Origin of the sequence: Diplocloster modestus (assembly GCF_019042245.1) — a bacterium.
GTDB classification, from domain to species: domain Bacteria; phylum Bacillota; class Clostridia; order Lachnospirales; family Lachnospiraceae; genus Diplocloster; species Diplocloster modestus.
The window spans coordinates 115,344-173,014 of record NZ_JAHQCX010000005.1; the positions used below are offsets into that span (position 1 = coordinate 115,344).

Below are 57,671 nucleotides of genomic sequence, written 5' to 3' on the forward strand. Positions count from 1 at the left end.
AATCATACTTGCAGAAGCAAAGCCCGTAACTCCGGTCACCGATACGTTTGCCGACATATGTACGATACCTGCGACTCCCAGGAATAATCCGGAAAGAACGAACGAAATAAACTTCGTTTTGTCGATATCGATTCCCGCGCTATCCGCGATTTTTATATTTGCCCCGATCGCCCTCATATTTGCTCCCAGTGTCGTGCAGCTATTTATATAAGCAAATATGGCAAACATGAGGATAACAATGATGTAACACCAGGGCGCAGATCCCAGATAGCCGTCCAGCAAACTGATCTTACCCGTACCGTCTTTTATAAAGATACCGGGCAGAGCCTCCACCACCATGGCCATCCCCAGGGAAAGCACCAGGCAGGGAACCCGGAACTGCCGGTAGAGGATTCCCATCAGCGTACACAGGATGATCCCGATCAGAATAGAAAACACGCATAAACCCGGGATACCCATATTAAGCTTGCCGGCAAACATGGCCCCAAAGATGGCGCATGCATACACAACCGCGCCTGCCGAGAAATTCCACATATTCATAGTCATCCCAAAGGACAAGGTCATGGCCAGTATCAGGGGAACTACTGCCGTTCTTAAGACGGACAGAATACTGGTCAGTGTCGCAAACCGTCCCGCAGTAATGATTGAAAAGATTGCCCATACAGCCAGAGGCAGAACAAACGCTTTACACCAATTTATTATCTTTGCTTTTTCTTTCATTTTGCATTCTCCATCTCATATCCGTCCGGGGCTTCTCGTTCCCCACGCGGCGTACTGATCACCTGTATTATTTCAGATAAGCCGATACACGTTCATTAATCGCCGTAACATTCCAGTATTCCGGATTCTGATAATCCTTTAATAACTGCTCCCGCTCCTCCACGTTCATACCCGGATTGCACAAAGAGTTCAGGGAGAGAAACTCATCGGGTAAAATTCCTCCGGGAACCTCGCCCATGGTACAATATTCTGCCAGATCCCACTCTTCCACATTGCTCACTACAAATCCCTGAAATTGAGGTGCAATCTTGGAGCCTTCATTGAACAGACGGTCCGCTCCGGACATGGCATTGAACAGCTGTATATAAGCGCCCATCATATAGGTAGTACCACCAGCCAGCGTACCGTCCAGTAACCCTGCTTCCATATACTCTCTGGTCTCGCTTGCCGCATCGATCTGGACCAGTTTCACTTTACCGGACAGTCCGGCAGACTGAATCGATGCTACTCCCTGATCACCGCCGCCGGTCCAGGCAATACCATCCAGCTCATTTCCGTAGGCTGCCAGAATATCGGAAAAACCGGTGGCCGCATCACTTCCGCGATAAGTAGCCAACACTTCCATACCGGCTTCTGCAGCAGCAGCTTCCACCCCGGCTACACGTTCATCATTCATCGTCTCGCCCTCGGTAGCCCCTATGATGGCGATTTTCTTACATCCGTCTTTTACCAACACCTGCGTCAGGTCATATCCGTTCTTGAAGTTTACTCCTTCCTCACCGCCCAGGTCCCCGACCCAGCCGGCGCAAAATTCCGAATCGTCCACTACTTTGGCCAGTTCTTCCGTATAGGAACGGGTCAGTCCTACATAATAGACCTCGTTCTCATTCAGATACTCATATAACGCCGGAGATGAACCCAAAACGCTGACGATCCCGTCGCATCCATTGGATACTAATGTCTCAAAAGCAGTGCTGATGTCTTCCGAGCTAAATGCGGTCATATCATAATATTCCATCTCGCAGTTAGTCATTTTCGCGCAGTAATCCAATGCATCACGGAAAGCCTGTGACGTTTTATCCGAAGCCGGCAGATAGAAGAATCCGATCTTATATCCTCCCATCCCCTCTGCACTTAAGGTATCCTTGCCTGCCGCATCCCCACTGGCACCCTTATCTTCCGCATCTTTTTCTCCGGCAGTATCCGCCGGCACCTCGGCATCCGCGGTGGGCTCTGATTGTGCAGCGGGCTTGGCAGGCTCTTCCCCTTTGCTTCCACATCCAAATAAAGACAGTACCATCACTCCCGCCATCAGCAGGGACAACATTTTCTTTTTCATACTCTTCTTCTCCTTTTCTTCATTTAATATTTACATTTTTTCTAAGAACACTTGGCGGCTGTCTTTTAGCCGTTTACGTGCCCAAATTCTCTTAATCAATCAGCTTTCCTTTACTCTTCTCATAGGTCAGTGCCACAACGATGATAAACAGTAATCCCTTGATTCCATACCCCAGCGCATTCGCCTGCCCCATCATAGCCAGTCCGTTGGTCAGAACCGTAACCATCAGCGCACCGATCAGAGGAGCTGAAAATCTCGCGTTAGCTCCTCCCGACAGCGGGAAACCTCCCAGCACAATCGCAATCATGACATTCAAGTTCATGCTGCTTCCCACCGAAGGGTCTACCGCGCCGCTTCTCGATACCGTGAACAAAGCCGAAATACCGATCATAACACCGATTAGTATGTATGCCAGATAAGTAACCTTCTCCACTTTAACCCCGCTGATACGCGCCACCACAGGACTTCCGCCTATGGCTTTTAAAGACTTTCCGAACCCGGTATAGTTATATAACACATAGCCAATCAGGATCAGCGCTATGAGTACCAGCACCTTCGTAGACGTATTATTCAGCCATGGGGCTTTACTGTAGGGGAAGGTAATCTTACCTTGTTTGGTAACCGCCACTACAATTCCCGAACTGATATTGGACACACACAAGGATGCGATAAACGGGTTTAGCTTTAAGTAGTTCTTAGCCGTTGCCGTTATACACATGAAGCCTACCGACACCAGGATTCCCGCCAACAGGCAGAACAGAATCGGCAGTCCCAGATTATATAATACCGCCAGTACCAGAGAAGCAGCGCCCAGTACCTGCCCAATGGCCATGTCCAAAGACCCGAGGGAATACAAGAAGATGGCTCCCACCATCACGATCGCCATGGTAAAACACTGGTTTAGCAGCAGCTTCAGGTTCTCCACCGCCACAAAGCGCCCCCCCGTCGTCAGCGTAAAAAACGTAACCAGAAGTACAATTCCAACAAAAGGAAGAATCTGGGTAAACCGCTCCCTCTTCATTGCCTCACGATTCAGGCTCTGCTGTATCAAATCCTCCGCCGCCTGCTTATTCGATGATTCCTGCATTGTTCTTCCCTCCTTATACCATGTACTCTATCAACTTTGTATCCGTGACTTCTTTGCTTCGTGTGACCTCGCCGGTGATCCTGCCTTCTTTCATGATAATCATCCGGTCGCTCATACCGATCAGTTCCGGCAGCTCTTCGGAAATCATAATGATCGCCTTGCCTTCCATCTTGAACTGATAGATCAGCTGATACATGGCAGCTTTCACACCGATATCAATTCCTCTGGTCGGGCAGTCCAGGATGTAGATTTCGCTTCCGGCTGCCAGCCATTTGGAAAAGGCTACCTTCTGCTTATTCCCGCCGGACAGCTGATTACAGAACTGTTTACCTGACAGACATTTGGTTCGCATGGTTTCAATCTGCCTGTCGGACAGTCTCTTTTCCGCCTTAGGTGATATGAATCCTCTCCTGGAAAGTTTTTTATATGAGGCCATCACGGTGTTGTTCTGAATGCTGGCATTTAAAATGATGGATTCATTGTCACGGTCTTTGGATACATAGCCTATATTATGCCGGATCGAATCATCGATCCTTGTTATCTTCGTTCCGGAAGGTACATGTACCACTTCCCCGGTTACCGTCTTGTCCAAGCCAAAAATCATGCGTCCCACCTCATGCATTCCGCATCCCGCCAGACCGCCGAAGCCCAGGATCTCGCCTTTGTGTAGCTGAATGCTGAGATTTTGGACATATCCGTTTTCTGAAGTGATATGTCTGATATCCAATACCACCTCGTCACTGCTGGAACCATCCCAGTCTTCCCGGTAATAGCTGCCCTCCAGCTCACGTCCCACCATTAACGGGCGCATATTAGCAGTGGTGATATCTGTGCCTTCCAGATGCCCTACCAGAACTCCGTCCCGCAGACAGGTAATCTTGTTGCAGACCTCTTCCAGCTCCTCCAGATCATGAGAGATAAAGATTACCCCTTTCTTCTCACTGCGCATCTGATCAATCAGATGATAGATCAGTTGACGGCCTTTCTGGGCCAGAGCCGTGGTTGATTCGTCGATAACCAGGATCTCCGGCTTCAGATACATGGCGCGGGCGATCTCAATGATCTTCCGGTCCTCAAAATTCAGCTCCGCCAACAGCGTAGAACCTTTGATATCCTCCACGCCGATCTCTTTCAAAATCTTGTCGGCTTCCCGGTGCATTTTTTTCACATCCAGATGACCATTCTTGCTGAACAGCTCATAATTCCCGATAAAGATATTGCTGGCCACATCAATCGTCGGCAGCGTGGCAGCCTCCTGTACTATCATGGCCACACCGGCCTTCTGTGCCTCCACCATATTTGCCGGTCTGTAGGGCCGCCCCGCCCGAAACAGCTCTCCGCTCGTCTGAGGCTGTACCCCGGCAAATATGGATGTCAGTGTGGATTTGCCGCTGCCATTCTCACCGATCAGCCCGCAGACCTCGCCCTGTCTCAGTTCAAAATCCACATGAATCAGTGCACGGGTAGCTCCAAAGTTTTTACAGACATCTTTACAACTCAACAGCACCTCGCTATGATCGTCCATTTTCATCTTCCCCTTCCACTACATGGCTATTTACTGAACTATATGTACTATATCAGTCTTTTCCGATTTATTGTTGTCAGTTTTTGCAAAATGTGCTCTCATTTTCAGACTATCCTGTACAATCCGCAGAGATTATCCCGCTCACAGCCCATATATATCCGTCAATACTTCTAACATTTTCCTATGCGGCTGGGGTATCATTCCAACATGTTCACCAAGTTCCATCACCATATCTGGGCTTTCCGAAAACGATAACCAGCTTTCCAGTCCCTGCTCATTTGGATCCCCATAACGCATAAATCGGAGCAGGTACCGGTTCATCCGGCTTGATAGTTCATAATCAACATCCTCCCAGGCCGCTTTTGCACATGCAAGATTCTGATAGAAATATTTAAGCGCCGCTGAGTGAAAAGCGCCGAATCCCACTTCCGGTACCGGTCTGTCAAAATAATACAGATAAGCGGGAGATTTTCCATAGCGCGACTGAAGGATCGACCACACATACATGGTATGTTCAAAAATCCGGTCTCTCCGCTCATAATGCCAAGCCTGCGGCATCCCGGTTTTCCCGTCCAGATAAAGCTCGGCTACAACCTTTGCCTTTTCCCCGTACAGCCTCTGTAATTCCTGCTTCAGACCGGCCTCATCCATATGCGGTTGTGAAAATATAACCCCTTCGTCCGAATTACTCCCTAGCAGAAGCGGCACATCGTTCTGGCTGTGGTTCTCAAAGATCTCCCTGTAATCTCCCGGCAGAAGGTAACCATCAATGATGGGGCTCCACTCCCCGGCCAACTCCAAAAGCTTATCCGCAGCCAACGCACGCATCTCTTTTACAGTGTACACCCCGGCCCCTCTTAACAGTTTTTCCCCTTCCTGCTCCCTGTTCTTAAGCGTCACTTTGCTTTGCCGGCTCATATCAACTCTTACATCGAACAGCGCACAGCTTTGTGCAAAGGCGCGGTGGAACAGGCCTTTCGCCAGCGGCGACTGGTACAGCACCAGAACGCTTCCCGCCCCCGCCGATTCTCCCGCGATGGTGACACAGTCCGGATCGCCGCCAAAACATTCTATATTTTCCTGTACCCACTGAAGCGCCGCGATCTGGTCTAATATTCCGTAGTTTCCGGATACCTGATGTTCACTTTCCCCTGAAAGCTTCGGATGCGCCAGAAAGCCAAAGATACCGAGACGATAATTAACCGTGACAACAATCACGCCTTCTGAACTCAGATTATGTCCGTTCAGCACCGGCACACTTCCCGCTCCGCTGTTGAATTTTCCCCCGTGTATAATCACAAGCACCGGCAGCCGTTTTGAACGTTCAAGGCGCCTGGCGGGTGCCCACACATTCAGATACAGACAGTCCTCACTCACGCCTTCCCTTCCAGATATAAAGAACTCCTGTCCATAGCACATCCAGCGCTTACCCGGCGGTATCGCGATTATTTTCTGCATGGCGGCCGGACCAAACACATCGCATTTTTTTACTCCCTGCCAAGGCCGCATACGCTGCGGCGGCCTAAACCGCAGTTCCCCCACGGGAGGCTGTGCATAGGGGATCCCTGCAAAAAGCAAATGCTCTTCATCCCCATCAAAAATCCCCTCCACAATACCTAGTTTGGTTTTCACCTGTACCATCCTTTTTTCCTCCTTTCCGATCCTATCTGTATTGTTTAGTTTATCTTTTTTCTTGACAATATACATTGACAATCCTGCTCAGACCTATAGACAAATAAGCTTTTTTAACTCCATAAAGTACTTTATTGCTCGCCCTTAATTCAATCCCTTCTTTTCATGATCAGTTGAAGTAATTGAATACTGTCTGACTTAGAAATAATTCTCTGCGTGTTAACCTGTCGTCCTGTACTTCCTTTTTGTACAGGTGTATCATGCGCTCTGCGGTACTCCATTGGGGTATAACCCAACTGTTTTTGATAGATCCCATTCAAATAGCGACAATCGGAGAATCCGCACTCCAAACTGATTTCCGTAATGTTCCTACCAGTCTGCTCCACCAGCCTGCGAGCCTTTTCAAACCGAAGCAGCGTCAGATATTCCTGAAAAGATATCCCCAGATTATCTTTTAAAAAATGAGAAGCATAAGAAACGGAAATTCCTTCTCTTAAAGCCACCTCTTCCAACAAAAGTTTCTCCGTATAGTGGCAGTCGATATAATCCGTAATTCGCTCCAAGCGTTTCCCCTTGCAATATCTTTTACTCTTCTCCTGCTCCGAAATACAATGCCAAGGATGATGCTTTAAGAGAAGTCCGAAAATCTCATACAAGCAGGACAGGCAAAAAAATCCATACTGTTCCCTGCTTTCAAAATAATTCAGCGCCAGTTCAAATAATCTGTCGTACACGCTCTTTTCCCACCCGGAAGAATGAATATCCTCCAGATAATTTTTATCAAACTCAACATTGCACAGTTCCGGATAAATCTTTCTGCAAAAACTGGCCGCTGCCTGTACAGACAATATAATAGCGTTCTCTGTCAAAGCGTGTATCTCGTGAGGCTGCCGGGGATTAATAATAATCACGTCCGTTTTGTGGAATTCCCTCTGTCTCTGTCCATACAAAATCACAATCGTCCCGGCCAGTACAACTAACAGCTCAAATTCTTTGTGCACATGGGAGCACCGATAGGTCATCTCCACCAGAAAAACATTTAAGTCCTCCAAAGAAGCGTGCTCCACAATCTCATACTCTCTCATACCTACCGCTCTCCTTTCCCGTTTTCTCCCCTTCCTATTTGCAGTGTACCAATCCTGGTACAGCTTTTGTTGTCACATCAGACACGTTTTATTCTCATTTTTTGACAGATTATTACAGGAGTAGAGTAAAGGGAAACCTCTCCGCCCCCCATAACCAAAAAAGAAACCCGGCTGTCACTCCGGGTTTCCTGAGATATGCACGATCAAAGGGCAAGCTCACTGCCGATCGCGCGCAGATGGTTTTGATATTCATTGGTTCCGTATAGGGCGTCTCTCATATTAATCAGCTCGACCCGGTTGCACTTCAGCCATTCTTTTACTTCCGGTGAGCAGAGAGCATGTACATCTACCGTACGGATGTCTTTAAAACAATAGGCAGCCGGGGTGTGGTCGCCACGACGGTATACATAATAGTCCACATAGCCGGGATGCCATGCATGAACGGTTATGCTGTCTTCCGGAACCTCCAGCAGGTGGCTTTCATCTTCTATATAGAATCGGATGGGATCGTATCGGTCCAGGGCGGTGATGGAATCGGTCCAACCTGCGGGGGTGAGCGGCTCTGCCCGAAGCGGGGCGCAATATTCCAGTAAGCCGCGTACGAAGATCTTCCGGTCCACCCATTTGTCTGAGGCACTGTAGATTTTTTGAGAGGTTCCCAGATCTGTTCCCATATAATCGGTAACGATAAGATACTCTTCGTGGACCTGGGCGAGTGCACGGCCAAAGGGTGTATCGGTTGATACCATGCTTCCCCCCACATCAGGGGCGCGTCCCAGAATTTTGACACACAGTTCCATCTGGGCACGGCACTCGGCCAATGCTTCATCGAAACTGATATCGGAAGCGTCCAGATCTGTTCTGAATCCGTCTCTTGCCGGATCGAATAGGGTAGGAACATTCTCACCTCCAAGAACCGGCGTTCCCCAGAAATGCGTATGCCATCCAATGGACAGCCAAGGATAATTCCGCAGTCTTTCCAGTGCATCCACCGTCCCCGGCGTGTCCAGCATAATATCCGCCGATGTTACGACGCCATGGTCGATGGCTTCAAACGATCCAATATTACATACATTGCTGTAACCGATATCATCAGCCCGAATCACTAATTTCATACTTTTTCATTCCCTTCGCTGTGCTTGAGGCACATATGATTTGCGCGTTTACGATAGGCGAATTAGTTCCCCTGTTTCCGGATTTCTGGCGAATTGCCTCATATACTTCCAGGTCAGCTCGGCCAGAGCCATACTGGGCCAGTGAGGCGATTTTCCCATGCAGATAAACCGTGCTAAGGTATCACCATCTCGGTTTACACAGTCTCCTATATAGTGGCTGCGTCCCTCCAGATTCAGAACTTTGGTCTTCTCAAAAGGAAAACCCAGTTTCTCCGTAACTATATCGGGCGTGGTCCGTACCGCTCTTCTGACCTCTTCTTCCGGCAGCGGTTCACAGCCTGCTGCACGCCTCCAGTTGTTGACACAGGCAATTTTATTCTTTGATGTCAGATCCAGGTGAGGCGACGGATGGCCGTTGGGCGCTTCCCGGTTCAGATCCATCGTAGCCGGTTTATCTTCTGTCAGCGGGAGGATATTGATGAATTCCTGCTCCCCCATACAACCGCACATGGGGATTCTCACCTGAGCCGCATGTTCTATCATCTCTTCTGTAATCGTTTCTCCCGGCCATGGGGTATCTTCCTGCCAGTATGTCCCAGCAGTGCCATTGGCAAAGATCATACCGCCCACACCCACAGCCGCAAAACGTTCGGGCCAGCGAAGGGCATGCCGGCTGGTCATCCATCCGCCTCCGGAATAGCCCGCCATATACACTCTGCTCCAGTCCACCGGATAATGTTCTTTGGCATAGGCCAGAAGACGGTCTAAATTTTCAGCCGATTCGTTTTCCGGGATAATGATAATCAGTTCTTCTCTGGCCGCTATGTGTGTATATCCATAGCTCTCCGCCAGATAGATCGGATTATTATTCCCATGCATCACAAACAGCAGCGGATATTTTTTTTCCGGCGTAATCCCGTCTGCCCAGCTGGCCGGCAGGTAGGATGCCCATTTGGCTGTCGGCTGATCCGCGTCGTGGATTTCCTTATTCAGACCTCTTTGCCGCCAATATGCGATCGCCTCACAGCTGCCCTCATCCGGATAGCTGAGCATACATTCCATATTTCTGCAGATTCCCTTGTAGCTATCGCTTTCCACATACACCTGCAGATCGAATTCATGGTTTCCCATCAGTTTCAGAATTTCCTGAACCCGCGTTTCCGCATTCTTTGTCAACATCTGCTTTATCTCCTTTTGGCTGCGCTTCTCCATCATTTTCTATCAAAAGCTCCGGGTTATACGAGAGTCTGGCGTTCCCATAACTCATTTCCATGAAATGATGTCCCAGAAACTCGTACGGCTGTGGTATCCCTTCTCCGCTCAGTATGGTCTCACAGATATGGATCAGATCATCCGGAACACTTTTTGGCTGGCTCATACAGGTCGGCATTCCCACATATCCCACATGTCCGTTAAAGTTTTGATCGAATCTTTCAGACAGCGCCCTGAATTTCCGGACTTCTACTAGGGTCTTTTCCACGCTGCAGTCAGGAGCCAGCAGGTTCACGTTACAGCAGTCGCCGCTGAACATCAGGCGGCGCGCCACATCCAGGAAGACACATCCTCCCTGTGTATGACCGGCTATCTCATGCACTTCTACGACTCTGCCGCCCAGGTCGAACCGTGCCTTATCCCTGAGCGGCAGGAACCTTGGCATCTGTATCTGTTCCGGCACGTCATCCGCTGAATATTCATATACCTGATAACTGCCTGCTTTTCCAAACGCGTCCGCATAGCTGCGCAGTTCCTCATAGTTGAGCGCTCTTGCCAAATCATAGTCCTTTTCGTTCAGGTAAACTTCCTGAAAGCTGCCCATTCCTCCCACATGATCCATATGTCCATGTGTGACCGCCACCTTGCAGGGCTTATCCGTCAGCCCAGCGACAACCTGTTTCAAATCACAGACCCCGCAACCAGTGTCGATCAGCAGAGCCTCTTTTTCTCCGATCAGCAGATACATGGCTGCAAGTCCGAATTCATTAATCGCGTATGTATCCGGCGCGATTTCACAGATAAAAGGTGATTTGATTCCCATAGGTATCCCTCCTTTTTCTCAATGCTATAGATAAGTTTATCTGTTTTCCACGGGAAGCGCACTGACAATCCTGCTGAAAACGGCCGATAAATAGGCTATATTAAGATTTACAGGCTGATCACACCTCTTTGCAAATCTTCTGCCGCGCTGGAGGTCCCGATATAGATTTCATAATCCATGTGTTCCAGTTCAAAGCGTTCCTGCTCCTCGTTATAATATTTAAGCCTCTCAATGGGACAGCTAATCTCAACCCGCCTGGCCTCTCCTGGCTGCAGCATCACCCGCTTGAAGCCGCACAATGTTTTCACAGGGCGGTCTATGCAGGAATTTTGAAAGACCGCGTACAGCTGAAGGACTTCGCTCCCTGCCATCTCACCCGTATTTTTGATCATCACAGATGCTTCGATCTGCTCACCGGATCTTCGGAACTGTTCCCCGCTGAGTTCAAAAGTGGTATAGCTCATGCCAAAACCATAGGGCCGGTATGGTATCTTATTATTTTTCTCCAGCAATCGGTAACCGTGATAATAGTGATAGCGCTGGCTTTTGGCATCCCAGTTGATTTCCGGAAGGTCAGCCTCCTCTTTGGGAAGCACAAACGGAAGTTTTCCTGAAGGGTTCACATCTCCAAACAGGATCTGTGCCACGGCGGTGCCTCCCTCCTGTCCCGGATAATAGGCATATAAAATGGCCGGTATATACGGTTCCCACTCAGACACCGTGATGGTACTTCCCCCCATCAGAACAGCAACGGAGTTTTGATTCACAGCTCCCACAGTCTTCAGCATCTCTACATCCTGGGCATGCAGCCCCAGATTCTTCCGGTCCCCGCCTCTGGTGACCCGTTTGGTATTCGACTCCTTTATAGGATCGAATTCACCTTCATCCCGGTAATCCAGCCCCACTGTAAAAATGACCACATCCGTCTTTTCAGCCAGGCGCTTCATATGTTCCATATCATCTCCGTCGTAAAAGTATACTTCCGAATCAACAGCAGCCTCAACGATTCCTTCCAGAATCGTAACCACATAAGCCGGATAGACCTCGGAGGAACCGGTATCTCCAGTATTTGCCTTGGAAGCAAGCTTTCCAATAACCGCGATCCTCTTTGCTTTTCTGGATAACGGCAATATGTTCCTCTCGTTTTTAATCAGGGTAATACCCTCCTGCGCCGCCCGGAGCGCCAGTTTCGCATGTTCTTCACAGCCGACCACCTCTTCCGCGCAGGCGCTGCCGCTCTCTTTGCCGGACTGATCTGTAGCCAGCAAAGTTCTGACTATGCGAACCGCCGCCTCATCAATGACCTCCTGCTTCACCTGACCGGCATTTACCGCCCGGATCAGCTGTTTTCCATAATACCGGGTATGACACATTTCCACATCCATTCCCGCGTTGGCCGCCTCTGCCGTATCGGTAATTCCCCAGAAAAAGTCGGAGATTACAAAGCCGTCAAAGCTCCACTCTTCTTTTAATACCCTGCGCAGCAAATAGCCGGAATGGCCGCAGATCTCGCCCTTATATTTGTTATAGGCTGTCATCACCGCCGCTGCCCCGGCATCGATACAGTCCTTAAAATGCGAAAGATACACTTCCCGTTCCGTACGCTTATCGCAGTTAATATCCACCTCAAACCGGCTGTTCTCCATGGAGTTAAACGCGTAATGCTTCAGGCAGGCAATTACGTGCTGGGATTGTACCCCCCGGACCAGAGCAGAGCCCATAGCCCCCATAGCGAAGCTATCCTCCCCGTATACCTCCTGGCTGCGGCCCCAGCCAGGGTGATAGGGCAGATTAATGCAGACACCGCCAAATAAATTGGCCCCAAAAGCACGCGCTTCCCGACCGATCGCCCGACCGATCTCTTCCTCCAACTCCACGTCAAAGGTGGCTCCCCGCAGCATGGGAACCGGAAAGCAGGTCGCCTTTCCTTCGCCGCACACCACGCCCCTGGGACCGTCGCAATAGCGCAGATCCGGTACCTGCAGGCGTTTATTTCCTCCGGCGCTGAACGGAGTATAATTAAAATGAAACCCCGCCCGCTTTGCCTCTGTTATTTTTTGCAGAGACTGTCCGCCGCTCATCAAAAACACTTTTTCCTCTAATGTCATCCGGCTTACCAGGTTCTCTGCCTTTTCCGTATATTTTAACCGCTCTTCCCTTGTCATCTCCAATTGTCATTCCTCCAATCCTGCCCAATGGCACAATAACGCATCGACTCCGCATTCATCAAACGACAGATAATCCTGTATGTCGTTGCTTACTGCGTTTGCCTCCGCTCCTTTCCGGTACTCACCCGGTGTGATTCCCATCGCCGCTTTGAATCTGCGGTAAAAGGTGGCCTCTCCCGAATAGCCGCATTCATCGGAGACGATCTGCAGAGGAATGCCGGCGTCCTGCAGCAACGTGCATGCCCGCTCGATACGGGCGGCGTCGATCATTTCCTTCAAGGTCAGTCCTACGATCTCTTTCAGCAGCCGATAGCTTCCCTTTTCGCTGAGTCCAAATGTACGGTAAATATCATCCGGCAGATTCTCCGACGACAGATTCCGGTCAATATAACCGCTGATCGCCATAACAAGCTCCGTATCCTTCTCATTGTTGAGCGGCGCAGACCGCAGCTCATATTGTACACTTGCCAGAAAATCTGCCAGCAGCAGGTAAAGCCCCGCATTCACCCGCAGATTGGTATCCGCTCCATCATTCCTCTGTGCAAGCGCTGTTCGGACCGCGATATTCAGATAATGCCCGTAAGGTAATTTGGGAGGGTATTGTCCGTTCACGCTGTTCAGGAAAAAATGGTATTTCATCCCTGCCGTGATCGGCTCAAATAAGCTGGAGGGGAACTGGATCAGCAGGCAGATGTTATCCAGTTCGATCCCCCGTACTCCATGAACCCCTTTCGGATTAATCAGTATAATATCTCCCTCAGAAAGTCTTTGCGGCTCCGGGCCATACAGGCCGTACAGTACCTCTATTCTCCCCTTCAAAACCGCTATGAACTCATAATCGTAGTGCCAGTGATATGCTGAACTGCGGACCCCGGTAACAAAAATCTTCGCCGCCGAATTCATTAAATGTTGAATACTTTCGTACATGCCAGGATTGTTTTTTTGCTTCATAGAAATCTCCATTCCGCCGCCTTTTCGTTGGCGGCACAAATAGTGATGAAAGTTGTAGGTTTCTTTCACACTACCCTCACATTTACTTTATTACGATAAGATTATACCTTAGGCGAATGCCGCGAACCCGCCCGTATGGCATTGCATTAAGGGATACTGCAAAGTATAATTTGATTTTATCATATAAGATTTAATTTTTGTGAAGCATGTACACCATCCCAATATCCATTCCCGAATTTACAATCTTGGTATTGCATTTTTACTATATCTTTTACACGGGAATTTTTGTTATCATTTCAGATTATCCTGATTATCAAATCAGGCTGGATTTTCACGATAGAATAACCCGCTGAAATGAGTTCGTTACCGGCAAAGTGTAATGCGTATTTTTCCCCTGGCCTCTTTGCACAAGCAGGTATTTTCCAGCATTTTTTTCAGCAGGCGGTCACTCAGCAACTAAATTAAAAATCCAAGTCTTAACCTTGCACATCGGTCTCCCAACAGCTTGACAAAACGCAACCTATTGCGTATAATAGGCAGCAGATTACCTTACTGTTTGTCAAGCTCTTGAAGACATGGACTGGAGATTAAGATGAAAATTCCGAAGAATAAACAACACATCATGTTTGGCGGTGTTTTTGTGCTGGCGAACAAATTACAGCTGGCAGCCGACAAAAGGGTACATGGACTTTCCACAAAGCAGTGGTTTCTGCTTCGTAATTTAAGCGACCTGTCCGCCGATCCGCCGCCTACCATCACCATGCTGGCCAGGGAGACAGATACTTCCCGGCAGAACGTCAGCAAGATGCTGGAGGTATTGCAGCGGAGGGGATATGTGGAGCTGCGGGACAGCACCGAGGATCATCGAAGTCAAAGCGTAGTGCTGACTATGCAGGGCAGGCAGATCTTACGGCTAACAGCTCAGGAATCCGTTCCTTTTTTTACCGAACTTTTTTCCGGCATCAGCGACGAGGAATGCGGGGCAGCAGCCGGTGTGATTGTGAAACTCATCGACAACCTTAATAAAATGCAGGGGGATATGACATGAAAACAGCAGTGATCTATCAATCACACTATGGCTCCACTGAAACTTACGCCAGATGGCTGGCAGAGGATTTAGGCGCCGGCCTTTTTCAGGCCGACCGGGTGAAGCAGGCTGATTTACAGCAGTATGACACTATCGTGTATGGCGGCGGCCTTTATGCCGGAGGCGTTAACGGCATTGCCCTGCTGACAAAATACCTTGATACTTTCCGGGACAAAGCACTCTATCTATTTACCGTGGGTGTCTCCGACATAACAGATCAGGATAACATCAAAGCCATCCGCGGCGGTTTAGAACAAAAGCTGCCACCTGCCCTTTGGGAAAAGGTACACATTTATCATCTGCGCGGCGGCATACTTTACTCTAAAATGAGCTTTCTCCACCGCATGATGATAAACATGATGATCAAAGCACTGCGCAAAAAACCGGAAAACGAGCGGAGCAGCTATGAGCGGGATATCCTGCAAAGTGCGGATCACGACACCGACTTTACGGACCGCGCAGCCCTTGCCCCGCTGGTGGCAGATATCAGGGCAGGTGAAAAGCCGCGCTGAACCGTTTCTATCACAAATGGTAAAAGCCTTAGGATATTCGTAATTCTGAATTACCCGAATGATAAAATTGAGATCACTAAAACGCCCATGCGTTTCTATCCCGCATGGGCTATATCTTATCATCTAATACGCTATTGAAATAATCACGAAATTCATTATTATTCAAACCAAGCCAAAAGTACCTGCCATAGACAACATTATCCTTCGCACTATAATTCAGCGTACTTTCTATCTCATTACCCCTATAAATATAGATAGTTATCCCATTTTCGTTAGTATTAAATAAATTACTAAATCTGCGCGGATAAATAATTGTATTATCTACAATGGAGGCTAGATAATTCTTATCGTCATTATCACTAATGATTATTTTCCTGGTATCAGATACAAGATTAATCCAATCATAATCTTTACTTTTTATATATTTGAATGATTTATAGTCAAATGAGTATTGACCGTAAAGAATAATTGCGGTGAATATAATCAACAAAATAATGCTTCCAATAGTTACTTTAAGTCTGGGTTTCATATTTATCACCGACTTTCACTTTTAAATAAAGTATACTAATCTAAATTAAGTATACCATACTTTATAGTATTAATGAATGCCTCGTATATATGGAACCCATACATCCATATCACTCACTCCTCTGTTCCCCCAGCTAAAATACGGCACTGCCCGGAACAGGCATTCCTCCACTTCCGGTACTACATCGGTATATAGCAATTTCTCATGCCCTTTGCGCCGATAAGCTTTTCCCTCCAATACCTTTATATCCTTCCACCCGTCTTCCGAATGTATCCCAGCATCGATTACAGATGGTACCTGTGAACATCATAACAAATTCCTGCCAGACCATCCTCCTGATCCACCGACTCCAGACAGTAAATCAGCGGCTCCCGGGCCAGGGCGGCATATCCAGTTATAGACAGTATCGGCCAGTACCGTAAATTGCACTTGTTACAACGTGCGCCGCCTGGCATACTTTTAAAAAAGCATCAGACCAATCGGCCTGAAGCTTTTTCGAATATTCATTATAAAATTGATTCATATCCCGCTACAAAAAGACATGGTAATTGGAAGCGGCTATCTTATTGTATACACAGACCAGTGATATACTATCATCACATCTGGCTTTTAAACGTCTTGATGGAATCCGCTCTGGCGGCAAGCTTTAACCATCGCTTTAGTGTCTCAATATTCGTCTCGGAGAGAATGACGTCCCTTAACTCTTCCGGGACATCCCCACCTTCTTCCAGCAATTCAAGGATTGATTCTGCTTTTCCCTCCGCTTTTCCGTCCTCATAGCGCTCCTGTCCGATGTCGGCCAGAACTTTCTCTTCATCATATTCCGTCAGGATTGAATTCATCACTTCCGCCCTCCTTGTCATCAAGAACTCTCTCAATACCCCTTCAGCAATGCACTCCTCCACGGCCCGCTTTACCGACTCCCCAAAATCCATTTCCCCGCGGTGCGCTTTCACCTTGCCGATCAGAACCGCATAATCCTTGAGAATAGGGCATCGCTCCATCAGTTGGCTGTTATGCCCGCCGTTGATGTTTAGAACACGTACGAGTAATTCCATTTTAGATTGCCCGTTTCCGTGTGCAAATGCATCGGACAACTTCAGCCACTTCTCTTCGCCGATCTCCTGGTCGCCATTATAGAATACGATATAGACCGGTGTCGGCAGAGTGACCAGCCTTGTGCCGTAGATGTGCTTCCCGCGCAGTATCCCCCGGAACATATCCGCGAAATAAAGCAGCCCGCGTACCGGCAGATTCGGGTTCATAGTACTTTGATGCTCGTACAGGGATAGGATATCGCGGATCAGATAGGCTACATCATTTTTCATCTTCATCCAGATGGCATCCTCCAGGGTCCTGATCTCCAGCTCCCCAGCGTTGCTGTACTCGGTGTGATTCAACGCGTTATAAAGCTCCAGTCCGTACTTCTTTTCGGCGAACAAAAGGCGGAACAGACGGTCCTTGTAGTTTTTGTTCGTGCCGATGTGATCGGTTGTGTTCATGTTTTTTCCTCCTTAAATGTAATACGAGGAAAAAACAGTCTTCTGTTATACCCATTTCATTTTGATGATTTATCGGGAATATTTAACTTTAATGAGCAGCGAGGCTGCGACCCGGCCCGCAGGGCATGCATTAGGGGATGCTGTTAAGTATAAGGTTATTATAAGGGAAATATCAGAATACTACAAGCAATGAAGCTATTTTGATTTTGTCTGTTAGATTTTAACCGGGTATACTGCATGTATCACGGTCATACCTGCATATACCATAGAGTTGAGAAAAGGATATCAAAAGACTGTCTCTTCCTTAGATTTGTTTTTATAGTATGGCATTCAACATCACAAATGTCAATCCATTTCTCAAATTCCGGCCTTAAAAGCGTTCCCACTAGGCTTTTAACAAAGCAGGGCGGAGAGGGAAACACCGCGGCCGGGTGGAATCAGGCGGCAAATCTTGCGGGAACAAATCACTTGAGGCCGGACCTTAGAACTACTTACGCAGAAGGCGGGAGAACCTCGCAGGGCCCGGAACACTGTCCGAGCCGTCCTTTGGCGAGTTTGTTGCGGGTCCTGCCAATCAGAGGTTCTCCTGTCTTCGGAGTTAGTTGTTCTTAGGTCCGGCCGAAGTGATTTGTCCCCGCAAGATTTGCGGCCTGATTCCACCCGGCCGCGGCGTTTCCCTTTCCGCCCGGCCCTCACCTCCCTCTTCACACATCCCCCAAAGCATTTTTCCGGATATCCATAGGCTTCTGCCCGGTTACCTTCTTGAACACAATATAAAAATAATTATAACTGGCAAATCCCACTTTTTCCGCCAGTTCGATCCCCTTATAGTTTGTGGACACCAGCAATTTTTCCGCCTTCCGGATCCGGTATGTATTCAGGTAATCATTAAAGTTACTGCCTATCTCCTTCTTAAACAGCTTCCCCAGATAAGCGGTGCTGATGTGAAAATCATCAGCCAGATACTGCAGCGAAAGATCCGGATCGGTATAATTCCTCTCAATATATTGAATCGAATCGAAGACCGGCTTGCTCAAAGTCTTTTCCCGGCTGCTCCCGATCAGTCCGATTACTTTCCGCAATATGTCAAGCATATGACTGCTGACATCTTCCGGCGATGTCTGAAGCATGATTTCTGCCAGAACCTGATTTTTCATATCATAGATCTCATTCTGGTCAATAAACGCATTCTCAGCCAGACATTGAAACGCCAACACGCTCAATTCCAGAGCGCTGTTTTTCAGCACATATATCTCTGCAAGCGGATCACGGCGGATCTGGGCCAGAAACAACTCCCGGACATATTTGCCAGCCTCCTTTAAACTGCCTTCCTTAATAAGTTCTTTAAAATGTTCGCCGTCTATTCTGATAAAACCCGGCGCCTTTTCAAAGTATTCTTTGATCTCATCACAATAAAGGACATTGCCGATCCCGAATATAAACCGGTAGGACATGGTGCTCAACGCGTTTCTATAGGATTCACACATCTTACGGCTGCTGCACACCTGATTGCCGACAGATATGGTAATTTCCAGATTCATATGCTTCTTTACCTCTAGAATACACCGCTTCAGCAATTTATTTAATCGTTCATCCGACGACCAGCCGCTGTATTCCATTAGGATCATGCTTACCCGGCCGGACGAATCAGTAAGAGCTAAGCCCCTGCCGGATTTCTTTAAGATACCTTCACAAATATTGCAGATGCCGAATATCTGCCGCGAGATGTCATCCTCAGCTATAGGATCCGGCGCTTGGTCAATCTCTGCCGATGCTGCAGAATCCGGCGTCTGGGCGATCTCTACCGATGCCACGGCAAAGGGTCCCTTCGAAAAGTCCAGTTCCAGCAATTCCAGCTTATCCCTCAACTCCCTGGAAGATATGGTTCCGTTGATCATCCGGTTCAGGACATTATTCTTCAGAAGCGCCAGATGTTCGTTATTTTGAAGCTTTGATATAATCCGGTCTTCCAGCGTGTCAATAATCTCTTCGATGGTCTGAATGATCTCTTCCTTGCCGGAAGGCTTTAAGAGATAATCCACAGCCCCGTACTTCATCGCCTGACGGACCAGCGCGAAATCATCATAGCCGCTCAATACGATGAACTTACACTCCTGATATCCGGCGTGAATGATTTTGGCCAGTTCCAGGCCGTTCATAACCGGCATTTGGATGTCCAGCAGGATGATATCCGGACGCTGCCTTTCGATTATTTTGAGAGCCTCCTGCCCATTCCCAGCTTCCCCGCAGATCTCAATCCCGTAATCCTGCCATTCCAGCAGTCTTTTGATTCCCTCCCGAGTCTGTTTTTCGTCATCCACGATAAGTAATTGATACATCCTCCTGCACATCCTTCTTTGTTAATATTGGAATAATAACCTTCACAGCAGTGCCCACACCTGCTATACTTCTGATCATCAGCCCATATTCCCCGCCAAACAGAAGCTTTAGCCTGGCCTGGACATTTTGCAGGCCGATACTTTTGAATTCATCCTGTGCTACCTGTTGATTTAATTTCTCATACATTTCCCGGAGGACCTGATCCTCAATTCCTTTGCCGTTATCAAAGATGGTAATCTCCAGGCGTTTGCCCTCCTTTTCCTTTGCAACGATACCAATCAGCCCCGTCCCTTCTTTGTCGGAAAGCGCATGCTTGATCACATTTTCCACCAGGGGCTGCAGGATCAGCTTAGGAATCATATCATCCAGATAATCTTCGGGCACCCGTATATCCACATCCAGGCGATCCTCATACCGGTATTTCTGCAGCTTTAAGTACGTATCTATGTATTCCAGCTCGTCTTCCAGTGTGATAAACTTGTCCGTGGTCCTGCTGCTCCAACGGAACAGCTTTCCTAGAAGCACGATCATTTCCCCTGTATTCTCATCCTGTTCCGCCAACGCTCTCGCCCGTATACTGTCCAGTGTATTATATAAAAAATGGGGGTCTATCTGTGTCTGGAGCGCATTCAGTTCCGCGTTTTTGCGCTGGATCTCCGCCGCATAGACTTCGGAAATATAATTGTCTAATTTTGAACACATTTCATTAAATGCCTGACTGATAATTCCGATTTCGTCTTTGGATTTTACCGGAATATGCAGGTTAAAATCTCCCGTCTGCAGCTTCTTCATAGAATGGATCAGCGTCTGTACCTGGCGGTTGAATACCCGGTATATAACAAGGCATACCGTCATGGTAAATATAATCGCCGCTGCCATAACCTTATAGATTTGGCTTTTCATCTGCTGTATCTCTCTGATCAGATCCTGATTGGAAAGGGTATAGATCGCCTTCATCCCCGATGTGCCCACTTCTTTTGACTTGATATATTCTTCCGTGTCGTCATGAGACATGGCTTGCGCTGTCTTTCCCCATCTGCCGTGATTGGTGGAATACAAGATCTGGTCATGGCTGTTCAGAAGGGTTAGTTCCCCATCCATGGATGTATTCAGGGACGGATCCTGCTTTTCGATGGCCTTAAGGGGCACATTCATGATAAATATGCCCACTAATTCCCTTTTCGGAAAAATGGTGGGATCGAAGATTTTCCCGGCAAAAGAGAGGACCGGCTCCCTTTCCTTTAAGGTATAGCCTGTGGGGTCATCATAATACATACATATCGTATCCTCTGAGTCAAGAAATTCTTCCATGGCCGGGTAATGCATAAAATCAAAGCTGGGCTTTACCGCGACATATCCATCGCCTGAAAAAGAATATACGATCCCATTTACAGCGCTGATGATCACATCACTGATGTCCGGGTCCGCGGATATGACCCCTTTTGAAAATACGCCCGTGATCTCTATGTTATTAATCTGGTATCCGTCATCCGGATTCTGGACCGCCTTAGCGGCTATTTCCGCTATGGGTCCGCTGTGTATATAATTGTAGAGACTATAGACCCTGTTATATTTATCATTACAGTAATCCGCCAGCCTGTCCAGTTTCGTATCGCCCAGCATAATCTCTTTTTCTATAACCGTTTTAGAAAAACGTTCTATTATATAGGAGGATGTAACTATCACCACAAGAATCAGTATACACTCAAACAGTACCAGTATCTTAAGAAATATGCCCGGATGCCTGAGCTTCTCTTTTACCCTGCCAGCCCACATATGGTAACCCTCCCCGTTTCGATCAGCCTCTTGAATTCCATTATATCGCCGCTGCGGCGCGCTGGCAATCGGGAGTGCTCTAATCCTTTACTAAATGAACAGCCGCCGCGTCATAGTCCTCGTCAAATTCAAACTTAAGACATCCTTCTTCCAATCGGACCCGGTGATCGGCTCCCTCGTATATCCTTTCCAGCCGGTACCCTGTGCCGACCGGCAGACAGATCATCCCCGCAGCCTCATCCTGCCCTTCGAACCGGTGGATCACGCCTAACGCTTCCCGCCTATCGTCCGAGTACCGGACGATTCCCTGCCAACCTTTGAGAAACCGCCAGCTCTGCTGTTTTGTCCCATGATAACAGGTATGTCCATCCCGTATGATATGACTGACTGCCCGGTAGAATTCAATTCCCCGGTCCACCAGATTCCATTGGCTGTCAGAAAGCGTATATACATCCCCTGACAGGCACATCACACCCAGGAACGTATTCGCCATGGAATAAACGATTCGTTTACGTGAATCGCCGGCCCGCAGCACCGCCCAGATCTGGCTTTGTCCCGGAGGGATCATGCGGTGTACCTGCGCGGCTATCACCGGTATCTCTTTTTCTTCATGGGCATCTGAAAAGGAAACCATATCGCACAGGCGGATCATGGAAGGCTCCATTCTGTGCCCGCCGGAGGCGCACACTTCGATCACCAGATCCGGTAACCTCCGCCGTATTTTCCTGAAAAATTCCTGCGCCGCCTCCATGTTCTGTCGCAGTCCTTCACCCAGGCTCTCTGCTCCGTCGCATCCGATTCCGATACTTTCGTTATAGTCTACTTTCAGATATCCGAACCCATATCGCTCGAGAAAACCGATCACCTTACCGCTTAAATATTCCTGCGTCCAGGGATCCCTCATGTCCCAAAAACGGCGCCCGCCCGCTGTGATCACCTTACCGTGCCGTTTCAGCAGATGATCTTCCAGCCAATAAGCTTTGGAGTCCTTCCCGCAGGTCTCCATCTCAAACCAGATTCCGGGAATAAAACCGGCATTCCTGATCTTATTTACCGTCGCCATAAGTCCGTCCGGGAATAAATCCTCACAGACCTCCCAGTCGCCCATGTTGCTCTCCCAGCCTTTTACCGAATCCGCATACCAGCCGGCGTCGATGACAAAATAGCAAAACGGCCGGCCTTCCAATACTTTTAAGATCCGGCTGATATTCTCATCGGACGGTTTTCCCCATGTGGTACAGAATTCATTGAATATAACCGGTAATTCCGTGCCGTCATCTGCTTTTTTCCACATTTTCGTCAGTCTCTGACAGGCATCATCCACATTCTCCCGGCAGACGGTAAGAAAAGCCGGAACGGTAAGGAAGCTTTCCCCCGGCCTCACTTCCCTGCGCCAGTGCCCGGAATCATAATCGGCGATTCCGCCTGACATGCACAGCGCCTCGTCCCTTCTGTACAGCTCCATCTGCCAGCTGGAGGGAACTGCCAGACAGGCCGCCCATACCACATTCGTCTGTACATCCTCCACCGCCTCAAACGGGTAATAACCGCGGACCGGAAGAGAACCGTTCTGACCGATTTTATCGCTGTACGCTCCGTGCCTCGACCAGGACGGCTCTAACAGCAGTTCACTTACCGTGCGTTTCTCCAGCCTACCCTCCCCGCTCCATTTGCTCCGGATCCGGTATGTAACAAGCCGGCCGGGGGCCTCATCCCCGGCGAACGGGGTAATCCCGCCCAGAGAAAAGCTGGACATCATCTCCAGTGTCAGCAGCTCATCCCCAAAATTTTCGAATTCTGCGGATACTGTAAAAGCAGGGTTCCCCTTTTTATAGGATAAAATATGTGAGATCCGGCATCCCTCACTGTCTTCCAGAGTTGTCGTAATCTGAATCCCTGCGCCGTCTTCTTCCACCTGCTGTCCTTTGTATTTCATCCGGCTTACCGATTCGCTGTTGCGCATGGTTAAGCCGTTTGCAAACCCGAACGGGTACGCATCCCCTTCTTTCTTCCACTGTACCAGCGGGTCCGCCCGATAACTTTTTCCATCTGCCAGCTCAGCCTTCATGGAAGCCGGATACAGTTCCATTCCCACCTGTCCCTCTTCGTCCGATACGTAGCGGATCCTCATATCGCCCAAACGGAATTCCGATACTATTTTCATCATAAGCATCAACCTTTCAGCGCGCCGGCCGTCAAGCCTTCGATAAATTGTCTCTGAGCCAGCAGGTACGCAATTACAATCGGCAGCGTGGCGAACATGACATAAGCGAACACGCTCCCCCAGTCGGAGGCGTACGGACCGATGGCCGTATAGATTCCCACGGTAATCGTCTTGATCTGTCCGATCAGCAACGGTGTGAGAAAGTCATTCCACATCGACAGTCCGATAAAGATCGCCACGGTGGTGGTACATGGTTTCACTAACGGGAAGATCACCGAAGTGAATATTTTCAGCTGTCCCGCGCCGTCGATGATGGCAGCCTCCTCCAATTCGACCGGAGTAGACTTGATAAACCCCTGGTACATGAATACGGAAAAAGAAATACTTCCCGATACGAATACCATAATCAGTCCCGGCAGGTTGCCGATCAGCCCCGCCCCTTTAAAAATAGAAACCAAAGGAACATATACAATCGCATATGGCACCATCAGACCCAGCAGAAAATAGATATACAGCCCCTGGGAAATCTTCGTCTTCATTCTAGCCAGATAATAACCCGCCAGCGCGGAGACTATAATGCAGATCAGCGCTCCGAATATGGTGATACACAGGGAGTTGAAGTACATCTCACCCAGATTGACATTTGGGTTTTTGATTACCGTTATGATATTATCGAGTATGGGCGGCAGCGGAAACGACATGGGAGTAGAAGAGATCTCCTTAGTACTTTTGAAGATGTTGATCACTGTGATGTACAAGGGCGTCGCAAAGATCACTGCCATGATCACCAGGAATATCTTCAATAAAATACTTGAAACACTTGTCTTCCTGCTCTCTATATTCATGTTCAGGACACCTCCAGTTTCTTGGACAGTTGGATCTGCAGGATCGAGACTGCCGCAATGATGATAAACAAAAATACGGCGATAGCGGACGAATATCCCAGCATGTTATTACCAAAAGCTTGGGTTACGATATTATACGTTACGGTTTCCGTAGAATATCCGGGACCTCCGTTTGTGATTACTTTTACGATATCGTACTGTTTCATCTCCGTCATGATACTCATGATCACGGAGATCGTGATTCCGGGAATAATCATTGGAATCGTAATATAGCGGAACTGCTGCCACCGGTTCCCGCCGTCCATGATACAGGCTTCATATAATTCCCGCGGAACCGTCTGTATGGATGCCAGATACAGCACCATGTGGAAGCCCAGCATTCTCCAAATCTCGATGATACAGATACTGCGGATCGCATTTTTCGCATTTCCTATATAATCTGCTGCCAGATTCCCAAGCCCTGCCATCTCCAGCAGAGAATTAAACACTCCCGTGTAGGACAGGATCGCAAGCCATATAAAGGAGATGGCCACCGTGCTGAGCACATAGGGCAGGAAAAAAATGCTCCGGAATACATTGGTCAGCCGCTTTGCCCGGTTCAGCAGCATGGCGATCAGCAATCCTAATATATTGACCGACGCGGCTACCACCATCGTAATTTTTAAGGTTACAAAGATCGCATTTCTAAGCCGTTCATCGGACAGCATATCCACGTAATTTTTAATTCCTACCATATGGTAGCCGGCGCTGATCCCGTTCCAGTCGGTAAAGCTTAACAAAAATGCTCCGGCGATGGGGATAATCATCAGCACCGTGTAGATGAGAAATGCGGGCACTGTGAATAATATGGATTTTTTCTTCATGAGATTCTCTCCTAAAATGATTTAGAGTACAAAGTCATTATTCGATTTTGTACTCTAAATCTTTCAATGATCAAATTAACTTATTACTTCTGCGCACCCAGTCTCTGCATTTCCGCATCCCAGGTTGACAATTCCGCGTCGACATCTGCGCCTGTAAAGATATTCTGAAGAGATTTCAGTGTAAAATCTTCGAATCCGGTGGGGAATGCATCATCGCCGACTAACTTCATGGCTTCGGGAACCAGTTCGTAGCCTTCCAGATTTTTGATGAATTCCGTCTGTACGGGTCCCATCTCATAGGTTACCGGTGTCTTGGTGACGGAGAAGGTACCGTCCGCCTGGAGATAATATTTATAAATATCCGGATTGCCGCCCAGTACATATTCACAGAATTTGAAAGCCGCTTCTTTATTCTTGCAGGTTTCCGCTACCCCCCAATACTGAGGCATCGTGCAGTAAGTCTTTGCTCCGGATGGAGTGGGCATCATAAAGGTGCCAAAATCATCTGCGGAGTATTCCGTGCTGTTATCAATGGTGGGGGCGCTCCAGGCGCCGTCCATGAACATTGCCGCGTTTTTGCTCATGAACTCGGAAGTGGCCTGGGTATTGCTGAAGGACATGGAACCTTTATGGTAATATTTAGTCAGGGTCTGCCAGCTCTTTAAGGTATCCGCCAGGACTTTGTCTGTCCAGGAAAGTTTTCCGTCCAGGATGTCCCGGTTAAAGTTGGGATATGCGGAATACAGTTCGGAATTCACCACACCGGTCCAGTATCCGAACGCGGTTGCCCAGATATCGGAGGCGCCAACGCCCATCAGCGGTGTATACCCTTTTTCCTGCAATTTGTCACATACAGCTATGAATTCATCCCAGGTCTTCGGAGTCTCGGTGATGCCCGCATCGGCGAACTGAGCCTTATTATAGTAGACCTGTGTACGGTAAGCTTTGTAGGCCGGAACCAGGGTCTTTTTCCCATCGAAGGATACCACGGAGCTGTCCTCATATTTCGCCAGGAGTTCTTCCGGAACTTCCGCGTAGACGCCATCCGTGCTGGCCAGATCGACCGGATCGATGTTGATGTCAGGCATATTTCCGGCGGACAGCATGGTCTTTAAGAATTGGGGCCTGGAATCCCCGGTCATCAACACTTTTTCAATCTTAATCCCCGGATTGTCGGCTTCAAACGCATCGATGATATGCTGCCACACTTCTGCCGTGTAGTTGTCCGTTTCAAATACCGCCCAGGTCAGGGTGATCTCCCCTTCAGAATCTTCCTGATCCGCTGTCTCCTGAGGCTTCGCCGTGTCCTGCTGGCCGGCCGGAGCACTGGTTTGTGCCGCCCCGGAAGTGTCCTCTTCGGCTTTTTTGTCTCCGCAGCCGGTAATCATGGCGGCTACCATAGCCACACAGAGAAGTATACTTACTAATTTTTTCTTCATTTCTTATCCTCCTTATATTTTGGGTAAATGTTTTTATAATACGAACTGCCTCTTTAATACACATACATTTTAATGCTCTTTACGCTTTAATGTTCATTGAGTCTTCGGTTTTTCCGTATAAAGATGATCAGTCCCAGTGCCGCCGCGCAGCACAGGATCCAGAATGCGGGCATCGCATGGTCGCCTGTCTGTGCCCCTTGTGCGCTGTTATCCGTATTATGGCTGTCTTGGCCGTCATTTCCATTTTCCTGCTGATTCTGTTTTGACGCGTCCTTCCAGCTAACCGCATACGTACTGAAGTTGTCTAATGTAACCTTTAAGCCGCTGTCCGTCTTTTCAAATGTGGTTATTCTTTCCACCTGGCCGTCATCTTTTATATGGAAGATGATGAAGTCTTTGGTGGAGCCTGGATTTTCAGGGTATGGAATGGTTAATACCAATGTTCCCTGGGTCTTGTGTACTTTCCTGCCTTCCTGATCATAAACGGAAATATCTGTAAATATCCTGTCTTTATCCGAAAACAGATCCCGGAATCCTTGATACTCCTGATTCTGTCCGAGAATTGTTTGTGCTTCGTTTCTCTTATTCTCAGGCAGTGCGGACTGCTGTACATAGTATTTCATTCCTTCCGAACTGATCACCACCTGTCCCGGGGCAGGAGTGGGAACCGGAGTTGGTGCCGGTGTGGGTGTAGGTGTGGGAGTCGGTGTCGGTGTGGGGGTCGGTATTGGTGTCGGGGTCGGTGTCGGGGTTGGTTCTGCCTTCTACCTTAAATTCCGCCGTCTTGTCCTGATAGGTTATCATGATTGTTTTGGTTCCTTCCGTTTCAGAATCAAAACCGGCAGCAGTATAGGCATCACTGCCCAGCAGTTTTTCACTCTCATCATCATATACCGCCATCACCTGAAGTCCCGTAAGATTCAGTTCATCTCCGACAAAATACTCGGTCTTATCCGGCATCTGGTCTATCCTGATTTCCCGGAGGATTTTTTCGGGCTGTTCAGCCTCTTTGACCTGAACGGTGAACTCTGCTGTCTGTTCCTTATATTGGATCGTAACCGTCTTAGTCCCTTCCGTATCCGAATCAAAGCCGGTCACGGAGTACGAACCGCCTGCCAAAGGTTCTTCGCTCTCGTCATCATAGACAGCCGTCACCACCAGTCCGTCAAGATTCAGCTCTTCACCGATTAAATACTCCATCTTGCCGGGATTCTGGTCGATCCGGATACTGGTAAGTACTTTTTCCGGTGTCACAGCCGCTTTTACTTCTATCTCAAATTCCGCAGAGAATTCCTGATAGCTTACTTTAATCGTCTTAGTACCCCCGGTTTCTGAGGAAAATCCCTCGATCGAGCATTCTGACAATAACACATCCTGCTCCGTGCCATTATCATATACGGCCTTCACAGCCAATCCGTTCAGATCCAGTTCTTCTGCGGGTTCATATACCGTCTTATAAGGCTCCTGCGCAATCCTGATTCCGGTCATCGCCGGTGCTTTCGCAACCTGAACGGTGAATTCCGCCGCATAACCGCGGTAGGATACTGTTATGGTCTTATCTCCCTCTGTCGCGGAGTCAAAACCAGTCACTGTATACGCCTCTTTGTCCAGTTCCTGTTTACTGTCATTGTTATATACCGCATTGACCTTGAGTCCGGAAGCGTCGAATTCTTCACCTGCATAATAAGTGTTCTTCTCCGGCTCCGCTTTGATCTCGATGCCGGTCAGCCGTTTCTCCACATCCGACGGATCGAGCACTTCCACTTTTACATTATCAAGGTACAGGGGCCGTCCGTCCGGATCATAGTAAGAGAAGTTCAACCTGCACTCCTTGCCCGTCTGATCCTCCATTTCTCTGATCAGTTCCCAGTCTTTCGGTTCCTCTGCCGATTTTTCCCAGGCTTTCAGATAAAGGCTGTTGCCCTTTACCATTATTTTGCAGGTATACCAGACAGCGTTTTTGATTTCTTTTCCAGGCAGCGGCAATTCGCCGACATCTTTCAGATCCAGGAAATACTTATTGCGTTCCGCCGGCTTGATATTCAGTCTGTAGACGGAACCTCCGGCCTCTCTTAGCACATTATACATTCCGTTATAGGAACGCGATCCTTCCGGAAACTGGAAATCAAAGGTGGTAATATTTTCTCCGTACACACTGCGCTGTAAATCGTTGTTCAGAAGGTCAAGCTCCAGATTCGGATCATTTCCTTTGAGCAGGAGTACACGGTTTCTACTATCCCCGTTTTCCTCCGCAATGTTCGCTTTCTCTGGTACGGATACTGCATAGTGCGCTGCAAACTGTTCCCTTCCGTTTCAAAAATAAGTGTTTTGTCCTGATAGTAGATTCCATCCATCAGATATACTGACAATATCTGCCGTCATGTTCTGATTAAATTTCGCCACTTCCCCTCTTGCTCTTTCAATCGTTTTGAACGGCTCGTCCTTTGTGCCTGCATTACTGTCGTTTCCATCAGGAGATACGTAGAACTCTTTTTCCGTTCCTGACGGAACTGCCTCATTTCCGGCCCGCGCGGTTGCCGGAAGAGCGCCGAGCAGCAAAATCACGCTCAAAATAATAGTCAAAAGCCTCCTCATTTCCCTTCCTCCTCTTGAATAAATATCAGTTACTATACTGAATATTATAAATGTCAGGACCTTCCGGGCAAATATTAAAAATTAGGCATTTAGCTAATAATTTAGGAATGTTCCCGCCGCTGTGCGATCCCCCGGAGGGATTTTTATTCAATAGGAGCACTTTCTATTGAACGAGAAAATGCTGATGCCAGTAGCTTGTTTCTATGCTCGAATACTGAATGGGGTCGCCGCAGTGGATGGGGCTGTAAAATAAGTTTCTAAATCAAAAAGCTCCAGAACCGGCATTTGCCAGAGCTGGAGCTTTTTGATTTAGAAACTTATTTTGTATCCACTTTCAGTTATTCAATTACATATATTTTCTCCAAAATGCCGAAACTAACAGCTTCACATCCTGAATATGGGTTCTGCTGGCATACAGCTGTTCTTTGTTGTCCAGCATGATTTCCAATCCTTTCATTCTCTGGATCCGGGAAATATTTATAATAATTCCTTTGTTTATATAAACAAATCCATCATGATGAAGCTCATCCATCACGCGGTTTAAACTACTTCTGACCGTGCTTATTCCGTCGTCGGTGACAAACACCGCATTCTTTTTCTCTTTATAAATATAAAGTATCTCCTTATAAAATACTTTCTCACGAATCCCTCCTTTATCAATGATGTAATATTCACCGCTTTGAATATTCATCCGTTTTCCGATCTCCTCGAGTGCCTGCGGCAGCTTCTCCTCCATCTGATCCTTTAATATATACCGGAAGATGTCCAGTTCATATCCATCCACTGCATAATCCGTATAATTCGTAATAAATATAACATATGAATCCCCATTTTTATTGGCCCTGATCACCTTAGCCAGATCCAGTCCGTTCATTTCACGGTCAGATAAGTCGATATCCAGCAGATAGACCTGAAACTTCTTTCCTTCCTGCAATTCATAAACTAAATTACAGCCCTTGGTAAATGTACTCAGCTTGTATTCCACAAAATGTGAGGTAAAATATTTCTCCGATATTTCTTTTAACTTATCCAAATAGCCGTTATCATCATCCACAATCGCCATATTTATCATATGTTTTGACCCCGCTATCTTTATACGTTTCTTTCTCATCCTACCGTTATGCCTAGTATACCCTACGCAAAGGCAAGTCGTCAAAGCGGGTACCCTCCGGTGTATGCGGTTTGTCAAAAAGTGGCATAATAAAACTTGACTATAAGGAAAGTGAGGGAAATTATTTGATCGATTTAACAGACTACAAAATCTATCTGCGCAGGGAAGAACGCAGTGTAAACACCATTGAAAAGTATATCCGGGATTTAAAGGCTTTCTTTTCATTTTTGGGAAACAGGGAACTTTGCAAGGAGGTGGTGGTGAACTGGAAAGGACACCTGTCAAAGACCTATGCTCCGGCCAGTGTGAACTCCATGCTGGCTTCCGTGAACAGTTTTCTCGCATGGTCGGACCTGCCTCAGATGAAAGTCAGACCCCTTAAGATCCAACGGGAATTTTACACAAAACCGGAAAAAGAGCTGACCCGGACAGAATATAACCGGCTGATCCAGGCAGCGGAGAAAAAACGCAACGAGCGGCTTGCCCTGCTTCTGCAAACCATCTGCGCCACGGGAATCCGTGTGTCGGAGTTAAAGTTTATCACAGCGGATGCCGTGCGGACAGGCCGCGCGGCCGTGGAATGCAAAGGCAAGGCCCGAACGGTGTTTCTGCCGAAAGAACTGCGCCGCATGTTAGAACGTTACCGCAGAGAACGCGGCATCTTAAGCGGGAGTATCTTTTGCACGGCCAGCGGAAAGCCGCTCGACCGCTCAAACATATGGCGGGATATGAAATCCCTCTGCGAGAGCGCAGACGTGGAGCCGGAAAAGGTATTTCCCCATAATCTTCGCCATCTGTTCGCGAGAACCTGTTATCAATTGGAAAAGGATTTGTCAAGACTTGCCGATCTGCTGGGCCACAGCAGTGTGAACACCACCCGGATCTACACCAAGGAGAGCGGGACAGAACATGAAAAATTAATAAACCGTTTAGACCTTATTGTGGCAAATAAACAAACGACAACATAACAGCAATTATGTTGTCAATCACATGAAACGCGGATTACTATAATACATAAAAATTCTATCACAACAACTAAAAAATTACAATATTCTCCATCTATCTTAATATTAAACTGAAAATCATGGAATTGATGATACGTCAAACAGACCGGCGCCAAAGGCTTTCTAACCGGCCTGTTTTGTATGCCTTTTTTATTAATAGATAACATCCGAAACAGTCTTACCTTATAAGATAAGAGTTTAGGCTGACAACATAATTGCTGTTATGTGGTAAAACAACCAGTCAGGAGGAAAAATTATGGATTTGTTGGAGTATCTGCAGTTTGGATGCAATTTAACTTATTTGTCAGACTTAACTAACCCTAACATGAACATTAACGCTTGGAAGTATGTTATAAACTCAATCGTCCCGGAGCAATTCTCCCTGAAAGACTGGAATGAAGCAGTTCACTACCTTTGCAGGGAAGACATCCAATTTCATACCGCAAGAGAAGCAAAAGATTACTTATTAAACTACAATCCCCAAAAGACAGCCGATCCTATTCGTTTTAATCATTTTCATCCTCCTCTTTGAAGATCAGATCATATAGCGTCTGATACATCCGGTCCGGCTCAATGGGTTTGGCCAGATGGGCATCCATCCCGGCCGCCCTGCTCTTTTCAATATCATCGTCAAAAGCATTGGCCGTCATGGCAATGATCGGGATCGTCAGCGCATCTTTATTACTCAAATGACGGATACTGATAGTAGCCGTCAGCCCGTCCATCAGGGGCATCCTAATATCCATCAGGATCGCGGAATAATAACCTGCCGGGGACTTGCTGAACATTTCCAACGCCCGAATCCCGTTATCGGCTGTTTCCACCGTAAAGCCCTTATTTTCCAGCAGCATCATTGCCACTTCCGTATTTAAGGCATTATCCTCTGCCAGCAGAATCCGTTTCCCGTTAAAATCATAATCTATAACGGCGGTCTGCTGCGCCTCCTCCTCTTTTTCCCCCAGTGCTTTGGAAAACGCCGATACCAGGGTGGATTTAAACATCGGCTTGCTCATCAGCAGGTTGACGCCGGCCAGCATGGCCTCATTTTCAATGGCACCCCAATCATACGCCGTCACAATGATAATCGTCACCTCCGGGCCTACCATGCTTCGGATCCGCCGGGCCGTCTCAATGCCGTCGATGTCCGGCATCTTCCAGTCAATCAGGATCATATCAAAATACCGGCCGCTGCTTAAAAGCTCTTTCACCCGTTCAATGGCTTTGTAACCGCTGTCCACCCATTCGGCCGCAACCCCCATTTCCTTTAAGGTGACTATCGCGCTCTCGCAGACCGCTACATCATCGTCCACCACCAGTGTTTTCAGGTGTGAGAAATTATACTGCGGTTTCTTCTGACGGTGTGCAAGTCCGCCCTCCACAAGCCCCAGCTTCACGTCTATGGTAAATTCCGTTCCGATCCCTTTGATGGAGCGCACCGAGATATTTCCGCCCATGAGGTCAATGATATTTTTGGAAATAGCCAGACCAAGCCCGGTGCCGCCGTAAAGCGCCGTAGTTCCGGTAATTTCCTGGGAAAAAGCCTCGTAGATATGGGGAAGGAACTCTTCACTCATACCGACTCCCGTGTCATTGATGACAAACCGAAGCGCGGCATGATTTTTCGTGCTGTTCCGGTGCTCCACCGAAAAGGTTACTTTACCCCCTTCTCCGGTAAACTTAATGGCATTGCTCAGTATATTCAGCAGAACCTGCTGCAGCTTCATACTGTCACCCATATAGCAGTCGTCCAATACCGGATCCACAATACATTCGTAATCCACGTTCTTGGAATCCGCCTGGTTGTAGCAGATTGAATTAATTTCCAACAGAAACTCCTCCATGGGGATATTCTGATTTTTCAGCAGCATTTTTCCGCTTTCAATCCTGCTCATATCCAGGATGTCGTTGATCAGGGACAAAAGAAAACGGGAAGAAATACCTATTTTCGAGATACAATCCGCCACCTGCTCATCGTTTCCTATGGATTGGGCCGCTATGGTACTCATGCCGATGATCGCGTTCATGGGTGTGCGGATCTCATGGCTCATACGCGACAGGAAATCAGACTTGGCGGCATTGGCCTGTTTCGCAGCCACCAGGGCGGACGCCAGTTCCTCTTTTTGTTTTTGTTCCTTTTCGATTACCTCCGTCACATCACTGCGGGCGATACAGATCCGGCCCATCCGTTTTTCCACGTAAAATATTTCCAGCCGTTTGATCCGGTGATTCCCCTGTTCATCCTCAACGTCAGCCAGAAATGTATATACCGGTACTTCTTCCAGCTTCTCTTTTATATATGTATAATCCAGTTTGCTTAAATACTCTTTACGGGAGGTTTCACCCATTGTGCGCTCTGCTGTCCTGCGCACTTCCTCCTGGAACTTTTCTTTCATCGCGATAGCATTTTCTCTGTTTGCTTTAAAAGAGAGAACACGATAGGTGTCCTGCCGGATATCCACCTCCGTCAGTTTGTCGTAGTCCAGCCGGGCGATCTGATGGAGAAGCTGTTCCTTCATGATCTGTTCGGTAATATCGGTGGTATAGAAAAATAATACGATATCACCGTTCTCCGGATTCACATAGGTCCGCATGCGGGTACTGCTCCAGAAGAAACCGCTGCTGTTTTTCCGCCGCAGGAATACAAACTGATAATCCGTCTTACCGGCCGCATAGTCCCGCAGAACTTTTTCCCGCTCCAGAGTACTGCGCATATCTTCCGCGATTTCCGGCTGCGCGGCTGACTCAGACAGTTTAATCACCGTCTTCCGATAAGAATCCCCTACCTTAGCCACCGCCACATCCGCAGTGGACACATAGCTTTCCAGCCGGTCTTTTGTTACATTGATCGTTCCCTGAATGGTACCCTCGTAGGAAGATAATTCCGCAAAATGAGCCAGTTCCTGCTCGTAAAGTTCCCTGTTACGATCCTGAAGCTGTTTCTGTCCGGTAATATCGATACATACGGCCAGCGTCGCGGGGCGCCCGTTTTCCGCGATAATCCTTCTTCCCAACTCATGGATCCAGATGTAGGAACCATTTTTTTTGCGCATTTTATATTCCACCGCGTACTCATCCGAATGTTCCAGCTGCTCCAAAACGGCATGCTCTACCATCTCCCGCTGCTTTGGATGGATGCAGTTGGAGATCTGGCCGCCCACATCCGCTACGAATTCCGCTTCCGTATCATACCCCAGGTAGCGCAGCATCTGACGGTTAATAAAATAGAGCGGGAATTCTCTTTCATCCGTGTATCCGCCCATCATGCCCCCGGGAACCGAATTGTCCAGCAACTCTTGTTTTTGCCGGGCCAGATTCTTCACCACCAGAGTCTGCGGATAATGTTCCTCCCCCTGCTGACTGCTTCCGGGCTCAGCAAAATGGAAGCTGCGTATTCTCCACTGGCCGTCGTCTTCCAGTACCAGAGTGAAAAAGGCCCGCAGGAACCACTGATACCACGCATTCTTCAGCCGCATCTCCATGGCAAGGTTGCAAACCGTCTCCACAATATCCTGTTGACGGATTTCTTTCAACTCACACTGAAACGGTTCTTTCTGCTCTTCCATGTCCCGTTGCAGATATGCCTCCATTTCCGCCTTATTATGAGCCGACTCATTTCCCCCGGTACCCGCAAAATCTATATCCTCGGATAAAAAAGCTGCCGCCGCCTGTAAGTCGCACTGCTCAAACCAGGCGGTGCAGAATGCTTTCACCGTTTCTATCGCTGTTTTCTTCCCGTACATCCTGTTTCTTTTCTCCACAACTGTATCTCCCTATACTGGTTTTATCTTTTTGCTAACCGTAAGCAGGTGTTTTTTTGTCTTTTTTAGTATAGCATGGATTCACAAAGTTTGTATGGTGTATCTTATGATTTTAGTTGAAAATCTTACAGCAGCAGGAATGGTATGCCCAGGCGTCTGCGCGGGCGGGAAGAGGTGTTTTGGTGGATACGGATCTATTTGATGTGCTGGATCCGCGCCGTGGCCCGGACTCCGATTTTACTCTGGCAAGACAGATTCGCGAACCGATCAGCGAACGCCCGCTGTTATAAATCTAAGGTTTGCATGACATCGTACTTACATGTCTAAGATAAACGCCTTATACCCCTTATATGCCTCGAACACATCCGCCTTGCTGGTAATCTCCCATGGCGCATGCATGCATAACACCGCCACACCGCTGTCTATAACTTCCATTCCATAATTGGCCATAATATAGGCGATGGTCCCGCCGCCCCCGGCGTCCACCTTGCCAAGCTCCGCGAACTGATAGGCTACCTGATGATCATCCATCACCTTCCGGATCAGAGCCAGATATTCTGCATTGGCGTCGTTGGATCCGCTTTTTCCGCGGCTTCCCGTGAATTTGTTGAATACCAGCCCTTTGGCGAAGAACGCGGAACTTCTTTTTTCAAACGCCTCCGCGAACATGGGATCGAAAGCAGCGCTCACATCGGAGGACAGCATCCTGGAATTCTGAAGGGCGCGGCGCACCTTCAGTTCCGACTCTCCAACCAGAAGGGCCGTCAGTTCCGCAACCACATTCTCAAAAAATTTGGAGTGCATACCGGTGGCCCCAACACTGCCGATCTCTTCCTTGTCCACCAGAATACAGCACGCCGTCTTTTTTACCTGCCGCACATCCAGCAGAGCGAACAGCGAGGTAAAGGCGCATACCCGGTCGTCCTGTCCGTAAGCCATGATCATGCTCCGGTCGATTCCGCAGTCCCTGGCCTTTCCCGCAGGGACGATCTCCAGTTCAGCCGATACAAAGTCTTCCTCGGTGATCCCATAAGTCTCCTTCAGCAGCTGAAGGACATAGGCTTTTACTCTGTCCTTTTCTTCCTTCTTCAGATTCTCATCGTCTTCCAGCGGACGGCTTGCGAACAGCAGATCTAACTTCTCTCCCTCGATCACCGCACTGGCCTTTTTTTCCATCTGCTGGGAAGCCAGATGGACCAGCAGATCCGTCACAGCGAATACGGGGTCCTCCTCCTTTTCCCCGATATGGATTTCGGTTATGGTACCGTCTGTCCGCGCCACTACCCCATGTATCGCCAGCGGAACCGTCACCCACTGATACTTTTTAATGCCTCCATAATAGTGCGTGTCCAGATAAGCCAGCTCTTCATTTTCATAGAGCGGATTCTGCTTCACATCGATACGCGGGGAATCGATGTGCGCGCCCAGAATGTTCATTCCCCGTTCCAGCGGCTCTGTTCCGATTCGGAACGCCGCCACGCTCTTTTCCATGCACACGGCGTAAACCCCGTCGCCAGCCTGCAGACGCTCCTTCTTCTCGATAATCCGATCCAGCCTGCGGAAACCCTTTTCCTCCAGCATACGGACTGCCAGCTTCACACATTCCCGTTCCGTTTTCCCTTCATCCAGGCATTCCTTGTAAGAGCGGCTGATCCGCTCTAATTCTTCCAGTTCCTCCGGCTTATATGTCTTCCATACATTTTCCCTGTCCACTGTACTGATTCTCCTTTCTTGTTTGTAATCCTCTTTCCTATAGTATTTTATTCTACCACATGTCGGAGCAGAAAAACACATCTTGTATTTCTAAATCGCTGTACTGTAAGTTGTACTAGTATAGAATCTGCCGGTTTCGGGAATCTATTCTATAATTTATAGCAGCGTTCCGTAAAATAAAGGGCCAAATCCCTAAATTTAAGAAATTTGACCCCATTTTATATACCTGTACCTTGATCTTTTTTATTACCGTCAGCTTCCCTATGGACAGGAACTATTATTTACAATCAGTCAGAAGCCGGATATAATGATTCGCCTCCCTCAACACATGATCGGCCAAAAGCGGCAGGATCACAGACCGTATCCTGCACTCTTGAATCCCCTTTGTCCCCGCACTTTTAAAATCCCGGAACTTCAGGGTTTCATTAAGCGATGCTTTCGTGTCAATCGTAATGGATAAATCCAAGGTCTTACGGCAGTCTGAAAGTAATCTGGCATAATCTTTCGCAAAGGTATCGGAGGTTTCGATTAATTCATTTTCGGAAGGATCCAGCAGTCCGCGGATAAACATCGCGTGTTCCATCATAATCTGATTCCAGAACTGTTCCGTTTGTTGCATATTCCGGTAATCTAGATCCATTCCGTTTTCCAGTTTACAAACGTAGGTGCGGTATAACTTCGCTTCACGTATAATGTGTTCGATCAGCAGAGGGTAATTCATAGTAAACATTTTACAGCTGAGCACATTTTGCAGGATGCACTCTTTCAGCGCGATCAGTCCATCCAGCAATTCAATGGCATTGCGGTTCAATTGATGTACATTAGCGCACAGCTGCGCGCTGACACAGGGATTTTCCCCGTGATGCAGACAGGCTTCGTGGGCGGTAATTTCCTGGTTTATACCGATTCCCGTGAACTGCTGCGTCTGCCATTCGGCACATGCGGTAAATTCCGTGATGACTTCACCGGAACAAAGAACGCTGCGGCTCACGACACCATCGCTTAAATGAACCGCGCAGTATAACAATTCTTCGAATTTCTGCTTAAATAGCTCAGCCTCGTCTGAAAAAGAGCTGTCCGCGGGGGTGAAGCCTGCCTTTAGAAACAAAGAGTGTTCTTTCATGATTCTCGAAAAGAACAGATGCAATTCAAGCGACAGAACTACAAATCTGCTGTCATCTGCCAAAGTCATACCTCCAATACATTATTTTATGCTAACATTCCTTAAAATAATATGCCGGCTGCTTCAAATTATGTATGATGGCATGAGGATTTATAAAGTTTTATGGAGTAACTTGGTCTTTTCATATTCCTTGTCATAAAATGTCAAATATGCTAGAATTATAGTATATATGGCGGACACGCTGCAAATCGATTGGCTTAGAATTATGAGGGAGGAATAAAAATGAGAAAGATTCTGGCAATGGCACTTACGCTCCTTATGGTATTCACTCTGGCTGCCTGCGGGGGCATCACGGTCACACCGGCCGGAAGCGGTTCCGGTACACAGGAAGAAACCGCCACCCCCGCTCCTGTTCAGACTGAATCCCCTGGTCCCGGCCAGACACAGGGTGAAACCCCGGCCCCTGTATCTGCGGAGGAAGTCCTGCCTGGCACGGAAAAACCGGCACAGGCATCCGGTTCCGATACAGACAGTACGAAAAATCCCGGCAAAACCGATACGGACAGTCAGGCTGCCGGAGCAACTACGGGACAAAAAAATGCCCTTCAGAAAGCGCACTCTTATTTAGCTTATACGGCCTTTTCCTATAACGGATTAGTCGATCAATTGGAATTTGAAGGCTTTACCCATGATGAGGCTTTATACGGTGCAGATAACTGCGATGCGGACTGGGATGCGCAGGCTGTGGAGAAAGCGAAATCTTATCTGAAGTTCTCTTCTTTTTCACATGACGGATTAATCGACCAATTGGAATATGAAGGCTTTACCCATGACCAGGCAGTACACGGCGCGGACAACTGCGGGCTGGAGGGCACAAGCCAGGCGGTTTCGAAAGCGAAATCCTATTTAGACTTTTCGGCCTTTTCTTACGACGGGTTAGTGGAACAGCTGGAATATGAAGGATTTTCTCATGAAGATGCGGTAAACGCGGTAGACAATTGCGGAGCGGACTGGAATGAGCAGGCGGCAAAAAAAGCCAAATCTTATTTAGACTTTTCTTCATTTTCCCGGAATAGTCTGATTGATCAGCTGGAATACGAAGGATTTACACACGAACAGGCAGTATACGGGGTTGAGGCGAATGGATTCTAATTCAACTAAATTAAGAAATAATAAGTATGAATATGGATGAAAAAGGGATGCCTTAAAGGCAGTGAGCCATAAAGAAGGAACAAGAAAATAACGACTTACGCCAAGTGAACGGAAAAACAGAAAACACCATGTGACGCGGTTGCGCTGCATGGTGTTTTTTTGTATGCGACGCCTTCTTGCCCTCGCCGTTTTTTCCAGCGTCCGCAGGACGCGCAGCCGACACCGCAGGTGGCGTTTCCGGGGGTTTGGGAGCTATCCACCAACGAGCGTTTCAGCGGGTTTTCCCAAAGGGGAAAATCCGCTGAAACAGCAAACATGTACATGTTTGCATTGCTCGCCAGTAGAGTATGGACCTAATTCTGGAGCTACTCAATCAGCCCCAATTCCCGCGCTTTCAGCACAGCGTCCATCGCGTTTGTTACCCCCAGCTTCTTGTAGGCGAGGGAGGTATGCGTCTTGATGGTGGGGATGGAAAGGCCGGTCATTTCGGAAATCTCGGCGTTTTTGTAGCCCTGGGCAAGGTATGTAATCATGCTCGCCTGCTGTTTGGACAGCTTCACCGGCTTGTCCTTGCCTGCCCTCACCCGGATATATCCTTTGTGGCTGACCCCAAAGCTGTGGGCGGCCAGCATGACCTCGTTCACATAGGCGCGGGTCAGCGGCCCCCTGTATCCTTTTTCGCACACCTTGGACAAGGCCCGTTTGAGGATGGGCACCACCGCCTCGCCCTCGTCGGCCACCAGCCGGATAAATCCATAGGGCTGCAAGACCTCCAGCGTTTCGGTCAGTTCGTCCTCCGCTTCTTTTTTCCGGCCCAGCGCCCAATACAGGGCCGACAGAAGTACCCCCGCCTCGCATCTGTCCAGCGGGCGGTTTCCGTTTTTGCCGAAGTCTTTGAGCAGCGTCAGATAGTGCAGGGCGTTCTCCGTTTCTCCCAGCGAAAGGTAGGCCCTGGCTGTTGTGAAGTGCTGGAAGGAGCGGAAAAATTCAATGTGGTCGGTGTCCGTCACATAGTAGCAGTCCAGCCATTCGCGGGCGGCGGTCTGATTGCCGTTTAGAAGCTTCAGCTTTGTTTGGTAGGCGGTCAGGTTGGGGAGAAAATATTGGGCGTTGGCGTTTACAAACGCGGTCAAGTTTTCCATCGCTTCCTTTGCCTCCGCCTCCCGGCCAAGCTGCCAGAGGATGCTGTGCTGGAGCACCATCACGCAGATGCGTCCGTCCGGCTGGTTGTCCGGCCCGATCAGGCCCAAGACTTCCGTGTTCTCTTGCAGCGCCGCTTCCAGACGGTTGCGCTCGTAGGTAAAGCTCACCAAAATCCCCGGACGCAGGTAGACCCACTCCGGGCCTAAAAGCGGCGCGAAGGTGTTGTCGATCTTATCCAGTATCTTCGGATTCAGGGCGATCTCCGAATAGTCCCGGTTGCTGCGGTGCATATAGGGAAGGTTGTGGGTAAAGGAGGCGATGCTGGTAGCAAGGCCCCCTTTCGTAAAGCTGATCAGCACCTTCCCGAAAATGTGATACAGCGTGACCTGCGCGGGCAGGCTCTTGCGGTAATCCACATGAAAGGCCAGCATGGCGAACTCCACAAACTCATTGCCCGCCTTGGCGATGCGGGGCAGATTCAAAATAATGGCGTCCATGTGCCGGGCGTAATCCTCAAACCGGCTGGTGAGGTAATAGTACCACGCATAGAGTACATGAAGTACCGGCGCTTCCCTTGCTGCCCGCGGGGGCAATTCTTCCGCGAAAAAGCTGTGGAGGAAAGCCGCGTAATCAGCCACGCCGTTCCCCTGCGCCCGGAACAGGAAGTTGAATAGAAAGTTGTCGGTACCCTTGTAGTCACCGCTTGTCAGCCAGAAGCGCAGGGCGCGGGAATAGTCGCCCCGCTCCATGTAATACCGGGCGGCGGTTTTGTACAGCATGGCGGCGTCTATGCCCGACTGGTCGAGCTGCTTCTGCAAAAACTCCTGGAACAGATGGTGATAGCGGTAGGTGTCGTCGTGCAGGCGGCTCAAAAAGGAGTTGGAACGGCTCAAGTCCTCCATGACGGCATGGGCGTCGCTCCTACCAGACAAATTTGCGGCAAGCTGGGTATCGAACTCGTCCGCGATGGAGGTGCGCATACAGAACTCCCGCAGCCTATCGTCCCATTTGCTCCAAGCCAATTCCACAAAGAAGTGGGCGAAGTCGTAGCCGCCGCCCTGCGCGGCCTGCCCGGACAGGGCGATGGCGTTGACGCCGATGGCCCAACCGTCCGTCGCCATATACGCCAGCTTCACCTCGTCCGGCGTCAAAAAACTTCCCACGGCGGATAAATATTGCTTGACCTCCGCTTCGGTAAAGCGCAGACACTCCCTGCGGATGACGTCCTTCTTCTCGTCCTTCAAAAGCGGCAGGAGGTCGTCGGGAATATCATTCCTGGACAGGATGAAAAAGGTAAAGCTGTGGGGCAGGCGGCGCAGCATTAGCGGCAGGGATTTGACGATCTCGCCGCTTGTAATCAAATGAAAATCGTCCAGCACAATCACATACCGCCCCTCTTCCGGGTACATCTCACTCATCAGCTCCACCGTATGCTCTACGGGCGTGGAGGAAAAGGCGGTGTCCGTTAAAACGCGGCGCATGTTCTCGTTGTCCGGCTGGAGGGAATAGAGGCCAGTGGCAAGCTGCTTGTAGAAAATGGACAGGGCGTTATCATAGCTATCCAGCCCGATCCAAACAGGCCGGCGTTTGCTCTGCATGAGCCAAAGCAGCGTCGTCACGGTCTTGCCGCTGCCGCCCTGGGCGGACACGAACACAAGGCCGTCCTCCGCCGCCTCATTGAAGCGCGACAGTAACGCCTTGCGCGGCGCGCACACCTCCGGCAGACGCGCGGGCGTGAATTTATCGCTTAAAAAATCATTTTTTGCCTTTGCCATGCTTCCAGCCTCCTTTTTTCTTTCATTATAACAAAAAAAGCCGCAAAAAAATAAAAAAAGTTTGAAAAACCTCATACTGTATGATTTTTATTGTCGGCAGCTTGTGGTACGCTTATGGTCCGGACAGGTATAAGGCGCGTGAGCGGAGCCTGAAATCTGTAACGGTCAAAATGGAAAAATCGCACAAGGGGGTACCTCCTTGTCTTACCTATGTAATAGGTAAGACAAAACAAACCTTATCAACTGTTCTACGGCATGGTCCGCCAGCCCAGAGAAAAGGAGGCGGGAACACAATGAAAGAGGTGAAAGGGATGGATGTTCAAGAACTGGCCTACGACTTTTCGGTACGGATTGCCGAGATCGTGCGGTATCTGAAAGAGGAAGGCCAGGAATTTCCCTTGAGCGGCAAGCTGCTGGACTGCGGCGTGGGCGCTGGCCTTGCCGCCAGGAAGAACAGCCGCAAACAGGCCGCGGACTGCGTGAAGCAGGCGGACTATATTCTGGAGATGGCGCAGAAATCCGGCTACCTGACTGAAAGACAGGTGAAGCCCACCCGCGGAAAGGGGGACGCGCTGCTCCGGCTGCTGCAAGGGAAAGCCGGGACGGACGATTAACCAATGGAATCCACAGAGCAAAACCGCAACAACCTTATCAACAACAACACGGCATGGGCTGCCAGCCCAAAAGAAAAGGAGGAAAACACCATGAATAAAAGGAAAAGACAAAGCAGGCTACTGTCTTTGGGGCTGTGCCTGTGTATGCTGGTTAGCACACTTCCGCTGACCGGCATGACCTACGCGGCGGAAACGCCCTGCCCCAATCATCAAAGCCACACCACGGAGTGCGGGTATGCGAAAGCTGTGGAAGGCGCGCCCTGCAAGCACATCGAAGCAGGCCAGCACAACGAGAACTGCGGCTATTCGGCGGGAATACCAGAGGTTCCCTGCAATATGGGCTGCACCGAAACTGGCGAGGGCGGCCAGATCATCCACGCGTCGGACTGCGCCTATGCCACGGCTGTGCCGGGAACGCCCTGCAAACACATCGAGGCGGGCCAGCACGACGAGAACTGCGGCTACAGTAAAGCGGTGGAAGGCGCGCCTTGCGCCCATACCTGTGAAAAATGCGACGGCAGCGCGGAGAGCACCCCGAAAACCTGCGTCTTGACCGAGGGCTGCACCCTGCCCGCGGGCCACGATGGGAAATGCGCCCTGGCAATGGCGCTGGGCGGTTCCGCATCGACGAATGTCATCGCCGGAGACGGCTATAGATTTTACCCGGATACTGGCGAGCTTTACGCGATCAACGCCGCGGGAACTACAGGCTGGCGAACGGATACACGCATTCATGCGGAGGAGACACAACGTTATAAAGTCGTCAAATCAGTGGGATTCCAAGTCAATGCGATTGCCATTGGGCCCGAAGCGTTCCGGTATTGCTCTGACCTAACGAGTGCGATACTGCCGGGCAGTGTTATGAGTATAGATGAGTTTGCGTTTGCTGAAAGCGGGCTGGCGACCATTTCCTTGCCCTATCAGCTGCAAAGTATTGGTAAATCCGCGTTTTCTTCTTCCCATTTGACAGAAATCACATTCCCAGCCAGCGTGACTTACATTGGGGAGAGCGCGTTTGATTCCTGCCAAAGCCTTGGAACCATCACCTTTTTGGGCGGCAGCCCACCGAAGATTGAAAAGAACGCTTTCAAGGATGCTGCAGATACCGGCGCCATCTATTATCCTGCCGGGGCTAGCGCAAACTACACCGAGGCATGGAAAAACAGCGCCGGGCTGTCCGGCTGGACGCTGGAGGAACAGGCCGCGCCCGCTATTACTACCTTGCGCGTGGATTTTAGCAACAATGGCAGCGGCGGTACGAGTTTTACTGACAACGAGATGAAAGACGCTATCGATACGGCGCTCGCAGCACTCGGCGCGGATAAGACAAAGATCGATACCATCCAAATCATCGGCAGCGTTACTGAGATTACACAGTGGAATTGGCGGCACCTGCGGGAGCTGTATCACATCAACAGCGACTGGAGCAACCTATATCGCCTTGATCTGTCGGGGATAACAGGCCTAAAGGCCTTGAGCAATACCACAGGCCAGACCTATGGCAACATTACAAAACTGACTGCCCTCATCTTGCCGGACAGCTTGGAAAACATTGGAGACAGTGCCTTTAACGGTTGTACCGATCTTGCGCTGACCGCGTTGCCGCACAAAGTGAACACGATCGGGAAACATGCGTTTGCTATGTGTAAAAGCCTTGCACTGACCGAACTTCCAAAAGAAGTTACCACCATTGGAGACTATGCGTTTAATGGCTGCACCAGCCTTATCGATCTAAAAATACCAAACAAAGTGAAAAATATTGGTACTTATTCATTTGGTTACTGTACCAATCTCGTACGGATTGTGCTGCCAAACGAACTGACCACCATTGGGAACTATGCGTTTACGAATTGCGCAAACCTGACGGAGCTGACCTTTACGGGCGATACCATTCCAACAACTATTAACACAAGTGCCTTTAGGAGCCTGCCTGCAGGCGGCACGATCCGCTTCCCGGCCGGAGCAACCTCTTATACGGAGGATTGGAAGGACAACACCCTCCGGCTCTCAGACTGGACGCTCGCGCCCGCCTATCGGCTGACGGTGGAAAACGGCACGGATACCACGGGCGGTGTCATTTATTCGGAGAGCGAGCAGGCGCAGATCACGGCGAATGCCGCGCCGCAGGGCAAGGTGTTTGAGAAATGGGTATCGTCTGACGGCGGAAGTTTTGCCAACGCGAACAACCCCAGCACCAGCTTCACCATGCCCGGCAATGCCGTGACGGTGACGGCCAATTTCAAGGATGCTCCGCCCGTTCACACTCACACTTACGGCGATTGGCAATACGATAAAGATAACCACTGGAAGGAATGTACTGCCGGTGACAGCATCATCGACAAGGCGGCGCATATCGCAGTCGGTTGGATTACCGACATGGAAGCCACGGAAAGCGAAGCCGGAAGCAGGCATAAGGAATGTACGGTCTGCAAATACGTGATGGAAACGGAAACCATAGCTCCAACCGGGCCAACCTATGAATACCGCACCCTGCGCGACGCGGACACCGGTATCAAGGTGAGCGGCTATTTCACCAGCGACGCGGCCCTTGTGGTAAAAGACCGGCGGCTACATGTGAAAGGCTCCTGCGAGGTCTGCGACGACATTCGCGCCCGCGAGGACAAGGGCGAGCTGATCGCACTCTTTGATATTGGCCTGTTCTCCGGCAAATACACCGGCGATCTCACCGTGGAAATCCCGGTGGACGCCAAGTACAACGGGCAGACCGTCCTTTTCCTGCACTGCAAGGACAAGGTGCTGGAGAACCGGACGCTCACCGTGGAAAACGACATAGCAAAAGGCACGTTCAGCGGCTTGTCACCCTTCGCGGTGGCAGAAGTACCCGGCAAGACAATCATCACCGGCCTGCCGGATGCCTATACCCTGCTGGTGGGCCAGAGCATAAGCTGGATGCCCGCCCCGGCTGGCGGCACTTGGAGCTATGATAAGGATTACCTGCAAATGACCCAGGACGGCGGCACCTACACCTTTAAGGCCCTCAAAGCGGGCAAGGCCACGGCGACCTATACCGTGGACGGCGTACCATATACGGTGCATATCACCATCAACACCGATACGATCCCGCAGACCGGCGATACGGCAAACCCGCTGTTCTACCTGCTGCTGATGCTGGCGGCTCTCCTGGGCTGCGGCGGCCTGCTGGCCTACAGAAAGTTCGGCTATAAAAAGCGGCATGGATAGGCGCGGGAAGAAGGAAAGGACAAGGCGCGCCTCACGCCTGAAAAGCCCGGTGTGGCTGGGCGCCTTCCTGATACTGGCGGGCCTTGCGGCATGGGCGGGATTTTCCGCTCTGCGCGCGGGTGCGGCGGAGCCAGAGTTGACGCCTGCCGTACCGTCCTCCGTCTCACAGAGCAAAGCGCCGCAGGCACAGGGACCCAGCCCACAGCCGGAGGCAACGCCTATGCGGGGCCGTCCTCGCCGGACTTCCCGGGGAACATCGTCATTGTGGGGCACAATTACCGGGATGATTCCCATTTCGGAAGGCTGGACGAATTGGAAATAGGTAGCATTGTCCGGCTCATGGATAAATACGGCGATTTCACGGACTACGAGGTGTACGATATGGAAACCGTCGCGTCCGATCAGGCGGAGGCACTGGAGAAATACGAAGGAGAATACGGTTTGACGCTGATTACCTGCACAGCAGGCGGAGAAAGCCGCCTGCTGGTGAGAGCAGTAAACCCGGAAACAGCGCGCGATAAACGAGCAAAAGCCACTACAGCTTGAAGGTTGTAGCGGCTCTGCCCGTCATGAACTACGCCCAGTACCGCAGAGCAAGAAAGCTGGTGCCGGCTCCTGCAATATCCACTTTATCCGGGAACAGGTACTTTACCGGCGGGTGCTGGAATGCGTCCAGCGCACGCTGACCTATGTGCGGGTATTCCGGGAGGATTTCACCCAGGAGATACTTGCGCAGGACGAGACCAGCCGGAAAGCGGAGCTGGAGCAGAAGCGCAGGGCCCTCTCCGGTGCGGTACCAGGCATAATGGAGCAGTTCCTTGTCACAGTTATAGAACATGGCCCGGCTGGACCTTATCGGCCACAGTCATAAAGTACATAATAAAGATAAAAGAAGGAAGCATTGAAGTCATATTTTCACTGAGTCTGACCGCCACATCCCGGTTCGTAAGCCAGAGAACCACCGCCCCGCCGAACAGCACCGCCGTCATCGCCAACCGGTAGCAGACGGGCTTGATGAGCTGGCGTTTATGACGCGCAAAGAACAGGGCGTTCAGGTAAGTATAACCCTTAAGGTATTGGAATCTCTTTTTGTTCGCTTCTGAGATAGCGATATCTCTAGCCTTTATCTCTACTTCTTTGAAAGTCGCCGTGGTTCCGGAAGACGCTTTCACCAGGTTGGAGAACAGGTAGTTGATATCAATGGACCGATGAAATTTCCGTTCATATCCGCCGTACCCGATCGTAATATCTCGCAACCGATCTGTGCGATGAAATCGTAGTGATCAGTGACGGCCGGCTGCAGCAGATCGGCCGCCAGATGCTTGGAAGCGCGGACTTTGAGAAGCAGATTATCGAGTTATTGAAAGATGAGGATGGCCATGATTAATGCGTTAAAACAAATGACACAGTTTCAAATACATTCCTTTTTTTCTGTATTATCTGCCGTGGATTCTGGTCTTTTCCCGTTTGGCGGGAGGAACGATAGGGCAGGGATTTGGCCTCTGGCTGCTTCTGGTGTCATTGCGCATGATAGGAGAGGCTGCGCAGCTGTTCCTATTTAACCGGACCGGAAAGGTGATCTCCAGAAATATGGCTTATAGCTGGATCTTGATCTTTGTTTTTCATACCGTGGGAGTACCCTTTGATCAGGCGATGCCGGTCCTCATGCTCTATCTTAACCATATCAAAGTATTCATCCACCGTTTTCCCCTGCGGGATCTCCCCCTCGTGAATATCCATATAAAATTTAATGAATTCGTAGCCGGTCAAAAATTCCGGAAGCACACCCGCGCCGTTCCGGCCCAGCAGCCCGTAGATCTTTCCTTTTTCAAAAGTAAAGGAACAGTCCTTCAATACTTCTTTGCTTCCATAGGATTTTCTGATTCCTATCAGTTTCAGCTCCATACATACACTCCTTTTCTGATCTAGAGAAAAACAAAAAGCACCACCCACATCATACAAAAAATGCAGATTATGCCTTATTCTTAAGTTCGGATTGAATTCTGAAAACGTCGCAAAACCATTTTGCAATATCATAGGGGATTTACACCGCTGTGTCAACAGGATACTAAAAAACTTAACTAACATTTAATATAATAGAATACAATCTGCCTAAGGATTCAAAACCCCCATTCTACTGGATTTCCAAAATCACTCATGCTATAATAAAAATGCGCTAAAAACCCGGCCAAAAGGCCCTATCTATTAGTCAAGGGGAATCTGCCATGGAATTTACATACGATGAAAACACCATCCGGAAATATAAACATTCTTTCCTGAAAGGTGAACTCTTAGAAAAGGGAGTCGTTTCCGACAATATCTATCAGTCATGGGTGCGCTGCCGGCAGTCCAATGTGGACGCCTCACAGAAAGTACTGATCCGGGAGGCCACTGATACCCATACGCCCAACGATATTCTGGAAAGTTCCCGCTACATCCGCAAGCAATCAGAATATATTTACCAGATGAAGTTCGACCTGCTTTCCAAAATCGGCATCGCTGTCTTTTATCTGAATCGAAATCTCTCTGTATTTTCCAAGGGAGGAAACCGCAAGCTTTTGGATGAATTGAAAAGTAAAAACTTAAGATTTTCTACCAATATGTCGGAAAATCTGGTGGGTACCAACGCGGCCGCCCTTGCTGTACAGGGCAAAAAATCCTGCATCGTGATCGGTGAGGAACACTATACCGATGTTCTGTCCGATTATGTGACCATTGCTTTCCCTTATTTTCGTACTTTCCCGCAGAGTAAAATCTTTGCCCAGGATGCGTTTATCAATTTGTACATAATGCCTGTGAAGCTGGCCGATGATTTGCATTTTTCCGTGATCCGCTATCTGGGGTCACTGGATTTTTATACAGACCCTTCCCATAAATTAAAAGATCTGATGTCTGAGTTTAATGCCAAAGCCAATCATTCCTGTTATATCCTACTGGATCAGGCCGGCATCATCATGGATGTTAATATTCTGTTCTGCGAAGCCTTCGATATTTGTCAGGATATGGTCTGCGGTAAGAGACCGGAACAATTGTATCCCGAACTCGGGGATATCATGAAACGTTTGTACCGCCAGGAAAAAGTCAAGTCCTGTTCGATCGTATTCAACAGTCTGTCCGCCGGCAAAAACGAATTTTACGTAGACGCCATGCCGATGACCAAAGATCAGAAACTGGCAGGTTATATTATAGTCCTTACGGACTCCAGGCACGTGCAGCGTTATGTTAACCGCCTTGTAAACAAGGGCGCTTACTACACTTTCGACAGCTTGATCGGAAAAAACCGGGATTTTGAGATCAGTAAGCGAATGGCCGCCCGCATCGCCTCGGGTAACAGTAATGTACTGATCTGCGGAGAGAGCGGTACCGGAAAAGAACTGTTCGCCCAGTCTATCCATAATGCCAGTGACCGAAGCCACGGTCCTTTCGTCTCCATCAACTGTGCAGCCCTCCCGAAAGAGCTGATCAGCAGTGAACTATTCGGCTATGAGGAAGGGGCGTTCACCGGAGCACGCAAGGGCGGTTCTATGGGAAAATTCGAGCAGGCCAACCAGGGCACGCTGTTTTTGGACGAAATCGCGGAGATGCCACTGGATATGCAGTCTGTGCTGCTCCGGGTAATCGAAGAACGCACAGTAAGCCGCCTGGGCGGTTCACAGCCCAGAAGTGTCGATGTGCGCATTATCGCTGCCACCAACCGAGATCTGATGAAATATATTGAAGAAAATAAATTCCGCCTGGATTTGTACTACCGTCTCAATGTAATGCGTCTGGATCTGATCCCGCTTCGGAATCATATTGACGATATCCCGCTGCTCGTGGATCACTTCATCCGTCACTTTAATGAAAGTGCCCACAAATCCGTGCGGGAACTGGAACCCAGAGCCATGGAATGTCTTATGAAGTACTCATGGCCCGGGAATATCCGGGAGCTTCGAAATGTCATGGAGCGGTGTGTAAATCTGTCGGTTCAGGATATTATCACATTGGAATGTCTTCCCGCGGAACTGCTAAGAGAACAGGCTTTTTCACAGACGTCTCAGCAATTCCCCTTACCAATGCAGCCGGACATGCCGGAGCAGGCGTTTTCCAGTCAGCACTATAACAGTTATGAGGAATACGAATGTCAGCGTATCGTCGAACTGATGAAACAATATAAAGGAAACCGAACCCAGGTTGCTCAAGAATTAGGAATATCCAGAGCCACCCTATATCGCAAGATGAAGAAGATATCCAACTGGAATTAAAGGAGGCGGGCAATGTATGAACCTGCAATATGAAATAAAATTAGATCAAAGGCAGACCCTGTCCCAGACGCAGATCCAGTCGCTGGAGCTTTTGGCTATGGATAACATCTCCCTAAACGATTATATGCAGAATGAGTATATGGAGAATGCCATCCTGGAATATACTCCCAGTGATACCGACATTCCCATACGGATGGAGGATTATAAGAGCTGGTATGATAAAAACGTATACTCTGCTTACGGCGAGACTGCCGCTGCCGGCGAAGATCATCAGAAAGAACTCGTCTCGGACAATCAATACGAACTCCGTCATTACCTGAAGAGCCAGTTAAGCCTGAAAAAATATACCGCCCGCCAGCTCTATGTGATTGATTATCTGATTGATTGTCTGGACAGCCAGGGTTTTTATCAGGTTCCGGTCCGGGAAGCCGCACAGAAAACCGGAGCCAGCGAGGCGGATGTCAGCATCTGTCTTGCGGACTTAAGGCAGCTGGAGCCCTGTGGAATCTTTTCCGAAAATCTGTCCCAGTGTCTGCTTTGTCAGCTGGAAACTCAGGGCATCCGGGATGAAAAATTATGCTCGATCATAACCAGCCACCTGGAAGATGTCGCTTCCGGCAGAATCAGTTATATATCCAGGTCATTAGGCCTGTCCACTGTACAGGTAAGGAAATATATATATGTCATCCAAAAATTAAATCCAAGGCCGCTCCAGGGTTTCAATACATCCGGCACCACCTATATCGTTCCAGATATCATCCTGACTTTCAGCGAGGGTCAGTGGGAGATTCAGATGAATGACAGCTGGATGGGTGCCTACCACATCAATGACTACTATTATAAAATGATGCGGAACGCCGAGGATGATGATATCTATGCCTATTTCCGCAACTGTCTGCACAGAGCCAGGTTTCTGCTGAACAGTCTGGAACAGCGGCGCAAAACCATGCTGCGGATCACAGAAACCATCGCCGGCTATCAGCAGGAATTTTTTCTGGGAAAAGACCTCCTGCGTCCCATGATGCTGGAGGATATCTCCAGCGCTCTCAATATCCACATCTCCACCGTAAGCCGTGGAATCAGCGGAAAGTACCTGCAGTATCCCGGCGGAACCATTTTGATGCGGGATCTGTTTACTTCCGCCGTGACAGGGAGCAGCCCCAGCGAGGGTCTGACTGCCGAGCAGGTCAAGCAGCATATCAGCGGTCTGATCACAGCCGAAGACAAGGCGCAGCCATTAAGCGACCAGGCGCTGGCCGCCCGGCTGGCCGAACGTGATATCCATATCTCCCGGCGTACGGTTGCAAAATACCGGGAAGAACTTGGATTACCGAAGAGTTTCGACAGAAAACTGATTGAGATTTCATAGTGAATGGGTTATAAAAAAGTGAATTTACATATAATATCGCTGACTATTTTTCATGCATCGCACGTAAATGCCCAAAATTCGGGCATTAAGTGCTCATAGCAATAAAAAAGATATACTTGACGTACAGAATGTCGTACGTTATAATTGATGTACAGAAAGCTGTACGGATTGGAGGAGATGATATGTTAGCAGTAAACTATACAAATTTACGGGATAATATGAAATCATATATGGATAAAGTGACAGATGATTATGAAACCATGATTGTGACCAGAAAAGACAACAAAAATGTGGTAATGCTCTCAGAGGAATCTTATAATAATCTGATGGAAAACGTCTATGTTATGGGGAATAAATCAAATTATGATTGGCTGATGGAATCCAAAGCGCAGTTGGAAAGCGGAAAAATCTCTACGCATAATTTGACCGGGGTAGATATGGATGAATAAAGTATTTACGGTTAACGGCTGGAAAGACTATGTGTATTGGCAGACAGAGGACAGGAAAACTTTAAAAAAAGTAAATCAACTGATAGAAGATATTTGCAGAAATGGAAATGAAGGAATTGGAAAACCGGAGCAGTTAAGCAGGGATCTGGCGGGATATTGGAGCAGACGAATTAATGATAAAGATAGGTTGATATATAAGATAGATGAAAATAATGTCTATATATTAGCTTGCAGATATCATTATGCTGATAAATAGTTGTTCTGTTTAACTGCTCTGAACGGATAGGAATAAAGAACAGACCGGATATCCCATCGTCCGAACTGGTAAACAGGACGGCGGAAAAATACCCGAACATATGAAATGTAGATAGCCGGGGCTGACGGGATAGAATTTGTATACCAAATGACTTATGACTTATCCATTTCCCGACAGCCCCTATTTTGAACCATATAAACAATAATATCGCTAAAAGTTACGCTTTATGTGCAAATTGTTCTTCGAAATAGCATTTCTTGGCTACGATCAGATGGTATTCTCCGGTCTGGAGGACCTCTCCCTTTTGGTTCAGGATCGACATCTGGGTGACGATGACTCCGCGGGTCGGCTTGTTATCAATTTTGTCTACGATTTCTGACTTCGTGTAGATCGTGTCTCCTACATGGGCTTTTCCGTAAATTTTCCAGTTTTTGGTCCCTTTGGAAACCAGAATCGCTCGGTTCATTTTTGCTGTCAGCTCGTTGTTGGTGTCGATGGATGTGGTGAAGGTAAATAACATCATGTCCTGAGCGATTACACCGCCGTATCTGGACTTTTTGGCATACTCATCATCGATGTAGATGGGCGCGTATTCACCGGAGATTCCGGCGTAGTTGAGGATATCTGCCTCTCGGACAGTTCTGCCATAGGGGGAAGCGGTCGAGTAGCCAAGCGGTACATCCTCAAAGAACCAGGTATCCTTAAACATTTCTTCAAATTCGTTCATAACAGCTCCTCCTATTCTGCCTTATAATTTCGTTTCGCAAATTTATACTCGCGGACATTATCTAGGGCAATCTCTCCGCGCTGGTTGACCCCGTTGAAACCTAATACTATGGTTCCCGTGTCCTCTGCGTCATCGATCTTTTCTAAGACCTCCACTTCCAGATGGATGGTATCGTTGAATTTGACGGGATTCATGTATTTGACATGTTTCATTCCTGTCATTTCCAGCATAGTGGTATCTGTGTCGGCACAGAACTGGGTCCGGCGGAACATACCGCCCACCACAGCCAGAACACAGGCGCCGTGTACCAGGTTTTCTTTATACAGAGAAGTCTTCGCGAATTCATGATCCAGATGAACCAGGTTATAATCTCCAGTAAACTGCGCGAAGTTTACCACTTCCGCGTTGGTAAAGGTGCGTCCGCCGGGTGATTCGAACTTATAACCTACTTCTATATCTTCAAAATATAACACTTTATTCGCCATAGCTATATCGCCTTTCTTTCCTATAATTTGATCAGATCGCCAAAAAGTTTTATATTTTCTGCGCAGGGTTTGTATTTCCCTTCCTCACAGCCGGTTACGATCTCTACGACTTTGTCGTTGAACGGAGTCTCTACGTTGCTCTGACGTCCATATTTACAAACCACGCCGTTGATGGCGTTGATTTCCGTCTTTTTGCCGTTTCTTAAATCGGTCAGCATGCTTGCCACTATGGGCACCGGTTTCATCGCCTCATACATGGGGCGCACCCGTTCCCGATCCGCTTCATCTTGGAAGCCGTACATGTCTTCCATGGAGCTTCCCTGAATCTTGCCGATCTTATAACCGCTGGCGTGGCACACCTTAATACACTCGTTAGCCACGTGCTGCGTTACATACAGATTTTCCTCTGTGGACACCGTCTCCCCAAAGGTTGCCCCCAGAGCCGCTGACATTCCGCTGAATGTAGCATTCGTCAACAGTTTCGCCCAGCGCACTTCCATAAGATCGGTGATGATATTCGTCGTACACAGGCACTCTAAGATCTCTTTGATCTCCTCCAGTCTTTTATCCACATGACCGTCCGGCCAGCCGATATCAAAAGACATCTGATCCAGTTTCGATGTGAGGGTCGATACACCAGGCTCTGTCATCACGGCGGCCCAGCCCACAGGGCAGCCCACCACACGGCCTTTTCCGATATATTCCTCAACCTCCAGTTCAGGCAGGCCGTTCTGCATGGTTACGACGACACCGTCGTCGGACAGATGCGGAAGCAGTTGTTTTAGTGCTACTTCATTGGCCGTCTGTTTTGCCATATAGAATACCAGATCATATCTGCCCTCCATCTCGGGAGTTAACACGGTGCTGACCGGAACTACAAGGTCTACCGTCCCTTTGATCACAGCACCTCTTTCCTTCATGGCATTTAAGTGGGCGGCATTTCTGCTGACAAGATCTACCTGCTTTCCTGCCTTCGCGATAAATGCACCCAATACGGTTCCAAGAGAACCGGCCCCTAATATTGCTGTACGCATATGAATGTTATCTTCCTTTCACGTTTTTTTAGCTTACCGAGTAAGATAATGTTTTATTCTGTCTCCCCTTTTCGTTCTTCCGCCAGTTTCCAACGCTTTATCTTACCCATTTCATCCCTCGGAATCTTTGGTACTATTTCGTAGGATTTCGGAATCTTGTGGCTGCTGAACCTGGCATGGCAATACTCGGACAGTTCCTCAAAGGGGAACTCCTCCGGATTACCCTCCACCTCCATCAGCGCGTGTACTTTCCGGCCCCATTTTTCATCCGGGAGTCCGATCACTACAATATCCCGGATCTTGGGGAATCCCCGCATCACGCTCTCTACCTCTTCACAGTACACGTTTTTCCCGCCGGTTACGATCATATCACTGCGCCGGTCCACGATATAGAGATATCCATCCCCATCCAGATATCCCAGATCACCCACGCTGTAATAGCCGTCCAGACCGGACCGGATCGCCGCCCGGCCTATGTAGTATGTCACCAGCCCCATGTCCGGTTTACTGAAAATCTCTCCCACTTCACCCGCGGGCATCTCATCCCCGCTATCGGAACAGATACGTATGGAGCAGCCAACCGGCTTTCCAACACTCCCCTCGTGCAGCAGCCATTCGTCTCCTCTTATAGTTGTGCTCCCGATCATTTCCGTCATTGCGTAGAATTCATAGATTTTTTCTGCCCCGATCCGTTCAATCCAGGTTCTTTTTATAATGGGGGCACATGCGCCGCCTGCATGGAATATGGCGATCAGGCTGCTAAGATCCACGGTCTTAAAATTCGGAGCCATCATCATACGATCCAGCATCGTCGGCACAAACCCGCCGCATTGAATCCGATATTTACCGATCAGTTCCAGCGCAAGATCCTGGTTAAACTTCGTCATCAAGTAAATGGTATGACCCATAAATAAACCAATGTACAAAGAAGAATTATACAGCGTATGATAAATGGATCCCGGTACCAGCTGCCGCAGGTTCGCTCCCTGCCCAGACATGGCGGTCCATCCTTCCAGACCCGATTCATTGTATGCCATCGTAACATTCTGTACCACGAGTTTTGGTTTTCCGGTAGTCCCGCCGGTTGCCATAGCCCGGCCAGGCGAGGCGGTTACAAATGGAACACGGTCATCCTCTACCGGAACGTCACTGTCACACAATCTCCGAATATCATCGTTGGTGAGCTGCCATGGATGTCCCTCGGGCAAAATCCAATCCGCCACAATCAGCTTGGGTGTTACCAACCCCAATACTCTGTCCCGTTCGAATTCCTTAAGGCTCCTGGATATGGGAATACAACAGGCTCCCAGATGCCAGGCCGCCAAACTGGAAACGATATGTTCAAACGTATTGGGAAGGCCGATCATAACCTGCGACCCCTTTTTTATACCGCCTTTATCCATTTCAGCCGCGACTCTTTCCATGGCTTCATACATCTGACGCCACGAGAATACCCGCTCGCTCCCGTCTGCTGAAATTTCTACTACAGCGGTCTGATCTTCCCGTTTCCGCGCCAGGTTTCTGATTTGTATTGGTAAAAGTACAGGAGGATTTAATTTGTTATTTGTCACCATAATTCCCGCCCCTCGTAAGGATGTACCTGATGCCTTTAACCCTGATTTGGTTAATGCTGATTAAATCTGGGCGGCCTTTTCTCGTTAAACGCAGCCTTGCCTTCCTCATGATCAGGCATAAACGATAACACCGGCTGCGCCAGGTTCTCGACTTCCAGTACTTTAAATAAATCATAATCAATACTGGCATTTACCAGCCGTTTTGTCAATCCGATCGCATATCGCGGGCCCTGAGCCAGCTGTTTTGCATAAGCGATGGCGGCATCCAGATACTCTTCCGGCGGCAGAGCCTTGAAGATCAATCCCATCTGCTGCGCTTCCGCAGCTCTTACTTTTCGCCCGGTGAACATCATATCCTTCGCCTTCTGCGCGCCGATGATATGCGGCAGGAAATAAAGGCCGGCGAAATCAGGAATCAGCCCCACGTTCACAAAGGATTGGATAAAACTGGCTTTCTCTGAAGCAAAAATGATATCACAGGCCAGCGCCAGGTTGCAGCCGCCTCCGGCAGCCGCGCCATTGATCGCTCCGATAATCGGTTTTTCCAGCTGATACATCGGTAAGATGATATCCCGGGCATAGCCGACGATTCCATCCCGCACCAGGGCCGGCGTGATTTCTATCTCCACAGGTTTCATATAACCGCCTGCGCAAAAGCCCCTGCCCTCAGCCGTCAGTACCACCGCTCCGATCTCCGGATCATCGCCCGCCCTTTTCAGGGCGGCGATGAATCCTTCTACCAGATCACTGTCTAACGCATTCATGATTTCGGGACGGTTCAGGGAAATGATCAGCACATTATCTTCCACTCTGGTCAATACTGCATTGTTCTCACTCATAATTCAATCCCTTTCTTATCTTCAAATAATCCGGTATTCATCCGGTATGCAGGACACTCCGGATTGCCCAAAAGTCTCCTGCATGATCCCGGGCAATATTTCACCTTACAGCATAATTATCTGTAACGCTTCAGAATCTGCGGCGCGGTGTTAAAAATCATAACTTCATCCGTTCCGCCGGCGATACGGCAGGCGCGGGTATCGATATAGTAGCGGGCCACACGGTGTTCTCCGACGATTCCGATACCGGCCAATACCTGGATCGCGTCATCCAGCACCTCACAAACAGTTCTCGAACAATACAGTTTGGCAAGTCCGGTATCAATACGGATGTTCTGATTCGTGTCTATCTTCCAGGCCAGCTTATAGAGCATATTCATCATATTATCAATCTTGATCGCCATGTTCACGATCTTCTCCTGAATCAGCTGGAACCGGCCGATCTGCTGTCCGAACTGAACACGCTGGTTGGCGTAGGCGGCTGCATCTTCAAATGCATTAATAGCCGTAGCGATCACGCCGGATACGTTGGCGATACGCTCTCTCGCGAAATTGGCCATGGTCTGCATAAAGCCATTGTGCTCCACGCCCAGGATCGTACTTCTGGGAACACGGACATCACTTAAGAACACTTCACAGATACTGGTAGGCTGATCCATATGCCCCATCTTCGGCAGTTTGTTGATACGGACTCCGGGAGTATCCACGTCCACGATGAACATCGTACCAGCCTGATGCAGATTCTCCACCTGGGGATCCCGCGCCATCACGATGATCGCTTTCGCCTCAGC

General features: G+C 48.9%; 49 protein-coding genes (2 of these 49 cut by a window edge). 13 read left to right on the forward strand and 36 right to left on the reverse strand.

What is annotated here, in order from left to right; translation table 11 throughout:
* From KTH90_RS09270 to KTH90_RS09320, 11 genes are all read right to left on the reverse strand, one after another.
* Positions 1 to 720, reverse strand: partial view of an ABC transporter permease gene (locus KTH90_RS09270; RefSeq protein ID WP_158351100.1) — the 5' portion only. Its footprint begins 267 nt before the window's first position; only the first 720 of its 987 coding nucleotides appear in the window; the start codon lies at positions 718 to 720; the stop codon falls past the left edge of the window.
* 67 nt (positions 721 to 787) lie between these two features.
* Positions 788 to 2,059 (reverse strand): sugar ABC transporter substrate-binding protein, encoded by a 1,272-nt coding sequence (locus KTH90_RS09275; RefSeq protein ID WP_158351101.1) that lies wholly within the window; start codon positions 2,057 to 2,059, stop codon positions 788 to 790.
* Positions 2,060 to 2,150: 91 nt separating this feature from the next.
* Positions 2,151 to 3,146, reverse strand: coding sequence for an ABC transporter permease (locus KTH90_RS09280; RefSeq protein ID WP_158351102.1), 996 nt, complete (start codon positions 3,144 to 3,146; stop codon positions 2,151 to 2,153).
* Between the two features lie 13 nt (positions 3,147 to 3,159).
* Positions 3,160 to 4,671 carry a sugar ABC transporter ATP-binding protein gene (locus KTH90_RS09285; protein ID WP_158351103.1) on the reverse strand — a complete coding sequence of 504 codons (1,512 nt, stop codon included), beginning with the start codon at positions 4,669 to 4,671 and terminating at the stop codon, positions 3,160 to 3,162.
* Between the two features lie 141 nt (positions 4,672 to 4,812).
* Positions 4,813 to 6,312, reverse strand: a complete 1,500-nt coding sequence (locus tag KTH90_RS09290) for a carboxylesterase/lipase family protein (protein WP_238726682.1) — start codon at positions 6,310 to 6,312, stop codon at positions 4,813 to 4,815.
* A 140-nt stretch (positions 6,313 to 6,452) separates the two neighbouring features.
* Positions 6,453 to 7,388 (reverse strand): AraC family transcriptional regulator, encoded by a 936-nt coding sequence (locus tag KTH90_RS09295; RefSeq protein WP_158351105.1) that lies wholly within the window; start codon positions 7,386 to 7,388, stop codon positions 6,453 to 6,455.
* 203 nt (positions 7,389 to 7,591) lie between these two features.
* Positions 7,592 to 8,503 (reverse strand): ChbG/HpnK family deacetylase, encoded by a 912-nt coding sequence (locus KTH90_RS09300; RefSeq protein WP_158351106.1) that lies wholly within the window; start codon positions 8,501 to 8,503, stop codon positions 7,592 to 7,594.
* A 48-nt stretch (positions 8,504 to 8,551) separates the two neighbouring features.
* Positions 8,552 to 9,682, reverse strand: a complete 1,131-nt coding sequence (locus KTH90_RS09305; RefSeq protein ID WP_238726683.1) for a PHB depolymerase family esterase — start codon at positions 9,680 to 9,682, stop codon at positions 8,552 to 8,554.
* Positions 9,621 to 10,538: an MBL fold metallo-hydrolase gene (locus tag KTH90_RS09310; protein WP_158351108.1), complete on the reverse strand. Its 918-nt coding sequence runs from the start codon at positions 10,536 to 10,538 to the stop codon at positions 9,621 to 9,623. The genes KTH90_RS09305 and KTH90_RS09310 overlap by 62 nt, the downstream gene beginning before the upstream one ends.
* A gap of 107 nt (positions 10,539 to 10,645) precedes the next feature.
* Complete coding sequence (locus tag KTH90_RS09315) at positions 10,646 to 12,703, reverse strand: beta-glucosidase family protein (RefSeq protein ID WP_238726761.1); 2,058 nt, start codon at positions 12,701 to 12,703, stop codon at positions 10,646 to 10,648.
* A 9-nt stretch (positions 12,704 to 12,712) separates the two neighbouring features.
* Positions 12,713 to 13,657, reverse strand: coding sequence for a helix-turn-helix domain-containing protein (locus tag KTH90_RS09320; RefSeq protein WP_238726684.1), 945 nt, complete (start codon positions 13,655 to 13,657; stop codon positions 12,713 to 12,715).
* A gap of 592 nt (positions 13,658 to 14,249) precedes the next feature.
* On the opposite strand from KTH90_RS09320, the gene KTH90_RS09325 reads away from it, so the two are divergent.
* Positions 14,250 to 14,705 carry a MarR family winged helix-turn-helix transcriptional regulator gene (locus KTH90_RS09325; protein ID WP_158351111.1) on the forward strand — a complete coding sequence of 152 codons (456 nt, stop codon included), beginning with the start codon at positions 14,250 to 14,252 and terminating at the stop codon, positions 14,703 to 14,705.
* Positions 14,702 to 15,256 (forward strand): flavodoxin domain-containing protein, encoded by a 555-nt coding sequence (locus tag KTH90_RS09330; RefSeq protein ID WP_158351112.1) that lies wholly within the window; start codon positions 14,702 to 14,704, stop codon positions 15,254 to 15,256. The genes KTH90_RS09325 and KTH90_RS09330 overlap by 4 nt, the downstream gene beginning before the upstream one ends.
* A gap of 598 nt (positions 15,257 to 15,854) precedes the next feature.
* Here the strand turns inward: KTH90_RS09330 and KTH90_RS25440 are convergent.
* The 12 genes from KTH90_RS25440 to KTH90_RS09385 all read right to left on the reverse strand — a co-directional run bounded on the left by KTH90_RS25440 (position 15,855) and on the right by KTH90_RS09385 (position 30,381).
* Positions 15,855 to 15,956, reverse strand: coding sequence for a hypothetical protein (locus KTH90_RS25440; RefSeq protein ID WP_408626286.1), 102 nt, complete (start codon positions 15,954 to 15,956; stop codon positions 15,855 to 15,857).
* 425 nt (positions 15,957 to 16,381) lie between these two features.
* Positions 16,382 to 17,287 (reverse strand): hypothetical protein, encoded by a 906-nt coding sequence (locus KTH90_RS09335; RefSeq protein ID WP_158351113.1) that lies wholly within the window; start codon positions 17,285 to 17,287, stop codon positions 16,382 to 16,384.
* Positions 17,288 to 17,991: 704 nt separating this feature from the next.
* Positions 17,992 to 19,626, reverse strand: coding sequence for a response regulator transcription factor (locus KTH90_RS09340; RefSeq protein ID WP_238726685.1), 1,635 nt, complete (start codon positions 19,624 to 19,626; stop codon positions 17,992 to 17,994).
* A complete protein-coding gene (locus KTH90_RS09345) occupies positions 19,601 to 21,403 on the reverse strand; it encodes a sensor histidine kinase (RefSeq protein WP_158351115.1) in 1,803 nt (600 codons plus the stop codon). Before KTH90_RS09345 ends, KTH90_RS09340 begins: the two co-directional genes overlap by 26 nt.
* Before the next feature lie 79 nt (positions 21,404 to 21,482).
* Positions 21,483 to 23,570, reverse strand: a complete 2,088-nt coding sequence (locus KTH90_RS09350) for a glycoside hydrolase family 36 protein (RefSeq protein WP_238726686.1) — start codon at positions 23,568 to 23,570, stop codon at positions 21,483 to 21,485.
* A gap of 5 nt (positions 23,571 to 23,575) precedes the next feature.
* Positions 23,576 to 24,412: a carbohydrate ABC transporter permease gene (locus KTH90_RS09355; RefSeq protein WP_158351116.1), complete on the reverse strand. Its 837-nt coding sequence runs from the start codon at positions 24,410 to 24,412 to the stop codon at positions 23,576 to 23,578.
* Between the two features lie 2 nt (positions 24,413 to 24,414).
* A complete protein-coding gene (locus KTH90_RS09360; protein ID WP_158351117.1) occupies positions 24,415 to 25,275 on the reverse strand; it encodes a carbohydrate ABC transporter permease in 861 nt (286 codons plus the stop codon).
* Between the two features lie 83 nt (positions 25,276 to 25,358).
* Positions 25,359 to 26,714, reverse strand: a complete 1,356-nt coding sequence (locus KTH90_RS09365) for an ABC transporter substrate-binding protein (protein ID WP_158351118.1) — start codon at positions 26,712 to 26,714, stop codon at positions 25,359 to 25,361.
* An 86-nt stretch (positions 26,715 to 26,800) separates the two neighbouring features.
* A complete protein-coding gene (locus KTH90_RS09370; RefSeq protein WP_158351119.1) occupies positions 26,801 to 27,337 on the reverse strand; it encodes a hypothetical protein in 537 nt (178 codons plus the stop codon).
* The gene (locus KTH90_RS09375; protein WP_158351120.1) at positions 27,303 to 28,868 is read right to left on the reverse strand and encodes a bacterial Ig-like domain-containing protein; all 1,566 of its coding nucleotides are present in this window, start codon (positions 28,866 to 28,868) and stop codon (positions 27,303 to 27,305) included. The genes KTH90_RS09370 and KTH90_RS09375 overlap by 35 nt, the downstream gene beginning before the upstream one ends.
* A 159-nt stretch (positions 28,869 to 29,027) precedes the next feature.
* Positions 29,028 to 29,309: a DUF1565 domain-containing protein gene (locus tag KTH90_RS09380; protein ID WP_238726687.1), complete on the reverse strand. Its 282-nt coding sequence runs from the start codon at positions 29,307 to 29,309 to the stop codon at positions 29,028 to 29,030.
* A gap of 346 nt (positions 29,310 to 29,655) precedes the next feature.
* Positions 29,656 to 30,381 (reverse strand): LytR/AlgR family response regulator transcription factor, encoded by a 726-nt coding sequence (locus KTH90_RS09385; protein ID WP_238726688.1) that lies wholly within the window; start codon positions 30,379 to 30,381, stop codon positions 29,656 to 29,658.
* 164 nt (positions 30,382 to 30,545) lie between these two features.
* On the opposite strand from KTH90_RS09385, the gene KTH90_RS09390 reads away from it, so the two are divergent.
* Together KTH90_RS09390 and KTH90_RS09395 are read left to right on the forward strand one after the other, a co-directional pair.
* Positions 30,546 to 31,388, forward strand: coding sequence for a tyrosine-type recombinase/integrase (locus KTH90_RS09390; protein ID WP_238726689.1), 843 nt, complete (start codon positions 30,546 to 30,548; stop codon positions 31,386 to 31,388).
* 292 nt (positions 31,389 to 31,680) lie between these two features.
* Positions 31,681 to 31,956 carry a hypothetical protein gene (locus KTH90_RS09395; RefSeq protein ID WP_158351123.1) on the forward strand — a complete coding sequence of 92 codons (276 nt, stop codon included), beginning with the start codon at positions 31,681 to 31,683 and terminating at the stop codon, positions 31,954 to 31,956.
* On the opposite strand, the gene KTH90_RS09400 is transcribed toward KTH90_RS09395, so the two are convergent.
* Positions 31,931 to 35,164: a response regulator gene (locus tag KTH90_RS09400; RefSeq protein WP_158351353.1), complete on the reverse strand. Its 3,234-nt coding sequence runs from the start codon at positions 35,162 to 35,164 to the stop codon at positions 31,931 to 31,933. The two genes, KTH90_RS09395 and KTH90_RS09400, sit on opposite strands and share 26 nt — an antisense overlap.
* A gap of 134 nt (positions 35,165 to 35,298) precedes the next feature.
* Between KTH90_RS09400 and KTH90_RS09405 the strand changes: the two genes are divergently transcribed.
* Positions 35,299 to 35,472, forward strand: coding sequence for a hypothetical protein (locus KTH90_RS09405; RefSeq protein WP_238726690.1), 174 nt, complete (start codon positions 35,299 to 35,301; stop codon positions 35,470 to 35,472).
* Positions 35,473 to 35,497: 25 nt separating this feature from the next.
* On the opposite strand, the gene KTH90_RS09410 is transcribed toward KTH90_RS09405, so the two are convergent.
* The gene (locus KTH90_RS09410) at positions 35,498 to 36,895 is read right to left on the reverse strand and encodes an aminopeptidase (RefSeq protein ID WP_158351124.1); all 1,398 of its coding nucleotides are present in this window, start codon (positions 36,893 to 36,895) and stop codon (positions 35,498 to 35,500) included.
* A 277-nt stretch (positions 36,896 to 37,172) separates the two neighbouring features.
* Positions 37,173 to 38,081 carry a DUF2935 domain-containing protein gene (locus tag KTH90_RS09415; protein WP_158351125.1) on the reverse strand — a complete coding sequence of 303 codons (909 nt, stop codon included), beginning with the start codon at positions 38,079 to 38,081 and terminating at the stop codon, positions 37,173 to 37,175.
* 219 nt (positions 38,082 to 38,300) lie between these two features.
* On the opposite strand from KTH90_RS09415, the gene KTH90_RS09420 reads away from it, so the two are divergent.
* Positions 38,301 to 39,170 (forward strand): Ltp family lipoprotein, encoded by an 870-nt coding sequence (locus KTH90_RS09420; protein ID WP_238726691.1) that lies wholly within the window; start codon positions 38,301 to 38,303, stop codon positions 39,168 to 39,170.
* Positions 39,171 to 39,535: 365 nt separating this feature from the next.
* Here the strand turns inward: KTH90_RS09420 and KTH90_RS09425 are convergent, their stop codons facing one another.
* Positions 39,536 to 42,088 carry a LuxR C-terminal-related transcriptional regulator gene (locus tag KTH90_RS09425; protein WP_238726692.1) on the reverse strand — a complete coding sequence of 851 codons (2,553 nt, stop codon included), beginning with the start codon at positions 42,086 to 42,088 and terminating at the stop codon, positions 39,536 to 39,538.
* A gap of 293 nt (positions 42,089 to 42,381) precedes the next feature.
* Here KTH90_RS09425 and KTH90_RS09430 point away from each other — a divergent pair, with 293 nt between their 5' ends.
* From KTH90_RS09430 to KTH90_RS09440, 3 genes are all read left to right on the forward strand, one after another.
* Entirely contained in the window at positions 42,382 to 42,702 is a 321-nt protein-coding gene (locus KTH90_RS09430; RefSeq protein ID WP_158351128.1) for a four helix bundle protein, read from the forward strand.
* A gap of 3 nt (positions 42,703 to 42,705) precedes the next feature.
* Positions 42,706 to 45,903 (forward strand): leucine-rich repeat protein, encoded by a 3,198-nt coding sequence (locus KTH90_RS09435; protein WP_158351129.1) that lies wholly within the window; start codon positions 42,706 to 42,708, stop codon positions 45,901 to 45,903.
* A 90-nt stretch (positions 45,904 to 45,993) separates the two neighbouring features.
* Positions 45,994 to 46,449 (forward strand): sortase, encoded by a 456-nt coding sequence (locus tag KTH90_RS09440; protein WP_238726693.1) that lies wholly within the window; start codon positions 45,994 to 45,996, stop codon positions 46,447 to 46,449.
* 28 nt (positions 46,450 to 46,477) lie between these two features.
* Here the strand turns inward: KTH90_RS09440 and KTH90_RS09445 are convergent, their stop codons facing one another.
* From KTH90_RS09445 to KTH90_RS09455, 3 genes are all read right to left on the reverse strand, one after another.
* The gene (locus tag KTH90_RS09445) at positions 46,478 to 46,741 is read right to left on the reverse strand and encodes a hypothetical protein (RefSeq protein WP_238726694.1); all 264 of its coding nucleotides are present in this window, start codon (positions 46,739 to 46,741) and stop codon (positions 46,478 to 46,480) included.
* Positions 46,731 to 47,159, reverse strand: a complete 429-nt coding sequence (locus KTH90_RS09450) for a hypothetical protein (protein ID WP_158351131.1) — start codon at positions 47,157 to 47,159, stop codon at positions 46,731 to 46,733. Before KTH90_RS09450 ends, KTH90_RS09445 begins: the two co-directional genes overlap by 11 nt.
* A gap of 298 nt (positions 47,160 to 47,457) precedes the next feature.
* The gene (locus KTH90_RS09455) at positions 47,458 to 47,808 is read right to left on the reverse strand and encodes an ATP-binding cassette domain-containing protein (RefSeq protein ID WP_330655968.1); all 351 of its coding nucleotides are present in this window, start codon (positions 47,806 to 47,808) and stop codon (positions 47,458 to 47,460) included.
* Positions 47,809 to 48,128: 320 nt separating this feature from the next.
* Between KTH90_RS09455 and KTH90_RS09460 the strand changes: the two genes are divergently transcribed.
* The 4 genes from KTH90_RS09460 to KTH90_RS09475 all read left to right on the forward strand — a co-directional run bounded on the left by KTH90_RS09460 (position 48,129) and on the right by KTH90_RS09475 (position 52,221).
* Positions 48,129 to 50,147 (forward strand): sigma-54 interaction domain-containing protein, encoded by a 2,019-nt coding sequence (locus KTH90_RS09460; RefSeq protein WP_238726695.1) that lies wholly within the window; start codon positions 48,129 to 48,131, stop codon positions 50,145 to 50,147.
* Positions 50,148 to 50,163: 16 nt separating this feature from the next.
* Complete coding sequence (gene rpoN / locus KTH90_RS09465; RefSeq protein WP_158351133.1) at positions 50,164 to 51,516, forward strand: RNA polymerase factor sigma-54; 1,353 nt, start codon at positions 50,164 to 50,166, stop codon at positions 51,514 to 51,516.
* Between the two features lie 182 nt (positions 51,517 to 51,698).
* Complete coding sequence (locus KTH90_RS09470) at positions 51,699 to 51,965, forward strand: type II toxin-antitoxin system Phd/YefM family antitoxin (protein WP_158351134.1); 267 nt, start codon at positions 51,699 to 51,701, stop codon at positions 51,963 to 51,965.
* Positions 51,958 to 52,221, forward strand: a complete 264-nt coding sequence (locus tag KTH90_RS09475; RefSeq protein WP_158351135.1) for a Txe/YoeB family addiction module toxin — start codon at positions 51,958 to 51,960, stop codon at positions 52,219 to 52,221. The genes KTH90_RS09470 and KTH90_RS09475 overlap by 8 nt, the downstream gene beginning before the upstream one ends.
* A 217-nt stretch (positions 52,222 to 52,438) precedes the next feature.
* Here KTH90_RS09475 and KTH90_RS09480 read toward each other — a convergent pair whose 3' ends face one another.
* From KTH90_RS09480 to KTH90_RS09505, 6 genes are all read right to left on the reverse strand, one after another.
* On the reverse strand, positions 52,439 to 52,948 hold the full coding sequence (locus KTH90_RS09480; RefSeq protein WP_158351136.1) for a MaoC family dehydratase: 510 nt from the start codon (positions 52,946 to 52,948) through the stop codon (positions 52,439 to 52,441).
* Between the two features lie 11 nt (positions 52,949 to 52,959).
* Entirely contained in the window at positions 52,960 to 53,433 is a 474-nt protein-coding gene (locus KTH90_RS09485) for a MaoC/PaaZ C-terminal domain-containing protein (protein WP_158351137.1), read from the reverse strand.
* A 20-nt stretch (positions 53,434 to 53,453) separates the two neighbouring features.
* Positions 53,454 to 54,467: a ketopantoate reductase family protein gene (locus KTH90_RS09490; RefSeq protein WP_158351138.1), complete on the reverse strand. Its 1,014-nt coding sequence runs from the start codon at positions 54,465 to 54,467 to the stop codon at positions 53,454 to 53,456.
* A gap of 53 nt (positions 54,468 to 54,520) precedes the next feature.
* Positions 54,521 to 56,041, reverse strand: coding sequence for an AMP-binding protein (locus tag KTH90_RS09495; protein ID WP_158351139.1), 1,521 nt, complete (start codon positions 56,039 to 56,041; stop codon positions 54,521 to 54,523).
* A gap of 50 nt (positions 56,042 to 56,091) precedes the next feature.
* Positions 56,092 to 56,880, reverse strand: a complete 789-nt coding sequence (locus KTH90_RS09500) for an enoyl-CoA hydratase/isomerase family protein (protein ID WP_158351140.1) — start codon at positions 56,878 to 56,880, stop codon at positions 56,092 to 56,094.
* Positions 56,881 to 56,996: 116 nt separating this feature from the next.
* On the reverse strand, positions 56,997 to 57,671 hold the 3' portion of the coding sequence (locus KTH90_RS09505) for an acyl-CoA dehydrogenase family protein (RefSeq protein WP_158351141.1). It continues 480 nt past the right edge of the window; 675 of the gene's 1,155 nt are visible here — the last part of the coding sequence; the start codon falls outside the window, past its right edge; its stop codon occupies positions 56,997 to 56,999.

What these genes read in the sequence shown, in the direction of transcription:
- KTH90_RS09275 (WP_158351101.1), bottom strand. Translation starts at nt 2,059, where the DNA reads ATGAAAAAGAAAATGTTGTCCCTGCTGATGGCGGGAGTGATGGTACTG.
- KTH90_RS09280 (WP_158351102.1), bottom strand. Translation starts at nt 3,146, where the DNA reads ATGCAGGAATCATCGAATAAGCAGGCGGCGGAGGATTTGATACAGCAG.
- KTH90_RS09285 (WP_158351103.1), bottom strand. Translation starts at nt 4,671, where the DNA reads ATGGACGATCATAGCGAGGTGCTGTTGAGTTGTAAAGATGTCTGTAAA.
- KTH90_RS09290 (WP_238726682.1), bottom strand. Translation starts at nt 6,312, where the DNA reads ATGGTACAGGTGAAAACCAAACTAGGTATTGTGGAGGGGATTTTTGAT.
- KTH90_RS09295 (WP_158351105.1), bottom strand. Translation starts at nt 7,388, where the DNA reads ATGAGAGAGTATGAGATTGTGGAGCACGCTTCTTTGGAGGACTTAAAT.
- KTH90_RS09300 (WP_158351106.1), bottom strand. Translation starts at nt 8,503, where the DNA reads ATGAAATTAGTGATTCGGGCTGATGATATCGGTTACAGCAATGTATGT.
- KTH90_RS09305 (WP_238726683.1), bottom strand. Translation starts at nt 9,682, where the DNA reads ATGTTGACAAAGAATGCGGAAACGCGGGTTCAGGAAATTCTGAAACTG.
- KTH90_RS09310 (WP_158351108.1), bottom strand. Translation starts at nt 10,538, where the DNA reads ATGGGAATCAAATCACCTTTTATCTGTGAAATCGCGCCGGATACATAC.
- KTH90_RS09315 (WP_238726761.1), bottom strand. Translation starts at nt 12,703, where the DNA reads ATGACAAGGGAAGAGCGGTTAAAATATACGGAAAAGGCAGAGAACCTG.
- KTH90_RS09320 (WP_238726684.1), bottom strand. Translation starts at nt 13,657, where the DNA reads ATGAAGCAAAAAAACAATCCTGGCATGTACGAAAGTATTCAACATTTA.
- KTH90_RS09325 (WP_158351111.1), top strand. Translation starts at nt 14,250, where the DNA reads ATGAAAATTCCGAAGAATAAACAACACATCATGTTTGGCGGTGTTTTT.
- KTH90_RS09330 (WP_158351112.1), top strand. Translation starts at nt 14,702, where the DNA reads ATGAAAACAGCAGTGATCTATCAATCACACTATGGCTCCACTGAAACT.
- KTH90_RS09335 (WP_158351113.1), bottom strand. Translation starts at nt 17,287, where the DNA reads ATGAACACAACCGATCACATCGGCACGAACAAAAACTACAAGGACCGT.
- KTH90_RS09340 (WP_238726685.1), bottom strand. Translation starts at nt 19,626, where the DNA reads ATGTATCAATTACTTATCGTGGATGACGAAAAACAGACTCGGGAGGGA.
- KTH90_RS09345 (WP_158351115.1), bottom strand. Translation starts at nt 21,403, where the DNA reads ATGTGGGCTGGCAGGGTAAAAGAGAAGCTCAGGCATCCGGGCATATTT.
- KTH90_RS09350 (WP_238726686.1), bottom strand. Translation starts at nt 23,570, where the DNA reads ATGATGAAAATAGTATCGGAATTCCGTTTGGGCGATATGAGGATCCGC.
- KTH90_RS09355 (WP_158351116.1), bottom strand. Translation starts at nt 24,412, where the DNA reads ATGAATATAGAGAGCAGGAAGACAAGTGTTTCAAGTATTTTATTGAAG.
- KTH90_RS09360 (WP_158351117.1), bottom strand. Translation starts at nt 25,275, where the DNA reads ATGAAGAAAAAATCCATATTATTCACAGTGCCCGCATTTCTCATCTAC.
- KTH90_RS09365 (WP_158351118.1), bottom strand. Translation starts at nt 26,714, where the DNA reads ATGAAGAAAAAATTAGTAAGTATACTTCTCTGTGTGGCTATGGTAGCC.
- KTH90_RS09370 (WP_158351119.1), bottom strand. Translation starts at nt 27,337, where the DNA reads ATGAAATACTATGTACAGCAGTCCGCACTGCCTGAGAATAAGAGAAAC.
- KTH90_RS09380 (WP_238726687.1), bottom strand. Translation starts at nt 29,309, where the DNA reads ATGAGGAGGCTTTTGACTATTATTTTGAGCGTGATTTTGCTGCTCGGC.
- KTH90_RS09385 (WP_238726688.1), bottom strand. Translation starts at nt 30,381, where the DNA reads ATGATAAATATGGCGATTGTGGATGATGATAACGGCTATTTGGATAAG.
- KTH90_RS09395 (WP_158351123.1), top strand. Translation starts at nt 31,681, where the DNA reads ATGGATTTGTTGGAGTATCTGCAGTTTGGATGCAATTTAACTTATTTG.
- KTH90_RS09400 (WP_158351353.1), bottom strand. Translation starts at nt 35,164, where the DNA reads ATGTACGGGAAGAAAACAGCGATAGAAACGGTGAAAGCATTCTGCACC.
- KTH90_RS09420 (WP_238726691.1), top strand. Translation starts at nt 38,301, where the DNA reads ATGAGAAAGATTCTGGCAATGGCACTTACGCTCCTTATGGTATTCACT.
- KTH90_RS09425 (WP_238726692.1), bottom strand. Translation starts at nt 42,088, where the DNA reads ATGGCAAAGGCAAAAAATGATTTTTTAAGCGATAAATTCACGCCCGCG.
- KTH90_RS09430 (WP_158351128.1), top strand. Translation starts at nt 42,382, where the DNA reads ATGAAAGAGGTGAAAGGGATGGATGTTCAAGAACTGGCCTACGACTTT.
- KTH90_RS09435 (WP_158351129.1), top strand. Translation starts at nt 42,706, where the DNA reads ATGGAATCCACAGAGCAAAACCGCAACAACCTTATCAACAACAACACG.
- KTH90_RS09440 (WP_238726693.1), top strand. Translation starts at nt 45,994, where the DNA reads ATGGGCGGGATTTTCCGCTCTGCGCGCGGGTGCGGCGGAGCCAGAGTT.
- KTH90_RS09445 (WP_238726694.1), bottom strand. Translation starts at nt 46,741, where the DNA reads ATGTTCTATAACTGTGACAAGGAACTGCTCCATTATGCCTGGTACCGC.
- KTH90_RS09455 (WP_330655968.1), bottom strand. Translation starts at nt 47,808, where the DNA reads ATGGAGCTGAAACTGATAGGAATCAGAAAATCCTATGGAAGCAAAGAA.
- KTH90_RS09460 (WP_238726695.1), top strand. Translation starts at nt 48,129, where the DNA reads ATGGAATTTACATACGATGAAAACACCATCCGGAAATATAAACATTCT.
- rpoN (WP_158351133.1), top strand. Translation starts at nt 50,164, where the DNA reads ATGAACCTGCAATATGAAATAAAATTAGATCAAAGGCAGACCCTGTCC.
- KTH90_RS09470 (WP_158351134.1), top strand. Translation starts at nt 51,699, where the DNA reads ATGTTAGCAGTAAACTATACAAATTTACGGGATAATATGAAATCATAT.
- KTH90_RS09475 (WP_158351135.1), top strand. Translation starts at nt 51,958, where the DNA reads ATGAATAAAGTATTTACGGTTAACGGCTGGAAAGACTATGTGTATTGG.
- KTH90_RS09480 (WP_158351136.1), bottom strand. Translation starts at nt 52,948, where the DNA reads ATGAACGAATTTGAAGAAATGTTTAAGGATACCTGGTTCTTTGAGGAT.
- KTH90_RS09485 (WP_158351137.1), bottom strand. Translation starts at nt 53,433, where the DNA reads ATGGCGAATAAAGTGTTATATTTTGAAGATATAGAAGTAGGTTATAAG.
- KTH90_RS09490 (WP_158351138.1), bottom strand. Translation starts at nt 54,467, where the DNA reads ATGCGTACAGCAATATTAGGGGCCGGTTCTCTTGGAACCGTATTGGGT.
- KTH90_RS09495 (WP_158351139.1), bottom strand. Translation starts at nt 56,041, where the DNA reads ATGGTGACAAATAACAAATTAAATCCTCCTGTACTTTTACCAATACAA.
- KTH90_RS09500 (WP_158351140.1), bottom strand. Translation starts at nt 56,880, where the DNA reads ATGAGTGAGAACAATGCAGTATTGACCAGAGTGGAAGATAATGTGCTG.